General features: G+C 66.1%; 49 protein-coding genes and 5 pseudogenes (1 of these 54 running past the window's edge). 31 read left to right on the top strand and 23 right to left on the bottom strand.

The window, feature by feature from the left end:
* A protein-coding gene (locus BST40_RS04640) for an HNH endonuclease signature motif containing protein (RefSeq protein WP_083153598.1) crosses the window boundary here: on the bottom strand, positions 1-989 show its 5' portion. It extends 361 nt beyond the left edge of the window; the window shows 989 of its 1,350 coding nt (coding positions 1-989); the start codon lies at positions 987-989; its stop codon lies beyond the left edge, outside the window.
* A gap of 220 nt (positions 990-1,209) precedes the next feature.
* Positions 1,210-2,700: an aldehyde dehydrogenase family protein gene (locus BST40_RS04635; protein WP_083153617.1), complete on the bottom strand. Its 1,491-nt coding sequence runs from the start codon at positions 2,698-2,700 to the stop codon at positions 1,210-1,212.
* 322 nt (positions 2,701-3,022) lie between these two features.
* On the opposite strand from BST40_RS04635, the gene BST40_RS04630 reads away from it, so the two are divergent.
* Positions 3,023-5,602 carry a winged helix-turn-helix domain-containing protein gene (locus tag BST40_RS04630; protein WP_083153596.1) on the top strand — a complete coding sequence of 860 codons (2,580 nt, stop codon included), beginning with the start codon at positions 3,023-3,025 and terminating at the stop codon, positions 5,600-5,602.
* A 165-nt stretch (positions 5,603-5,767) separates the two neighbouring features.
* On the opposite strand, the gene BST40_RS04625 is transcribed toward BST40_RS04630, so the two are convergent.
* From BST40_RS04625 to BST40_RS04615, 4 genes are all read right to left on the bottom strand, one after another.
* Positions 5,768-6,214 (bottom strand): nucleotidyl transferase AbiEii/AbiGii toxin family protein, encoded by a 447-nt coding sequence (locus BST40_RS04625; RefSeq protein ID WP_116526583.1) that lies wholly within the window; start codon positions 6,212-6,214, stop codon positions 5,768-5,770.
* The gene (locus BST40_RS30715; protein WP_162877273.1) at positions 6,166-6,321 is read right to left on the bottom strand and encodes a hypothetical protein; all 156 of its coding nucleotides are present in this window, start codon (positions 6,319-6,321) and stop codon (positions 6,166-6,168) included. Before BST40_RS30715 ends, BST40_RS04625 begins: the two co-directional genes overlap by 49 nt.
* 130 nt (positions 6,322-6,451) lie before the next feature.
* Positions 6,452-6,919, bottom strand: a complete 468-nt coding sequence (locus BST40_RS04620; protein WP_083153594.1) for a 2,4'-dihydroxyacetophenone dioxygenase family protein — start codon at positions 6,917-6,919, stop codon at positions 6,452-6,454.
* A 296-nt stretch (positions 6,920-7,215) separates the two neighbouring features.
* A complete protein-coding gene (locus BST40_RS04615; protein WP_075546535.1) occupies positions 7,216-8,520 on the bottom strand; it encodes a PucR family transcriptional regulator in 1,305 nt (434 codons plus the stop codon).
* 485 nt (positions 8,521-9,005) lie between these two features.
* On the opposite strand from BST40_RS04615, the gene BST40_RS04610 reads away from it, so the two are divergent.
* Complete coding sequence (locus tag BST40_RS04610; protein WP_075546571.1) at positions 9,006-10,364, top strand: WS/DGAT/MGAT family O-acyltransferase; 1,359 nt, start codon at positions 9,006-9,008, stop codon at positions 10,362-10,364.
* Here BST40_RS04610 and BST40_RS31470 read toward each other — a convergent pair.
* The 3 genes and pseudogenes from BST40_RS31470 to BST40_RS04600 all read right to left on the bottom strand — a co-directional run bounded on the left by BST40_RS31470 (position 10,349) and on the right by BST40_RS04600 (position 12,785).
* The gene (locus BST40_RS31470) at positions 10,349-10,714 is read right to left on the bottom strand and encodes a PaaI family thioesterase (protein WP_240316751.1); all 366 of its coding nucleotides are present in this window, start codon (positions 10,712-10,714) and stop codon (positions 10,349-10,351) included. The two genes, BST40_RS04610 and BST40_RS31470, sit on opposite strands and share 16 nt — an antisense overlap.
* 18 nt (positions 10,715-10,732) lie before the next feature.
* A pseudogene (locus BST40_RS04605) lies at positions 10,733-11,539 on the bottom strand (enoyl-CoA hydratase/isomerase family protein); the annotation flags it as partial.
* A 1-nt stretch (position 11,540) separates the two neighbouring features.
* The gene (locus BST40_RS04600) at positions 11,541-12,785 is read right to left on the bottom strand and encodes a phytanoyl-CoA dioxygenase family protein (RefSeq protein ID WP_083153592.1); all 1,245 of its coding nucleotides are present in this window, start codon (positions 12,783-12,785) and stop codon (positions 11,541-11,543) included.
* 52 nt (positions 12,786-12,837) lie between these two features.
* Here BST40_RS04600 and BST40_RS04595 point away from each other — a divergent pair, with 52 nt between their 5' ends.
* Positions 12,838-13,605 carry an IclR family transcriptional regulator gene (locus tag BST40_RS04595; RefSeq protein ID WP_158006326.1) on the top strand — a complete coding sequence of 256 codons (768 nt, stop codon included), beginning with the start codon at positions 12,838-12,840 and terminating at the stop codon, positions 13,603-13,605.
* A gap of 26 nt (positions 13,606-13,631) precedes the next feature.
* Here BST40_RS04595 and BST40_RS04590 read toward each other — a convergent pair whose 3' ends face one another.
* The 3 genes from BST40_RS04590 to BST40_RS04575 form a co-directional block, all read right to left on the bottom strand.
* The gene (locus BST40_RS04590; protein WP_083153615.1) at positions 13,632-14,561 is read right to left on the bottom strand and encodes a 3-hydroxyacyl-CoA dehydrogenase family protein; all 930 of its coding nucleotides are present in this window, start codon (positions 14,559-14,561) and stop codon (positions 13,632-13,634) included.
* Positions 14,562-15,063: 502 nt separating this feature from the next.
* A complete protein-coding gene (locus tag BST40_RS04580) occupies positions 15,064-15,621 on the bottom strand; it encodes a TetR/AcrR family transcriptional regulator (RefSeq protein WP_075546531.1) in 558 nt (185 codons plus the stop codon).
* Entirely contained in the window at positions 15,618-15,941 is a 324-nt protein-coding gene (locus tag BST40_RS04575; protein WP_082275349.1) for a DMT family transporter, read from the bottom strand. Before BST40_RS04575 ends, BST40_RS04580 begins: the two co-directional genes overlap by 4 nt.
* 90 nt (positions 15,942-16,031) lie before the next feature.
* Here BST40_RS04575 and BST40_RS04570 point away from each other — a divergent pair.
* Positions 16,032-17,267 (top strand): annotated as a pseudogene (locus BST40_RS04570) (MFS transporter); the annotation flags it as partial.
* 135 nt (positions 17,268-17,402) lie between these two features.
* Here BST40_RS04570 and BST40_RS31465 read toward each other — a convergent pair.
* Complete coding sequence (locus tag BST40_RS31465) at positions 17,403-18,176, bottom strand: enoyl-CoA hydratase/isomerase family protein (RefSeq protein ID WP_075546529.1); 774 nt, start codon at positions 18,174-18,176, stop codon at positions 17,403-17,405.
* Between the two features lie 234 nt (positions 18,177-18,410).
* Positions 18,411-21,074, bottom strand: a complete 2,664-nt coding sequence (adhE, locus tag BST40_RS04560; RefSeq protein ID WP_083153590.1) for a bifunctional acetaldehyde-CoA/alcohol dehydrogenase — start codon at positions 21,072-21,074, stop codon at positions 18,411-18,413.
* A 116-nt stretch (positions 21,075-21,190) separates the two neighbouring features.
* On the opposite strand from adhE, the gene BST40_RS04555 reads away from it, so the two are divergent.
* A complete protein-coding gene (locus BST40_RS04555) occupies positions 21,191-22,315 on the top strand; it encodes an adenylate/guanylate cyclase domain-containing protein (RefSeq protein WP_083153588.1) in 1,125 nt (374 codons plus the stop codon).
* Between the two features lie 8 nt (positions 22,316-22,323).
* Here BST40_RS04555 and BST40_RS04550 read toward each other — a convergent pair whose 3' ends face one another.
* Entirely contained in the window at positions 22,324-23,154 is an 831-nt protein-coding gene (locus BST40_RS04550) for an oxidoreductase (RefSeq protein ID WP_075546526.1), read from the bottom strand.
* 382 nt (positions 23,155-23,536) lie between these two features.
* Here BST40_RS04550 and BST40_RS04545 point away from each other — a divergent pair.
* Positions 23,537-24,421, top strand: a pseudogene (locus BST40_RS04545) (wax ester/triacylglycerol synthase domain-containing protein).
* 26 nt (positions 24,422-24,447) lie between these two features.
* A complete protein-coding gene (locus BST40_RS04540) occupies positions 24,448-24,912 on the top strand; it encodes a cyclic nucleotide-binding domain-containing protein (protein ID WP_083153586.1) in 465 nt (154 codons plus the stop codon).
* Positions 24,913-24,923: 11 nt separating this feature from the next.
* Here the strand turns inward: BST40_RS04540 and BST40_RS04535 are convergent, their stop codons facing one another.
* Together BST40_RS04535 and BST40_RS04530 are read right to left on the bottom strand one after the other, a co-directional pair.
* The gene (locus BST40_RS04535) at positions 24,924-25,589 is read right to left on the bottom strand and encodes a nitroreductase family protein (RefSeq protein WP_075546524.1); all 666 of its coding nucleotides are present in this window, start codon (positions 25,587-25,589) and stop codon (positions 24,924-24,926) included.
* 2 nt (positions 25,590-25,591) lie between these two features.
* A complete protein-coding gene (locus tag BST40_RS04530) occupies positions 25,592-27,118 on the bottom strand; it encodes an Hsp70 family protein (protein WP_083153584.1) in 1,527 nt (508 codons plus the stop codon).
* Here BST40_RS04530 and BST40_RS29255 point away from each other — a divergent pair.
* The 14 genes and pseudogenes from BST40_RS29255 to BST40_RS04465 all read left to right on the top strand — a co-directional run bounded on the left by BST40_RS29255 (position 27,093) and on the right by BST40_RS04465 (position 39,125).
* Entirely contained in the window at positions 27,093-27,299 is a 207-nt protein-coding gene (locus tag BST40_RS29255; RefSeq protein ID WP_131808277.1) for a hypothetical protein, read from the top strand. The two genes, BST40_RS04530 and BST40_RS29255, sit on opposite strands and share 26 nt — an antisense overlap.
* Complete coding sequence (locus tag BST40_RS04525) at positions 27,293-27,676, top strand: SpoIIAA family protein (RefSeq protein WP_241780212.1); 384 nt, start codon at positions 27,293-27,295, stop codon at positions 27,674-27,676. Before BST40_RS29255 ends, BST40_RS04525 begins: the two co-directional genes overlap by 7 nt.
* Positions 27,652-28,173: pseudogene (locus tag BST40_RS04520) on the top strand (CAP domain-containing protein); the annotation flags it as partial. The gene BST40_RS04525 and the pseudogene BST40_RS04520, both read left to right, overlap by 25 nt.
* Positions 28,174-28,178: 5 nt before the next feature.
* A complete protein-coding gene (locus BST40_RS04515) occupies positions 28,179-28,511 on the top strand; it encodes a DUF732 domain-containing protein (protein WP_075546521.1) in 333 nt (110 codons plus the stop codon).
* 153 nt (positions 28,512-28,664) lie between these two features.
* On the top strand, positions 28,665-29,432 hold the full coding sequence (locus tag BST40_RS04510) for an MlaE family ABC transporter permease (RefSeq protein WP_036407534.1): 768 nt from the start codon (positions 28,665-28,667) through the stop codon (positions 29,430-29,432).
* On the top strand, positions 29,429-30,283 hold the full coding sequence (locus BST40_RS04505) for an ABC transporter permease (RefSeq protein ID WP_075546520.1): 855 nt from the start codon (positions 29,429-29,431) through the stop codon (positions 30,281-30,283). Before BST40_RS04510 ends, BST40_RS04505 begins: the two co-directional genes overlap by 4 nt.
* Before the next feature lie 25 nt (positions 30,284-30,308).
* Entirely contained in the window at positions 30,309-31,760 is a 1,452-nt protein-coding gene (locus BST40_RS04500) for an MCE family protein (RefSeq protein ID WP_083153582.1), read from the top strand.
* Positions 31,761-31,782: 22 nt separating this feature from the next.
* Complete coding sequence (locus tag BST40_RS04495) at positions 31,783-32,811, top strand: MCE family protein (RefSeq protein WP_075546518.1); 1,029 nt, start codon at positions 31,783-31,785, stop codon at positions 32,809-32,811.
* Positions 32,808-34,130, top strand: coding sequence for an MCE family protein (locus tag BST40_RS04490; RefSeq protein ID WP_075546568.1), 1,323 nt, complete (start codon positions 32,808-32,810; stop codon positions 34,128-34,130). The genes BST40_RS04495 and BST40_RS04490 overlap by 4 nt, the downstream gene beginning before the upstream one ends.
* Complete coding sequence (locus tag BST40_RS04485; protein WP_075546517.1) at positions 34,130-35,431, top strand: virulence factor Mce family protein; 1,302 nt, start codon at positions 34,130-34,132, stop codon at positions 35,429-35,431. The genes BST40_RS04490 and BST40_RS04485 overlap by 1 nt, the downstream gene beginning before the upstream one ends.
* On the top strand, positions 35,431-36,567 hold the full coding sequence (locus BST40_RS04480; protein WP_089025004.1) for an MCE family protein: 1,137 nt from the start codon (positions 35,431-35,433) through the stop codon (positions 36,565-36,567). Before BST40_RS04485 ends, BST40_RS04480 begins: the two co-directional genes overlap by 1 nt.
* Before the next feature lies 1 nt (position 36,568).
* On the top strand, positions 36,569-38,023 hold the full coding sequence (locus tag BST40_RS04475; protein ID WP_075546515.1) for an MCE family protein: 1,455 nt from the start codon (positions 36,569-36,571) through the stop codon (positions 38,021-38,023).
* Positions 37,993-38,547 (top strand): mammalian cell entry protein, encoded by a 555-nt coding sequence (locus tag BST40_RS04470; protein ID WP_075546514.1) that lies wholly within the window; start codon positions 37,993-37,995, stop codon positions 38,545-38,547. Before BST40_RS04475 ends, BST40_RS04470 begins: the two co-directional genes overlap by 31 nt.
* Complete coding sequence (locus tag BST40_RS04465; protein ID WP_241780210.1) at positions 38,544-39,125, top strand: hypothetical protein; 582 nt, start codon at positions 38,544-38,546, stop codon at positions 39,123-39,125. Before BST40_RS04470 ends, BST40_RS04465 begins: the two co-directional genes overlap by 4 nt.
* A 2-nt stretch (positions 39,126-39,127) precedes the next feature.
* Here BST40_RS04465 and BST40_RS04460 read toward each other — a convergent pair whose 3' ends face one another.
* Positions 39,128-41,395, bottom strand: coding sequence for a carbon starvation CstA family protein (locus tag BST40_RS04460; protein WP_082275348.1), 2,268 nt, complete (start codon positions 41,393-41,395; stop codon positions 39,128-39,130).
* Positions 41,396-41,633: 238 nt separating this feature from the next.
* Here BST40_RS04460 and BST40_RS31460 point away from each other — a divergent pair, with 238 nt between their 5' ends.
* From BST40_RS31460 to BST40_RS31450, 3 genes and pseudogenes are all read left to right on the top strand, one after another.
* A complete protein-coding gene (locus BST40_RS31460) occupies positions 41,634-41,819 on the top strand; it encodes a hypothetical protein (RefSeq protein WP_241780217.1) in 186 nt (61 codons plus the stop codon).
* Positions 41,813-41,878: pseudogene (locus tag BST40_RS31455) on the top strand (hypothetical protein); the annotation flags it as partial. The gene BST40_RS31460 and the pseudogene BST40_RS31455, both read left to right, overlap by 7 nt.
* Positions 41,879-42,235, top strand: coding sequence for an ATP-binding protein (locus BST40_RS31450; protein WP_241780215.1), 357 nt, complete (start codon positions 41,879-41,881; stop codon positions 42,233-42,235).
* A gap of 72 nt (positions 42,236-42,307) precedes the next feature.
* Here the strand turns inward: BST40_RS31450 and BST40_RS04450 are convergent, their stop codons facing one another.
* Complete coding sequence (locus BST40_RS04450) at positions 42,308-43,837, bottom strand: ATP-dependent DNA ligase (protein WP_075546513.1); 1,530 nt, start codon at positions 43,835-43,837, stop codon at positions 42,308-42,310.
* 110 nt (positions 43,838-43,947) lie between these two features.
* On the opposite strand from BST40_RS04450, the gene BST40_RS04445 reads away from it, so the two are divergent.
* Positions 43,948-44,718, top strand: coding sequence for an SDR family NAD(P)-dependent oxidoreductase (locus BST40_RS04445; RefSeq protein ID WP_075546512.1), 771 nt, complete (start codon positions 43,948-43,950; stop codon positions 44,716-44,718).
* A 103-nt stretch (positions 44,719-44,821) separates the two neighbouring features.
* Positions 44,822-46,987, top strand: coding sequence for an acyl-CoA dehydrogenase family protein (locus tag BST40_RS04440; protein ID WP_083153580.1), 2,166 nt, complete (start codon positions 44,822-44,824; stop codon positions 46,985-46,987).
* Positions 46,988-47,097: 110 nt separating this feature from the next.
* Here the strand turns inward: BST40_RS04440 and BST40_RS04435 are convergent, their stop codons facing one another.
* On the bottom strand, positions 47,098-47,436 hold the full coding sequence (locus BST40_RS04435; RefSeq protein ID WP_083153578.1) for a Zn-ribbon domain-containing OB-fold protein: 339 nt from the start codon (positions 47,434-47,436) through the stop codon (positions 47,098-47,100).
* Between the two features lie 56 nt (positions 47,437-47,492).
* Between BST40_RS04435 and BST40_RS04430 the strand changes: the two genes are divergently transcribed.
* The 3 genes from BST40_RS04430 to BST40_RS04420 all read left to right on the top strand — a co-directional run bounded on the left by BST40_RS04430 (position 47,493) and on the right by BST40_RS04420 (position 51,247).
* Positions 47,493-48,686 (top strand): thiolase family protein, encoded by a 1,194-nt coding sequence (locus BST40_RS04430; RefSeq protein ID WP_083153613.1) that lies wholly within the window; start codon positions 47,493-47,495, stop codon positions 48,684-48,686.
* 22 nt (positions 48,687-48,708) lie between these two features.
* Entirely contained in the window at positions 48,709-50,169 is a 1,461-nt protein-coding gene (locus BST40_RS04425) for a FadR/GntR family transcriptional regulator (protein WP_075546509.1), read from the top strand.
* Positions 50,170-50,278: 109 nt separating this feature from the next.
* Positions 50,279-51,247 (top strand): sensor histidine kinase, encoded by a 969-nt coding sequence (locus BST40_RS04420; RefSeq protein ID WP_075546508.1) that lies wholly within the window; start codon positions 50,279-50,281, stop codon positions 51,245-51,247.
* Positions 51,248-51,842: 595 nt separating this feature from the next.
* Here BST40_RS04420 and BST40_RS30705 read toward each other — a convergent pair.
* Positions 51,843-51,986 carry a hypothetical protein gene (locus BST40_RS30705; protein WP_162877272.1) on the bottom strand — a complete coding sequence of 48 codons (144 nt, stop codon included), beginning with the start codon at positions 51,984-51,986 and terminating at the stop codon, positions 51,843-51,845.
* Positions 51,987-52,209: 223 nt separating this feature from the next.
* Positions 52,210-53,700, bottom strand: a complete 1,491-nt coding sequence (locus BST40_RS04410) for a cytochrome P450 (protein WP_075546506.1) — start codon at positions 53,698-53,700, stop codon at positions 52,210-52,212.
* 107 nt (positions 53,701-53,807) lie between these two features.
* On the opposite strand from BST40_RS04410, the gene BST40_RS04405 reads away from it, so the two are divergent.
* Together BST40_RS04405 and BST40_RS04400 are read left to right on the top strand one after the other, a co-directional pair.
* Positions 53,808-54,455, top strand: a complete 648-nt coding sequence (locus tag BST40_RS04405) for a TetR/AcrR family transcriptional regulator (RefSeq protein ID WP_075546564.1) — start codon at positions 53,808-53,810, stop codon at positions 54,453-54,455.
* Positions 54,456-54,476: 21 nt separating this feature from the next.
* A complete protein-coding gene (locus BST40_RS04400; RefSeq protein WP_075546505.1) occupies positions 54,477-55,340 on the top strand; it encodes an SDR family oxidoreductase in 864 nt (287 codons plus the stop codon).
* 5 nt (positions 55,341-55,345) lie between these two features.
* Here BST40_RS04400 and BST40_RS04395 read toward each other — a convergent pair.
* Positions 55,346-57,671: beta strand repeat-containing protein (locus BST40_RS04395; RefSeq protein ID WP_083153576.1), on the bottom strand; the 2,326-nt coding region annotated here is incomplete at its 5' end.

Here is a 57,671-nt window from a genome sequence, read left to right as displayed (position 1 = left end):
AAGACGGCCAAGTAGTGATGCGACGTGGCGGCCCAGCGGATCAGCTGCGACATGGGTACCCGGGTGCCCCCGCCGGTGCGGGCCCGCCCGGCGGCGGCTTCCAGATCTTTCAGCGTGGTGGTGACGATGATCGACACGGGTAGCCCGTTGTGGCTGCCCAGGTCCCCGGAGGCCAACAGCGCGTGCAGACCGGCGGCCAGGGCGTCATGCTGGCGTTGGGGTTGGCTGCGGGTGTCGCGGCGGCCCGGGTCGGGCTCCAAGACTGGGGTGTCGTCCTCGGGATGGCACGCGCCGGGCGCGGCCAGTTTGGCCCAGGCGGTTTCGAGCAACGCCCGTAGTTCGGGGGTGATCAGGCCGCTGAGGCGCGACATACCGTCGTATTCCTGTCGACCGAGGATGAGGCCGCGTTTGCGGGCCCGTTCTTCCTCGGCGTAGTCGCCATCGGGGTGCAGCAGCGCCATCAACTCATGGGCGTACTTGGCCACCTGGTCGGGGCGGAAGTCACACGCTTTGCCGGCCAAGTCTTTTTCGGCGGCCTCGCGGGTGCCGGGGTCCACCGCGGCGGGCAGATGGGAGACGAAGTCACGGATCACCCGGATGTGCGCGTCCCCGATCATCCCGGCGCGTTGGGCGGCCGCGGTCGCCGTCAGCTTCGGCGCCAACGGCTCCCCGGTCAGCGCCCGGCGCTGGCCGAGGTCTTCGGCCTCGGCGATCCAGCGGTTGGCTTCGGCTTTGGTGATGCGCAGCCGATCGGCCAATGCCGCTGGGAGTTTGCCGCCGAGTTCTTCTTCGCCGGCGCGGGTGGCGAGGTGGTTGATCAGCACATGGCGCACCGATCGTGAGCGGCGCTCCCGGCGTTCCAGGCGCTCCATCACCCGCAGCAGCTCCGGGGTCGTCAGCGCATCAAACGTCAACCCGCACAACTGGTCCTGGGAGTCGTCAGACGCATCAAGGACTGCCACGATCTCCTCACGCGTGCTCGCTGACATACCCCGGATTCTACGAGGGGGCACCGACATGTTCTGATCGGCGCGAAGGCCCAAACCTGTTGATATCGCGGGCGATATCGCGTTTCACGGCCGAGTGCCGCCCAGCTCGCGTTACTGAAGTGACGACTGGGACGGCGCTCCGCAAACCGTGGCATCAATGTCCGCGGCGTCCGGCGCGCAGTCACGACGAGAACCGGCAGCGTCTGCCCGGCAGCGTCTGCTACGCGCGTGGCTCCGACAGCAGCGCATTGAAGATGTGGCGCTCGACCTTCTGCGTGAGATCGATATGCACATGCTTGGTCTCGGTGTACTCGTCGAGCGCGTGCGGGCCGAGCTCGCGGCCCAAACCGCTTTGCTTATAACCGCCAAACGGCAGTGCCGTATCGATCTGGTGCCAGTTGTTGATCCACACTGTGCCGGCGCGCAGCTGCGATGCGACTGCGATCGCACGTTCGTAGTCGGTACTCCACACCCCGGCGCTCAAGCCGTACGGCGAATCGTTGGCCTGCCGGATCGCGTCGGCTTCATCGGTATAGCGCAGGACGCACAGGACCGGCCCGAAGATCTCCTCCCGCGCGACTTCCATGTCATTGCTGACTTCGGCGAGGATTGTCGGCTCGATCCAGTAGCCCTTCGTGAACCGCTCTCCCAGCGGCGCGCCGCCACCGAGAGCGACCTTGGCGCCGCTTTGCCTCGCGCTGTCCAGGAACGCCAGCACCCGGTCGCGCTGTCTGGCGGAAATGACCGGTCCTACGTCGGTATTGAAGTCGGTCGTGTCCCCGAGCTTGAGCGCCGAGGCGCGGTCGACGAGGCGGTCCACGACGAGGTCGTACATCTTGTCGGACACCAGCAAGCGTGTGCCCGATTCGCAGATCTGGCCGGAGTACAGCATGCAGCCAAACAGTGCCCCGTCGATGGCGACGTCGAGGTCGGCGTCGTCGAGCAGCACCTGCGCGCCCTTGCCGCCGAGCTCGAGGGAGACCTTCTTCACGGTTCCCGACGCCAGGCGCATTATTTCGCGGCCGACTGCGGTCGACCCGGTGAACGCCACCTTGTCGACATCAGGATGTTCGGCCAACCTGGCCCCCACTTCTGCGCCGGGACCGGTGACAAGATTGATGACACCGTCGGGTACCCCGCATTTGTGGGCGATCTCGCACAGGCGCAGCAGCGTCAACGGAGTCTTTTCGTCGGGCTTGATGACCACCGAGTTGCCGGCCGCCAGCGCTGGGCCGATCTTCCAAATGCCCAGCAGCAGAGGGAAATTCCAGGGCACGATCGCGGCGCAGACACCGAGCGGCTCATGGCGTATCACGTTCGTCGACAGCGTCGGAAAGGCGGGCGTCGTCACCTGCCGCTCCCATTGGTAAGAGGCGGCAAGCTCGGCGAAGTACGCAAAGTGCGGCGCCGCGTAGCCGACATGGAAACCCGTCGCCTGCCGCACCGTGGCGCCGTTGGCGTGGATCTCCAGCTCGACGAGGTCCTCGATCTCGTTGCCTAGGCGCTCGGCGATCTGGGTCAGCACCCGCGATCGCTCGGCTGGAGTCAACCGCGACCATGAGCCTGACTCGAATGCCGCGCGCGCCGCAGCCACCGCGGCGTCGGCGTGCTCGGCCGTTCCCCGGGCTATCGTGGCATACACTTCCTCGGTCGCCGGGTCGCGGATCTCGTCCATCTCGTCCGAGTCGACATGCTTTCCGTTGATGAACATTTGATAGTGCTTGATGTCCGTTGCCACGTTGACGCCTCCGATTTCAAGTCGGGATCAAGTCAACAGGGGCGGCACCGCGAAGCACCATCGCCCGAACGGAGGGTTCGGGTAACTCACCTGCCGGAAATAAGCTTGTGCACCGCTGTGTCGGTCTGGGCAATGATCCGTAAAGGAGACAAAAGCACCCCCTTCGGGGAGCAGCGATCGACGTGATGACCGCGATATCTTTCGGCCATGCCGTCTGTTGCGACGAGCTAGTCGACGATTTCCTCGCCGACACCAGGCTCACCCGATCCGCCGTACGGAGAAAGAGATTCCCACCATGGCCGCGGTTCTCGGCTCCTACCTGACCATCATCGGCTTTACCCTGGCGATTCTGAGTCCGGTGCTCATCGCGGCACTCATCAGCGGGTTCCACGCGTACACCGACTGGAGGCGCGCAGACCTGCCGAGGCAAGGAATCCTGGACCGGCTCGGGTCGGGGCCACGACCAAAGCTGGTCCTGATCCACGCGCCGGGCGGTTACGGCAAGAGCACCGTCGCCAAGCAGTGGGTCAAAACTCTCACCAAGCAGAAAGTGAAGACCGCATGGTTGGCTATAGATAGCGACGACAACAACGCGGTTTGGTTTCTCACTCACCTGATTAAGGCGGTCCGCGCTACCCTCCCAGAACTTGCTGACACGCTACAGCAAGAATTCGAAGGGCATTTGGAAAATGTACAACAACATGTCCTTTACGCCTTGCTCCATGGCCTACATTCCGATAAACAAACCCTCGCGCTGGTGATCGATGATTGGCATCTGGTGGACAACAGCGAGACGATGAACGCATTGGCGTACTTAATTGAGAATGGCTGCCATCACCTACATTTGGTTGTCACAAGTCGTACGCGTTCTGGCCTTCCGCTCGACGGGTTGGCGGCCCAGGGGGAGCTCACAGAAATCGACGAGTCACTTCTCAAGTTCGATATCGACGAGTCCCGGGCGCTGCTGGTCAAGCGACGCGGTCTCAAACTCACGCCCGCCAATGTCGCCGAACTCGAGGAGTCCACCGGCGGACGGGCCGCCGCCCTGCAACTGGCGTCCTTGTCGCTTCGCGACCAGGCTGACCCGGCCGCGCTCATCGAGAATCTGTCCGGGCGACATGACGCACACGAAGCAATAGACGACTATTTGGCGTCCAACGTCTTAAACAGCCTTGAGCCGGATCTCCTCGATTTCCTGATGTCGACCTGCGTCACCAACCAGATCTGCAGCGGGTTGGCGACGGCGCTCACCAATAACCACAACAGCCAGGGCCTCCTCGAAGAGATTGAAAAGCGCAATCTATTCCTGCGCAGGATCGATGCTAAAGGATCGTGGTTTCAATATCATGACCTGTTCGCCGAGTACCTGCTGCATCGCCTCGAGCGTGACGCGGTTGACCGCATACCGGGGCTACGCCGCCGAGCCGCGCAGTGGTTTATCGAACACCAGATGCTCAGCCCGGCCGTCGATCAGTTGCTGCTCGCCGGCGACGCACGGCAAGCGGTCGACGCTGTCGAGCAGGCGGCCGGGGATCTGCACGAACAGAACAAGATGCATACGTTGATCGGGCTTGCGGCCAAGTTGCCGGCGCAATACGCCGAGGTGCGCCCCAGGCTGCAGGCAGACCTTGCCTGGGCGAACGTTGCACTGAGCCGCTCGGCGGGGGTGCTGGAAGCGCTTCGATTGGCTGAGAACGCCGTCGACTCGGTTCCGAGCGATCAGGCCGGCGACCTGCGCGCCGAATTGGACCTCCTTGTCGCAATACTCGCCGCCTTCCAGGATCGCGTCCACCCCTTTGCCGATGTCGCGGTACAGGCATGTGTGGACCGGGCCGATACACTGCGCCCCTGGATTCTTTGCCGCGCAGCCGATCTCGCCTCATTTTGTGCGCTTCGAGTATGGGACTTCGATGACGCGCTTCGCTGGCAGAAGTGGGCAGGACCATTCCATCAGAAGACCTCCGGCGCACTCAGCGTTACCTACGGACACTGTCTTGCCGCGATCGCCGCGAACGAGCGGCTCGACGTCGCCGGCGCCGAAGCGCACCTGCGACAAGGCATCCGAATCGCGCTGCTGCCGTCCGGTCGCCCCACCTATATCGCCAAGCTCGCCGGCTCGTTGCTGGGGCAGCTTCTCTACGAACGCGGTCAACTCGACGAAGCCGAGGCATTGCTCGACGACGCCTACGAACTCGGCGCCGAGGGTGGAATCGTCGACATCATGTTCGCGACATTCGGGACGGGAGCACGGCTGAAAATGGCGCGCGGCGACAAGCCCGCCGCAGACCGTCGTATCGCCGAAGGCCTGGAAATTGCAGCCGCAGCGCGACTACCACGACTCGAAGCTCGCCTCATTTATGAGCGGGTTCGATTAGCCGCGATGTCGACCGACGAGATCGACGAGGGGCTCGCTGCGCGAGTCATGGGTCAAAGTGCACAAGCACTCGACGGAATCGGCTACGAGACAGCCGAACTCAGGGAAGACTCACAAGTCCGACTGCTCCTGCGCGACGGCAGCCACTCGGCGGTCGGGGCAGCTTGCGAGCGGGCCCGCGCCCAACTTCGTCATGTCGACCAGGGCAAGCGCCCGCGTGCACACCTGGGCGCCACGCTCCAATTGGCGCTCTGCCTCTCGACAGCTGGCGAGACCGACGAAGCGCGGCGCGTCCTAGCGCCAGCGCTGAGAACCTGTGCCGCGCTTGGATTTAGCCGATTGCTCATCGACGAGGGACCGCAGCTGCTCCGCCTCGCGCAGGACACCGCGGCAACAGAGGAATTCAGTTCCTCCGATCCGGCGTCACAGTGTGTCCGGGATTTCGTGTCAAGTACGGCGGCGTCGAATATGGCGGCATCGCTTAAGGTCTCAACCGTCTAGGGCGCGGAATCGCGGCTGACTCGAAGTCCACCCGCGGCAGCCGGCGATGTCGGCTCCAGTTCCCCGGGCCATCGTGGCATACAGCTCTCGGTCGCCGCGCGGCACTGGTGGCGGCCCCTCGCCTGCTGAGAATGCTTTTCAAGACCGAGTTTTCGACGTCATCGGCTATTCGTCGTTGATGAGGGTTCCTGTGGGTAGCAACGCCTGCCGCCAAGCCTCACGTACTGCTGTGAGCGCTTCCACCGCGGAGATGCTGAGGCGGGTTTGGCCGGCCCGCTGTGACTGCCAGTCGGCGTCGGACGCGGCGCGGTTGAACAGGTGCGGCGCCGGGGGCTTGTCGGTAGGTCCGTATCGGCGGAACAGCTCGGCAGCGGTCGCGTCGATTGCGCCGAGCCGGCTTAGCGCCCAGAGGTCCCAGAGGTCGCGAGGTGCGAGTCGGTCTGCCCATCTCGCGGTCTTTGATGCGGCGAACGCGGGCAGGCCCGGGATACTGGCCGAATCGAACGCCGCGCACGGTAGCCTCCGCGCAGCCCCGGCGGTTGGGATGGGGTCGGCGCGGCACGCTAATGGTGATGCGGCGGTTGCTCGTCGCGGAGCCGGCTCTCGTCCCACGCCGAGCGCACCTGCTCCTCGTCGCCGAACCTCTCCAGATCCTCGGCCGTGACGTGCTGCCGCGGTTTCGGCGCGGTCGGTCGTGGGCTGGGGGGCTCGGTGGGCACGAGGCGATTGTCTCAGTTTTGGGCGGAAAGTTCCGCCGCCGGCCTGACCTCGTTAGCACGGATGCGGCCGGCCGCCCTGCGCCGCCTACTGGCGGTGTTGCAGCAGGGCTTCGGCCGACCGCCCGGTCTATTACGCGTCCCAGCTCGTCAGGTCGCGGGCTGGGATGCCGTGGTCGGCGCAGTAGGTGGTGTAGCGCTCGATGGAGGTCTTGTGGTTCTCCTGCCACAGGATGGTGTTGTTCTCGTCGATGAACAGCAACTCGCCAACGATGACGAAGAACACCTCGGTATCCTCCACACTCTCTGGGGTGTGCCTGGAGCCGGCCACCTCGTAGACGGTGTCGCCGGCGCGGGAGACCCAGTTGTTTTCCTGGTAGCACCAAGCCCCGGATACGGTGTGCCCGATCACGATGCCGGTGTGGTAGTGAGGGGGCAGCTCGAGCCCGCCGGGAAACTTCATCGAGACGATGATCTCGCCGCGAACCGGGTCGACCTTCCAGTACTTGAGGAACACCTTGTCGGTGAGCGGGGTGAAGGGGATCCAGGGATTGTCGGCGCCGCTCATGTAGTTGACGTCGAGCTCTTGCAGCGTTTGCATCGGGGTGCTCCTTGCTTCTTCATCGTTGGTGGCCAATCGGCCAACTGACTGAAACGGTAAGGGCGGCTGCGGCTAATTCCTTGGCGCGCGACGCTAAGGTTGGTGCGCCCGCTTGTGTTCACGTCACAGTGCGAGCGGATGGAGCCACGCCGGCTTGCTCACCCGTGACGAAGGCTCAGGATGCTTTGCCCGAGCGGCTGGTCAACCGGTGGCGCGGCGCCACGAGGTGCACTGCCCTGCCGCGGAATCTCTTACACCCGAGGGCAATTGGTTGTGGTGAACGGTTCGGAGGCAGGTCACGGTTCGGCGGCGCGGCGCTCGCGGATGAGCCCCGGCAGCGTGGGCAGTAGCACCAGGGCCACCGCGAGGTCGAGGCTGTCGGTGTCGATGCTGCGACCGAGGATCTTTTCGGCTTGGTCAACGCGGTAGCTGACCGTGTTGGGATGCACGGTGAGCCGCTGCGCCGTTCGGACCCGGCTGCGGTTCTCCTGCAGGTACACCGACAACGTCGTAGCCACCCGGTAGGTCGCCTCGTCGTCGGTGGCCAGCGGACCAAGCACCCGATGGACGAACGACGCCGCGTGTTCGGCGTCGCAACTGGCCAGCGCGGCGACCGCAACGTCCCGGTAATGCGTCAGCGTGCCGGCGCGGGCGCCGGCCAGCGACGCGACCCGACGGGCATTGGATGCTTCGATATGACTGCGGCGGAAGCCCTTCAGTCCATGTCCGGGCTCGCCGATACCGACGCGAACACCATCCGGAAGTGTGGGCCGACGTGTCGAGACGCCTGTGGTGTCAAAACCGGCTGTGCCAATGTCGCTTCGCCAGCTAAACCAGCCGAATGCCACCAGAGAGCCGCCCGGGTGGATCAGGGTTGTGTCGGCCCGCATCTCGCGTGCAAGCGTGGTGAGCGCCCCGTTCAGCGGTGACTGAGCGTCGCGGTGCTCCGGTGCCGAATCGACCCAGGCGACCACCCCGACGTGGTGGCGATTGACGTCGTAGCGCAACCGTTTGGACGCCCGCTGCGGGTCACGCTCGCGTCTCGCCACAATGTCGTCGATGGCGTCCGTGCGGGCCGCGGCGGTGTTACGCAGCCAGATCTCGCGTTCGGCCTCATAGGCCTGCTCCGCGCGGTTCAAGGCCGCGTCGACGTAGCCGAACATCCAACTGGTGGCGAGTCGAAACGCCAATGCCTGCTGCGTCCGGTCGGTGGCGGCCGCCGTGATCCGGTCCCACATCCACTGCCACAGCAACGTTTGGGCCAGCCGGTAAAACCGCATCAAATTGGCCAGCGGAATCTGGCGCACCACGCCTGCTCGGGCAATGGCCAGGGTCGGTGCGGGCAATTCGACGTCGCGAGGGTCACCGGCCACGTCGATGATGTCGGCCAGTTGGCGGATGCCCGCCTCGGTGCTGACCGTGTTCTCCCTGACGGACTGCGGGTCGGGAAATAGGACCGGCATCTCCGTCTGCATCTGGGTGACGCACCGTTGCGCCAATTCCGCGGCGGCAGCACGCAGTTCGGCGGCTATCGGGCGCAGCAGCTCCTTCCAGACGTTCTCGGCGTCTGGCTCACGTAGTGGTTCCCACGCGGGTTCCATGGCGGCTTAACATACTCCGTTGTGACTACGTCACAACGGAGATCGGCAATGTTGGTGCGAGGAACGAGCCGGCGCCCGCCGCGGCGTGTCGACGTATCCGACGCCGAGCGATGACACGATTCGCCGACGCCGCCATCGCCCGGTTCAGCCGGGTAGACCTTGTGGTCAAGCCCAGCCGACGCGATGAAGGACAGACAGTCGTGACACCGGGACCGGGTGCGCGAATGCGATGAACAGGTTGGGTCTGCACAGCTGGAGTGATCCGAGAGAACCTGTTTTGCGCCATCCTCGGTGCCCGGGGGTAAAAGCGGGACCGCGGGGGGTGCGTTTGTAATCCGCTCACAATCTTCGGGATCGCTGTTGGCGCGCCGGCACGAGCTTTCATAGCCGTTGCGCGGCTAGCTTTTTCGCCCATGATCAAGCACGGCGCCGCCGCCGCGCCTGTGGTCTGGGCCTTCGAACAACTACCCACGCAAGGACACGCCATGAACCTGATGTCACCTGTCGAGTCGATGATGTTTCTCGCCGAGTCGCCCGGCCACCCTATGCATGTCGCCGGGTTGCAGCTGTTCGATCCGCCGCAGGACACCGGGCGGGAATTCGTCCGCGAGTACTACGAAGGGCTCCGGGCATGTGACGATGTGCAGCCTCTTTTTCGCAGGCGTCCAGCGACGCTGCCAGGAGGGCTGAGTGCCGCATGGTCGTCGGCGACCGACATCGACCTCGACTACCACGTGCGGCACTCGGCACTGCCCGGCCCCGGGCGGGTAAGGGAACTGCTCGAACTGGTATCGCGTCTGCAGTCCGGCATGCTCGACCGGCACCGTCCGTTGTGGGAAACCCATGTCATCGAGGGACTCGCCGACGGACGCTTCGCCGTGTACACCAAGATCCATCACGGCCTCGTCGATGGGATATCGACCATCAACTTTCTCCAGAATTCGCTCAGTGCGGATCCACTCGACCGAGAGATCCGTGCGCCGTGGGCGTCGCCCATTCGAACCGACGAGCACGCCGGAGCTTCGTCAAAGCTGCAAACCCTGGCCAGCACAATCAAATCGGCCCCGCGCCTTGGAGCCTCGACCCTCCGTTTGGCGCGTTCCGCTGTGCTCGAACAGCAGATGACCCTGCCGTTCCAGGCGCCGCGAACCATGCTCAACGTCCCGATCGGCGGCGCCCGACGCTGCGCTGCCCAGTCGTGGTCGTTGCAGCGCATCAAAGACGTCAAGAATGCCGCGGGCGTCTCCGTCAACGACGTGGTGCTTGCGATGTGTGCGGGCGCTCTGCGCGGGTATCTGACCGATCAGCACGCATTGCCCGAAAAGCCGTTGGTGGCAATGGTTCCGGTCAGTCTGCGCACTGCCGGCGACGCCGCAGGCGGCAACGCGGTCGGGGCGGTGCTGGCCAATCTGGCCACGCACGTCGACGACCCCGCTCAGCGTCTGGCCGCAATCAGCTCGTCCATGCAGCAGAACAAGGCAGTCCTCGCCGAGATGCCCAGGCCGCAGGCGATGGCGTTGGGAATGATGTTGCTCTCGCCGGTGGTGCTGGGCGGAGTGACGGGAATGTCAGCGACGCGACCGCCATTCAACGTGTGCATCTCGAACGTGCCAGGTTCCCGAAACCCGCTGTATGCCAATGGCGCTCGTCTGCAGAGCAACTATCCGATGTCGATCGCGGCAAATGGCCAAGCGCTCAACATCACACTGGTCAGCAGCGCCGACAGCCTCGACTTCGGTCTGGTGGGATGCCGCAATGCCATGCCGCATCTGCAGCGGATGCTGGCACATCTGGAGACGTCACTCAAAGACCTGGAGCGTGCCGTCCACTACACGACGGCGTGACTGCCGATCGCTCGGGCGACCATTTCGCCGTCCTGGAAAACCTCCGCCTCCGAAGCGACGACGCGGCGACCGGCCTTGGTGGTGCGCGCAACGCAGGTCAGCAGTGTCCCGGGAACCGCGGGCCGCAGGTACTGAATCGTCAAGTCGAAATGCGGAGCCGTCAGCTGTTCATCGAGTGCGGAATGGACCGCCAGTCCGGTGGCCGCGTCCAGAAGGGCCGCGAGGAATCCGCCGTGGACCGTTCCGCGTTCATTGCAATGCTCTGCCGTCGGCATCGCCTGCACGACGGCCTGCTGCTCGTCGGATGGCCCGTACCGGAAGCCGAGAAGTTCGGCGAAGTGACGCTTCATCGGCGCGTCAGCCCGCTGGTCGGGAAGATCCTGCCAATCGGCCGGAACCGACGCCGTCCACATCGGTGAGCGCTTCGCCCGATAGGCCGCAACCGCCTCGCTGCTGTCATCACGCCCCATCAGTCGTCGATGAAGGTGGGTCTCCAACCCGGCCACCTGCCGTGGCGCATAGCCATTGGTCGCGGTGTCCCATAGCAGCCGCTTGGACAGCGCGGCGGACATGGGCGCCACGTTCTCGACGATGTCCGCCGCGATGGTCATGGCATGTTTCAGGACCTCGGTACCCGGCACGGCGGCAACGGCGATGCCCATTCTGGCGACTTCGGTACCGCTGACTGTTCGGCCGGTCAACAACAGGTCGGCCGCGGTGGCCAGCCCGGCCAGACGCTGAAGCGTCCAATGCGACATGCAGTCGCCGATCACGCCACGCCGCGATTGGACGACACCGTACTTGGCTTCCTCGGCGACGACGCGGATGTCGGTCTGAAGCGCCAGGGTGAACCCGATGCCGATAGCGTGGCCGTTCATGGCCGCGATCACCGGCTTGCGAAGCTCGAACGCCGCCGGCTGGACCGGAGATGCGGAGAAGTCGCTGTGCGTAGGTGAGTCGAACGGATCGGCGTCGCTCATGTCGGCGCCTGCGCAGAACGCCGATCCCGATCCGGTCACCACGATGACGCGCACCGAGTCGTCCCCGTCGCAGCAGCGATAGGCTTCGCCGAGCCGGCGGCCGATCTCGGGGGTGTAGGCGTTGAGCGCGTCGGGTCGGTTCAGGGTAAGCACGGCCACGCCGTTGCGGACTTCCTGTCTGAGGACGTCGTGCATCTCAGTAGGTGGCGGCACGGGTGGCCACCTTGCCGCTGGAGTCCGTCCGGAACAGGGCGTCGTTGTAATGGCATCCCGCCGGCACGAAGTGAAACGTCTTCTCCTCGGCGAACTTGTAATACAGCACCCGCCGGCCGGCGTTGGCGCCGGTGGGCGGCGGTGTGCTGTGCATGGTGTCGCCGTAGTGCAATGTCAGGTCGCCCGGCTGGGTCTCCAACCTGACCACCGGAAGGGCGCCCTCCTGACCCCACTGCATCCAGTGCTTGGTGTAGCGGTGCGAGCCGGCCAGCACCATGAGTTGACCGTTGACGGCGTCGGCGACGTCGAGTTGTATGCCCGCCTGAACCAGGGGACACATCACCGGGTGGCCGCCGATGCCGTCGTCGACGTGCCAGCCGAGGTCACCGTCGCCCTGGACTACGTGGGAGTTCTTGATGAAGACCATCGGGCCGTCGAGGCGGTCGTCGCATACTCTCAGGTTCGGGTTGGCCAAGCGAGCGAAGTGGGTCAGGCGCTCGTCGAAGCAGAGTTGTTGCAGCGCATCCGAATACCGGCCGAGGTAGTTGATCCGGGTCACCACCTCCTGGCGGTCGGCGTTGACCGACCACCACGAGAACGGATCGCCGGGTTCGGCGCGGGCCCGCGCCTGCTCCACTTCCACAGCCAGAGTTTCGGCTTCGGAGGCGGTGTAGACGCCGCGAAGATGCAGGTATCCGGCAACCTCGAAGAAGTGCTGCATCTCGTCCTCGTCGTCGTCGGGGGCAAACGACCGGTGCAGATCCAGCGGTCGGCCGTCGGCGCCGACGAGAGAGTCCCACACCGCGTCGCTGTAGATCGGCATGCCGCTCAACAGCGTTCGGATGGCCGGCTCCCAGCGCCGCCAGCCGTCCACCGAGCCGCGGATGACCCGTGCCCGGTCGGTGCGCACCGATCCGCTGGCGGTCAGCAGGGCATGGAGGAACTCCGAGAAGGTCGCCTCGTCCAACTGGACCAGGGTGGCGGCCTCAGCGTCACCGGCGACGGCTTCGACTCCGTGCGGTATTGCTCGCCAGGTGAAGGTGGTGCCGTCGGGAATGCGGAAGGCCAGGGGAGGCGCGCCCGCGAGGTCGTCGACCACCATGAACCCATGCCGGCTGTTGAGGGCGGGCAGCTGCGCGAGGTGGAAGTCGGTGAACGAGTAGGGCGCAAACGAGCCCGCGATTGCGTCGACCCACGGCAGCCCGGTGCCGGCCCGGTCCGTTCCCATTTGCCCTCCGTGTTACTAAGCAACACAGATGTTTTTCTTTACACTACGGAGCATGGCGTCTTCGGTCAAGGAAATCCAATCCGTGCGCAATGCCTGTCGGGTTCTGGAATTCATTGCGAGCCGCCAGCCCGTCGGCGTCAGCGACATTGCCCGCGCGACCGGAATCGACAAGAGCGCGGTGCATCGCCTCGCGGTCACCCTGAATGCGGCGGGCTGGCTGGACCGCACCGCCGAGGCTCGCTGGACCATCTCACCGATGCTGTCCGGCACGCTTCCGAAGTCGGCGACGCGCTCGCTGACCGAAGCCGCGCGGCCGCTGCTGGAACGCGCGCGCGACCAGACCGGAGAGACGGCGATGCTCGTCATCCCCGACGGGGAGCGCCTGCTCATCGCGGCGATCGCGGAGAGCCACCACACGCTGCGGGTGTCCGTCCGAGCGGGAGTGGAAATGCCGGCCCGCAGCAGTTCGGCGCTGCGGATCCTGGCCGCACATGCCTCACCGGCGGATTTGGCTGTCTACCGGCAGGTCGACCCGGGGCTGACGGAAAAGGCACTCGCGGCGGCCCGCGAGCGGGGGTGGGCGGTCAACGACGCCGAACTCAGCGACGACACCCGCGCCGTCGGTGTGGCGCTGCTGGGTCCGGGAGGCCAGCCGGTGGGGGCACTGGTGTTGTGCGGTCCCGCCACCCGATTCACCCGCCGCGACATCGAACCGTACGGCAAGCTCGTCGCCACCCTGGCCGCCGGCTGGGCTCCTGCGCTGCGAAATCCCAACCACACGCCTCGCGCTCCTTCAGGCCGAAACCGTGCACCGAAGTAGCTCGAAAGCCGTTTGGGCACAGTGGATTACGGCACGGCGCCATAGTCGGAGTAGAACCCGCGGCCACTCTTGACTCCGAAGTCCCCGCGAGCCAGGTATTCGCGCAGCAGCAGGCGCGGGCCTTCGGGTATGCCGTCGCGGACCTGCGCGTAGTGCTCCTCGACGTCGAGCACCACGTCGAGGCCGACCTGATCCATCATGCGGAATGGGCCGGCGGGTGAGCGGAAGACGTCCTGAAAGATCCGGTCGACCTCCTCGGGCGTCGCCACTCCCTCCTGCACGACCATCAGCGCCTCACGTTTGATGGCGGCCCAGATGCGGTTGAAGATAAAGCCGACGCTTTCCCGCCGCACCTCGAACGGCGCCAGCCGGTAGCGGGGCAGAAGTTGTTTCAGCGCGTCGATGATGGTGCTGTCGGTCGCCCCGCAGGACATCAATTCGACACTGTTGGCAAGTGGGGGCATCAGGAAATGCATGTGCAACAGCCGCTCGGGGTGCTTGACGGCGCCGGCCATCTGGCTGCTCGGATACGACGACGAGTTGGTCGCCACGATCGTGTCCCGGTCGGCGAGTTCGTCGACGGCGGCCAGCAGCTTCCGCTTGATCGCGAGATCCTCTGCCACCGACTCGATGATCAGCCATGCCCCGCGAACGGCATCCTCGAGCGGGGTGACGACCTCAACGGTTCCCGGCGGCCCGGTCACGGCGAGCATGTCGCGCACCTGCGGTAGCTGGTCGGCCACGAAGCGCTTGGCTGATTCGGCGCGATCCGGGGTGCGGTTGTAGATGTGTACCCGGCTGCCGCCGAGGGCGAACATCAGGGCGATACGAGCGCCGAGCGTACCTGCTCCGAGGACCAGAACGGGACGTTGTTCGATGTCGCCGGGAATCGCGGAGGACCTCGAGTGCTCGGTCGCCGCACCGCTATTCTCATCGCCGATCCTGTCTGTGTTCATGCCCTGCCCCATTGCCGTTGACGTGGTTGTGCCGCGGCGAGCAACCGCCCAGCTCTATGTACCTAATGGTCGCAAGGCGTCATGGTGACCGCGACGCCGAGGCACGTGCGCCCGGCGAGAGTCAGTTGTCGCTTACAGCTCGCAGCGCTCGTGTGGCGCAGGGTCGTAACACGTCGGGGTCCCATGCGGGCAATAGGGGAGGCTGTGGTCAGCGGTTTTTCGCCAGCCCCGGCGAATCAGCCTTCTCGCCAGATACCGTGCAGCCTGCATTCCCTGCCCCCTGGTGTATTGAGGTCCGGAATATTCGATGCCGTAGTAGGCGTCGTAGATATCCTCGGCGAGGGCGTCGATGAGTCTCCTTACTTCCGGTGGGGTGCTCATGGATGGAGAGTTCCCAATTAGGCATGAGCGAAAAACTGCGACGCTGATCCATGCTTCGATGCGCCCGCGCGTGCCGCCGGACCGCTCGGCCGGTGGTGGCGTCACGTTCGACGCAGCGCGCTCATGTGTCGGCCGCCAGCCGGGCGACCGCATCCGTGAGGGCCTCGACGCTGAGCGGCGTGCCGGTGATCAGCGAATGCACGGTGGCGCCGTCGAGAAACACCGTGACTGCTTCGGCGGCTCGTCGGCCGATGCGTGGTTCGAGCAGCGCGACCAGGCCCTCCGGCCACAGCCGGGCGAGGGACTGCAATTCCGGCCGGTGACTTGCCGCGACGTACAGCTCGCTCAGCGTGCGGTGCCGGTCCGGGTCGGTCAGGTATTCGGCGGTGAGCCGCGCCAGGGTGACCGGAAGATCGGTGGCCCGGTCGAGATCGCGGCGCCACAGCTCCAGCCAATCTGCCGCGCTCGTCGCGGCGTGGGCGAGTGCGGCTTCGCGCAGCACCCCGAGGTCGCTGAAGTAGTAAGTCGTCGACCCGACCGGAACATCGGCCTCCGCGGCGATCCGGCGGTGCGTCAGTTCCCCGAGGCCGTGGCGGGCGATCACCCGCCCGGCTGCCTCGATGATCGCCTGCCGGCGCCCGACCGGGTCGCGGGGACGGCGGTGCGATTCCGCGGTCAATGCGCCCCGGCAAGGTTCAACGTGAGCACCCCGCCGATGATCAGCCCGACGCCCAGGACCTTTGCCAGCGACACCGGCGAGCCGAGGAACAGCACGGCGATCAGCACGATGGCGGCCGTGCCGATCGCCGACCACAACGCATAGGCGACGTCGGTCTGCATGCCGCGCGCGATTGACAACGCCAGCAAAGCGAACGCGACGGCGTAGCCGGCCAGACAAACCACGGTCGGCCACAGCCGGGTGAACCCTTCGGTGCTCTTGAGCAGACTGGTCGCCACCACCTCGGCGAAGATTGCGCAGAACAGAAACAGATAAGCCAACACACCTCCTCGTGTACGAATGTACATGTACAAATGTACATTACATATCTAGTTTTGGTGTATCGGGCCCCAATACGCGACACTGGGGCGATGCGTCCCTGGATCGTCTGGGCTGTCGGGCTGGTGGCCTACATTGTCGCCGTCCTGGACCGCACGACGCTGGGCGTCTCCGGTATGGAAGCGGCACAGCGCTTTTCCGCCAGTCCCGGAGTGCTGTCGACCTTCGTCGTGCTGCAGGTTGTGGTCTATTCGGGCACCCAGATTCCCGCCGGAGTGCTGCTCGACCGATTCGGCTCCCGCGCGCTGATCGTCAGCGGCGCCACCCTGATGGCCGCTGGCCAGTTCGTCTTGGCGTTCACCGGGTCGCTGCCGACGGCTATTGCCGCGCGCGCGGTTGTCGGCCTGGGCGACGCGGTGATCTTCATCTCCGTGCTGCGCCTGGTCTCGTACTGGTTCGAGCCCAGACGTGTCCCGCTCGTCACCCAGCTGACCTACATCTGCGGTCAGCTCGGGCAGGTGCTGTCGGCCGTGCCGTTCTTGGCGATACTGCTCGGCGACGGCTGGACCACCGCTTACGCGTCGGCTGCCGCCCTGGGCGTGATGTCGGCAGCGCTCAGCCTGGCGCTGGTGAGCAACGCCCCGAAGGGACATCCGGTAGCGAACCAACGCGCCACGCTGCGCGACACCGTGGCCGGCATCAAGACGGTATGGTCGCGCCCGGGCACCCGGCTGGGCTTTTTCACCCACATGACCACCCCGTTCTCGCTCGCGGTGTTCGCATTGATGTGGGGTGTGCCGTATCTGACCAAGGCCCAAGGGCTTTCGACTCAACTCGCCGGTACGCTACTGACCGTATCGGTGGTCGCGGCCATCGCCTCGGGGCTCGTCGTGGGCATCCTGACCGGCCGCTACCCGCACCGGCGGTCCACCATGGCACTGAGCATCATTGCCGGCAACGTCGTGGTCTGGACCGTCGTGCTGGCGTTGCCGGGGCGCGCTCCGCTGTGGTTGCTGGTCGTGTTGGTCGTCGTCATCTCCGTCGGCGGTCCGGCGTCGATGATCGGGCTGGACTTCGCGCGGACGTTCAACACCAGTGCGACCCTGGGCACCGCCAAGGGCATTGTCAATATGGCCGGCTCCTTCGCTGGCCTGGTGGTCATACAGGCGATGGGAATGATCCTCGAGATCGCCGACGACTATTCGTTCAATTGGTTCCGGCTGGCCTGGACGGTGCAATATCCCGTCTGGGCGCTGGGGATCGTCGGCATCGCGGTCACGCGTCGAAAAGCGCACCTAATCAAGCGAATTGCGATACAGGATCTCGTTGCAGGCAGCGCCGAGGTAGTGGGGCGTCGGCGTAACGCCGCCATAGGCAGCGCCGTTAGCGGGGAGTTACGCCATGTGTGCCGGACTCGAAATTGTCGCCAGGTGCCTTGCCGCGATTGCCTGCGACCGCTCGGCTCAGTGCTGACCAGCCGCGCGTCGTGCGACGTCGGCGGCGCTAATTGCTTCCAGCGCCAGACTGTAGCCGACGTTCTCGTCGATAATCCTTCTGAGCCTCTGGGTCAACGCCGTGCGGGTGTAACTGCTGGTCAGCGGCGGTAGTTTCGCGAGGCCGGCGGCGATTTCGTGGGCTCGACTCAGCAGCTGCTCACCGGGCACGATTTCGTTCACGACGCCCCACGACTGGGCGGTCTGCGCGTCCAGCACCTGGCGAGTCAGCAGAAAATACCGACCACGGATGCTCCCGATCACCTCCGGCCACAACAGGTTTACGCCGTCTCCCGGCACGAATCCGAATTCGAGATGCGGTTTGTCCTGGAATACGGTTTGGGGTGTGGCCAACACGATGTCACACAGCAATATGTATTCCGAATGCAGCAGTACCGGTCCGTTGAGCGCGGCGATCATCGGGGCCTCGATGTCGAGGATGTTCATCAGAGTTTTCTTGCCCGCACGGTAGATCTTGTCGAAGCCGGCCGGCGAGAAGAAGTCGAGGCCCTCGGTGTCGACGGTATCCATGAACGCGTCACCGGACCCGGTCAAGATGACGACCCGGTTTTCCCGGTCCTGGCCGACTTGATGGAACAGGTCGACGAATTGCTCATCCGTATAACCGTTGAACACCAATTTGTCCCCGTTGGTGTGCAACGCGATCTCTAGCACGCCCGCTTCGTCACGCGTTAGCCGCGCGTTCGGGAACGCATCGCGATAGGACTCAAAGCTTGCTGGCATACCGATACTCCTGGCTTGACGACGAACCCGAACCCAACTGGTGGAACCTCACCGGGCGCGACCAGCACGGATCATCGCCCGAGCGATCAAACAGAATGCTAGACCTGCCAACGTGCGGCGCTTCGCTATGAAACGCGGTTAATTGTCATGCAGCAAACGCACGCAAGCCAAGGCGCGCCCGCTGCCGGGGTTGCAACGGGTTGCCGGTGAGCAACGCATGCAGCTGCGGTCCGGCTACCGAGAGTCGCCATGACCGTCACGATCTTCGCGGCCGGGTGGCTGCCCCAGGCCGCCGTCACCGTAGTAGCCCAGCCGAAGCAATGCGGTGATCTCGCCGACCAACGGCATCCGCGGGTTGGTGCGGTTGCTCAGATCCTCGAAGGCCGTCATCGCCAACGCCGGCAGCGCCGCGAGAAACACCTCTTCGTCGACGCCGAACTCGCGCAACGACCGCGGCATCGTCAGGCGGTCCAGCAGGTCGTCGACCCCTTGGAACAACCGGCGGCGGCACTCGTCGGGCTCGTGGCCGCCGAAGATCAGCTGGCCCAGCTGCGCGTACTTGTCCGGGGCGATATACGCCGAATATCCGGGCGCCGGCATGAATTTGGTTGGCAGGCTTGCGTTGTAGCGCAGCACATGGGGCAGGAAAATGCCGTTGGCCCGGCCGTGCGAGATCCCGAATTTCGCGCCGACGGCATGGGCGAGCGCGTGGTTGGTGCCGACAAACGCATTCGAAAACGCAAGTCCGGCAAGGGTAGCCGCATTGGACATGGCGGTGCGCGCGGACAGGTCGTCGGGATGCTCATACGCTCGCGGTAGTGCGTCGAAGATCAGCCGCGCCGCCTGGGCGCACAACGCATCGGTATAGGGCGAGGCGAAGATCGAAACGCCGGCCTCCAGCGCATGGGTCAGCGCGTCGATGCCGGTGTCGGCGGTGAGCTGCCGCGGCATCGACGAGGTCAACACCGGGTCGACGATCGCCAGATCGGGCACCAGGCTGTAGTCGGCCAGCGTCTCCTTCTTGCCGCGCACCGTCAACACCGCCGCCGGCGACACTTCCGACCCGGTGCCCGATGGCGTTGGGACGGCGACCAATTGGACGCGATGACGATCGACCGGGTAGTCGGCTACCCGCTTGCGGGGGTCGAGGAACGGCATCGTCAGCTCGTCGAGGCTCTTCTCCGGGTGTTCGTAGAACAGCCGGATCGCCTTGCCGGCGTCCAGCACCGAGCCGCCGCCGACGGCGATCAGGAGATCGGGTTGCACCCGCGCCAGCAGCGCGACGCCGCGGCGGATGGTCGACTCGTCGGGCTCCGGGGTGACCTCGGCGAACACCTGCACGTGGTTGGTGCGCAACTTGGAGCGCAGCGTGTCGATCACGCCGCGCTCCTCGGTCAGGGCATCGGTCACCACAACGACGGTTTCGCAGTCCAGCTCGCGCAGGTTGTCCAACGCGCCTTCGTTGAAGTAGGTGTTGGACGGGACGCGGAACCACTGCGGCGGGGTGCGGCGGCGCGAGACGGTCTTGATGTTGAGCAGTTGCCGGTAGTTGACGTTCTCGGTGGTGCTCGACCCGCCCCAGGTGCCGCAGCCCAACGAGAACGTGGGCGTCAGGTTGTTGTAGACGCCTCCGAGCGCCCCGACCGACGTAGGCGCGTTGACCAGGATGCGGCCGGTGCGAACCGCCAAACCGTATGCCTCGATCACCTTTTCGTCGTTGGCGTAGACCGCCGAGGTATGACCTAGACCGCCGTGCTCGGTGACCAGCACGGCGACGTCGATGGCGTGCGCGACGCCGCGCGCACGCACCACCCCGAGTACGGGCATCAGCTTCTCCTGCACCAACGGGTGCGCGGCGAGTTCGTCCAGGTCGGACGGCAGCGCCGCCAGCAGCACCTTCACCGTCGGCGACACGCTGAACCCGGCCCGTGCGGCCAGTTCCGACGCCTTCTGCCCGACCGCCGCCAGCGAGATCTTGTCGCCGCAGCCGAACGCGAACTCGGCCACCGCCTTGGCCTGCTCGTGGGTGAGCAGCTGGGCGCCCATCCGCTCGAACTCGGCGATCACCTCGTCGTAGATCTCGTCGTCGATGACACAGGTCTGCTCGGCCGGGCAAATGACCGAGGAGTCAAAGGTTTTCGAGATGAGGATGTCGACGACGGCGCCCTTGAGGTCCGCCGTCTTGTGAATGTAGATGGGCGCATTGCCGGGCCCGACGGACAGGCCCGGCTTTCCGGCCGCATTCGCCAGCGCGACGATCTTCGGGCCACCGGTCACCCAGATGAAATCGACCTGCGGGTGTTTGAACAGGTAGTGCGTCACCTCGTGGGCGGCGTCGGGAATGACCTGCAGCGCCCCCGGCGGCATCCCCGCCGCCTCGGCCGCCGTGCGCAGGACAGCGAGGCTGCGTTCACACGAACGCACCGCATACGGTGACGGCCGGAACAGGATGGCGTTGCGGGTCTTGGCGGCCACGATCGCCTTGAACAGCACCGTCGAGGTCGGGTTGGTCACCGGGGTGATGGCCAGCACCACCCCGATGGGCTCGGCCACGTAGGCGATGTTGTGCTCGACATCCTCGTCGATGACCCCCACCGATTTCTTGTCGCGCAGGTAGTCGTGCAGGAATTCGGTGGCCACGTAGTTCTTGACCACTTTGTCCTCGAAGACGCCGAATCCGGTCTCCTCGATCGCCACACCGGCCAGTTCCCCCGCCGCGCGGACTCCGGCGCGCACCATCGCTTCGACGATCGCATCGACCTGCTGCTGGTCGAGCGTGCGGAATTCCCGGGCGGCCTGCGCCGCCGCGTCGACGATGGCGTCGACCTCGCGTCTGCGCTGCTCGTCGACCGCGGGTGCGTCGACGGGGGCGGGTTTTTCGGTGTGCGTAGTGGTCATGGTCGGATCCTCGACTCGGGGAAGGGCACGGTGGGTCTCCCGAATGACCCGATGCTAGGGCTCTGCGGTGCGGCGTACGAGGGTCGGAAGGCCCCAGCTTGTTGTACGTTGACGCGGTGTCAGTAGAGCCGGACAACGACGACGTCGAGTCGTTGGGGCTGCTCGATCACCTCGACGGCCGGGCGCGTCAGGAGCGTGCCGAGCTCATTGCCTGGCTGCTGGATCGTGGGTTCGACGTCGACCAGATCCGCGACGCGTTCATTCCGATGCTGTTGCCGGCCAATCGCGCGATCGGCGACGACGGAACCACGGTGTCGGCCCGCGAGATTTCGGAGTCCAGTGGCGTCAGCCTCGAACTGCTGCAACGGCTGCACCGCGCGGCGGGGCTGGTTCGGGTCTACGACCCCGATTCGCCGCTGCGGTCCCGCGCCGACGCGGAGGCGGTGCTCAACGCCGCGCGCCTGGTCGACCTGGGCCTGGATCCGGCACGGGTCGGATTGATCGTGAGACTGCTGGTCGAGGGCCTCACCGGCCCGGCGGTGGCGCTGCGCCGGGCCGCCCTGCGGGCTTCGCTGAGCCCGGGCGCCACCGAGCTCGACCTGGCGAAGGCCTTCGAACACCTGGCGCAACAGGCCGAGCCGCTGCTTGGCCCGATGGTCGACGACTTGTTGCGGCTGGTGCTACGACATTCGTTCGAGACCGAGGCGATCAACGTGGCCGAGCGCGCCGCCGGCGCCTTGCCGGGTGCGCGGGACGTGGCGGTTGCTTTCGCCGATCTCGTCGGATTCACCCGGCTGGGGGAGCAGCTGCCGCCCGATGACCTGGGACTGATCGCCTTTCGGCTCAGCGATCTGGCTCACGATGTCACCGCGAGTCCGGTGCAGTTCGTCAAGACGATCGGCGACGCGGTGATGCTGGTGTGCGCCGAACCGCCGCAACTGCTGACCACGGTGCTGGACCTGGTCGAGGCGGCGGCCGCCGAGAAAATCCTGCGGCTGCGGGTGGGATTCGCGTTCGGACGCGCCATCAGCCGTTCCGGAGACTGGTACGGCAGCCCGGTCAACCTGGCCAGCCGGATCACCCACGCGGCGCCTTCGGGCGCGGTGTGGCTGGACGAGGCCGCACGCGGGGTGATGGGCGACGCGCCGGGCCTCGACTGGTCGTTCGTCGGCGCACGCCATCTCAGGGGGATTCACGGCGAGGTTCGGCTGTATGCCGTGCGGCGGGCCATATCGCAGTGATCGCCGTTTCAGCAGTCGAGATCGGTGCCGGCGCTGAGCTGTTCCCAGGTGGCGATCTCGTTGGCACGGGTGTCGGCGATGTAGCGGTAGGCCATCAGCGCGTCGGGTCCGAGCAGCAAGAACCCTGGCGGCGTGGGTGATTCGACGGCCGTGATGATGGCCGCCGCGGCCTTGGCGGGGTCGCCCTGTTGGTTGCCGTGCATGGTGTCGTTTTCGATGCGGCGCTGCCCGGCGGTGGCGGCATAGTCGTCGATGACCGTGGCCGACTGGGTCAGCGAGCGGCCGGCGAAGTCGGTGCGAAATGCCCCGGGTTCGACGACGATGACCGAAATGCCAAGGGGCGCAAGCTCACCGCGCAGCGCCCCGCTCATGCCCTCGAGGGCGGCCTTCGCCGCGGAGTAGTAGCCGGAGGCCACCGGGGTCAGCTGAACGGTGATCGAGGAGATGTTCACGATCGAGCCGGAGCGGGCGGCCCGCATGCCGGGTAGTACGGCCCTGATCATCGCGACGCTGCCGAAGAAATGCGTCTCGAACAGGGCGCGGATGTCGGCGTCGTCGCCCTCTTCGACCGCGGATCGGTATCCGTAGCCGGCGTTGTTGACCAGCACGTCGACACCGCCGAACTGGTTTTCGGCCGCGCGCACCGCGGAGCTGACCTGGTCGGGTTTGGTGACGTCGAGAGCCACCGCGAGCACCCGGTCGGGCGTCGCGTCGGCCAGCTCGGCAACCGTGGTGACGTCGCGTGCGGTGACGACGACGTTGTGGCCGGCGTCGATGACGGCTTCGGCGAGCGCGCGCCCGAGCCCGCTCGAGCAGCCGGTGATAAGCCATGTGGACATTGAGAATGTCTCCTTTCGGTCGAGACAACCTTGGCACAACGCGGTAGGCCGCCGGCGGCGTCGGCAGGTGATCCGCCGAGCGTGAGGCTGCTGCGAGATTTCGTGCGAAATCTCGCAGCAGCTACACGCTCGGCGCTGGCCCGCTTCGCGCTGTGGTCGACAAGCAGCCGCGGCCCTGCCCGGTCGGCCAGGTCGGCATGAGTGGTGCCGATGGTCGACCGGGTGCCGAGCACCGTGCTCGGCAAAGGTCGACTACCGCGCGCTGAAGCCACTGGCGCTAGAACTCTTGGGACCAAACCCGACCCCGACCGCGGTCAAACCAATCTCGGCGGATAGGGGTGTTTTCGAGGTTGCCTGGCCGGCGACGCTCTACGCTGTCGTCGTGAGGCGGTTGTCCGCTCTGGACGCGGCGTTCTGGTTCGCCGAGACCCATACCTGCCCAATGCACATCGGCGGTCTGGCGATCTGTGATCCCTCCGAGGCGCCCGATTTCAGTTTTGATGTGGTCAAAGACCTCATGGCTGCCCGACTTGCGGAGCTGCCGTTGCTGCGGTGCCGGGTCGCCGGCGCGCCCCTTGGCCTGGACCGGCCGTGGTGGGTCGAGGACACCAAGCTCGACATCGACTATCACATCCGGCGTGTGGCGGTGCCCTCACCGGGCGGACGCCGCGAGCTGGAGGAGCTTGTCGGCCGCCTGATGTCCTATCCGCTGGAGCGCAGCAGACCCCTGTGGGAGATGTGGTTCATCGAGGGTCTCGAGGGCGGTCGTGCCGCGACCCTGACCAAAATCCGCCAACCAGATCGCGTCGATGACGATGAGCCTGGCCACCAACGTCGCCGATGTCGCCGAGCGGCTGAACACCATCTACCGAAATTCCCGGGGCGCCAAGGAGATGGCCAAAGCGCTTACGGCCCATCAGATCATGGCCTGACCGATACCACACCGCCGGGTCTGCTGGCCCTGGCCGTCCGGGCCTACACCGCCAGCCATATCGGCGGCCGCGTCGCCCCGATAAACCTCGTCGTCTCCAACGTTCCCGGCCCCGACTTCCCGATCTATCTGGCCGGCGCGGTGGTGGAAAGCCTGATACCCATCGGCCCCCTGACCATGGAGGTGGGCCTGAACGTCACCTGCTTCAGCTACCGCGGGTCCATCGATTTCGGTTTCGTCACCACCCCGGAGGTCGCCGACGATATCGACGACCTCGCCGATGCGATCGAGCCCGCGCTGACGCAACTGGAGGAAGCCGCCGGGCTCGTTGCCTGACGGGGCACCAACGAAAGGAATTCACAGTGCGGACCCTGGAAGGCGTGCTGGCCGGGCATCGGTTCTTCAGCGGGATGGACCCTCGTTATCTGCAGTTGGCGGTCGGGTGTGCGGCGAATGTGCGCTTCGATGCCGGCGACCTGATCTGCCGCGAAGGTGAGCACGCGGATCACTTCTACCTGATTCGCGCCGGCAAGATCGCGCTCGAAACGTCTTCTCCCGGCCACGGCAGCCTGGTCGTGCAGACACTCGGCGACGGCGACATCCTCGGATGGTCGTGGCTGGTGCCGCCCTACCACTGGCGCTTCGATGCGCGCGCCGCCGGGATGACACGGGCGATCGTCTTCGACGGCAAGTGCCTGCGCGAGAAATGCGAAGAGGACCACGAACTCGGCTACGAACTGCAAAAGCGTGTCATTGCCGTACTCGGAGAGTATCTCGACGCCACCAGGTTTCGGCTGTTGGACATCTACCGGGACGCCATCGACTGAGGCGCCGCGTCTTAGCCGTCGAATGCCGGGCCGCCGAAGCGCTCCCGGGTGACGAACTCGGCCACCGGCCGGCGGCGCAGCTTCGTCAGCTGGCGGGTGGGCCTACCGAGCGGCACGATCGCGGCGACCGCGTGATTGGCGGGAATGCCCAGCAATGCGCGGACCTGCTCCTCCCCGGCGATCGCCATGGTGGTGATGGTGCCGCCGTAGCCCTCGTTTCGAGCGGCCAGCAGGATGTTCCACACCAACGGATACACCGAGGCGCCGGCGGCGATGCCGACCCGGTCCAGGTCCCGATCCAGCGCCGCGACCACCTCCAGGTCAACGGAAACCACCAGTACCACCGGCGCTTTCGTAACCGAAGCAACGAATGCGTCCGGAACTTCTGTGCTGTCGACAACCTCCTGCGGCACCCCGCTGGGATGAATGGAGTTCCAAGGATTTTCACCGGCCGTCAACTGCGCGAGGTAGCGGCGAGCGGCCGGGATGCCCAACTCGGCCAGGCGACGACGGACGTCGGCGTCGCGCACCACGGTGATATGGGCGCCTTGGCGGTTGCCGCCGCTGGGGGCGAACCGGGCGTTGTCGAAGACGCGCGACAACACCTCGTCGGGCAGCGGATCGTCGGTGAACTTGCGCGCCGCGAACGTCGTTCGCATGACGTCGTACAGCTCCATGGTCACAGCCCCGCAGGGGCGTGTCGTTCCAGCCGAAAGGTGCGCTGGAAGCCGGTGGGCTGGGTCGTCAGGGTCACTTCCACCGCGCCGCCGGGGACGACGACGTAGCGTTCCTCGACATCGGGCCCGTCATTGCACCGGCCGACGGGTTGCCGCCCCAGGTCGTGGCGGTCATACAGGGCCGGGTCGAAGGGGAAGTAGACGGGATCGTAGGGAGTCACGTCCCCGTCGGGACGGCCGTCGACCAGGCGGCTGCACTCCACGAACCGGAAATGTCCGATGTTGTGGGCCGCCCGATAGTTTCGCCTGATGATCAGCGGCGACTGCCCGTCGGCGGGAAGCGAGGCGTCCTTGGGCACGATCGGGTCGAACACCACGTCGGCGCCGGCGCACGCCTCGCGGAAGACACCGAAATGCCGCGAAAAGTGTTCGGATAACTGGAAATTCGCTCTCGCGTCGAGAAAGACCGCCAGCCCGATGGCCGTCGCGGCAAACGGGTGCGGCGAGCGTTTCACCCGTTTCTCCCCGAAGGTGGCGCGCAGCATCCGAGAAATCAGCGGAAAGCTGCCGGCCCCGCCCACCAGGTAGATGCCTGCCACCTCGGACCAGGCGACGCCGCTTCCGGTGGCCGCCGGGTCGCGCAGCACGCGCGAGAGCACGTCCATGGTTTTGTCGACGAGCGGCGCGCAGGCCGCGTACACCTCGTCGATGCCGCAGGCGAACGGCGGCCGGTCGATTCCGTCGACCACCGTCAGGTCCACCAGCAAGCGGCGGGTCTGCGGCCCGATGGCTTCCTTGCGTGCGGCGCATTCCTCCCTCAGCAGATCGGATGCTTCGGCAGCTCTCGGCAGCGTCGCGCCGGACACGACGAGCTGCAGTATCGCCTGGTCGAAATCGTCGCCACCCAGACGCTGGATGCCCTCGCTGACGACGACTTCGTTCACAGGGCCCGTCATCTTCAGCAGCGAGGCGTCGAAGGTGCCGCCGCCGAGGTCGTAGATCAGGACGTATTCGCGTTTGGCGGTAATGGTGGAGCGGTATCGGTGGGCATACTCGAGGCTGGCCGCAGACGGTTCGTTCAGCATGGCGACGACGTGAAAGCCCGCCGCGAGAAAGGCGTCCAGCGTCATAAAGCGTTGCGCGCTGGACGCATTGGCCGGCACACTGATTGCGGCCTCAAGGGGTTCGGCGGGCTCGAGTCCGGCGTTGGAGCGATGCCGAAGATCGTCTTTGAACCGCGCCAGGTAGCCGGTCAGCAACTCGGCCAGCGGGTAATCGCGGCCGGCCAGCTTCACCTCGGTGTGCGGTCCGGCGTCGTTGAGCAGACGTTTGAACGAGCGCAGCACCGACCATCCCGGCTCGCGGCGCACGGCGGCGGCGTCCAGCCCGAACCGGATCTCCCCGGCTGCGTTCGCCGCGATCAGCGACGGCCAAGCCTCCACCCCGTCGAAGGAGACGACGGGGTAGTTGCCCCTGTCGACGACCGCGGCGACGGTGTGCGTGGTGCCGAAGTCGATACCGACTCTCATCGCGCCCAATTTTAGGCCCGATGCCGGGCAGTGCGGCACTACCCGCGGTCGCCGGCGTGCCGTCGGTGGCGGCACCGGGTTGCGTTTCGGTGACTTTGGCCTCTACACCACGGCGCCCGGCGAGGCGACGATGACCACACCGCAATTGCATCGGGTGGGCGGACACGAGGAGGCATGGTGATCGAGCGCCTAGAGGGCTTTCCCGACAACGTCGCCGCGTTCGCCTTCCGTGGGCATGTCACGAAAACCGACTACGACGACGTACTGGTGCCCGACTTCGAGGACAGGTTGGCCCGCCATCGGAAGGTGCGGATTTATTGTGAAATACCTTCTGATTTCCAGAGATTCGATCCCGGCGCGGTCTGGGAGGATTCGAAGTTCGGTTTCGGTCATTTCTTCGACTGGGAACGCGCCGCCTTGGTCACCGACGTGGAATGGATGGCGCATGTGGCGAAATTCAGCCAGTTCTTCGGCTTTCTGTGGCCCGGCGAGTACCGCGCATTCTCGAACGCCGATGTCGACGAAGCGCGCAAATGGATCGCCGAACCGCACGAGTGACTGCGGTTCGCCCGATTTTGTCCGCCGCACTCGCGGCCGCAGCGCTCGCCGCAACGCCGCCCGCGAACGCGGACAACAAGCGGCTCAACGACGGTGTCGTCGCGAACGTCTACACCGTGCAGCACAACGCCGGGTGCACCAACGATGTGCGGATCAACCTGCAGCTGCAACTCGCAGCGCAATGGCACACCGTCGACGTGCTCAACAATCGCACCCTCGACGGTGACCTCGGCTCTGACGGCTCGACCGTGCAGGACCGCGCGACCGCCGCGGGCTATCGCGGCAGCGTCGCCGAGACGGTGGCTATCAACCCGGCCCTGGCGATCAGCGGCATCGAGGTGATCAACCAGTGGTACTACAACCCCGCATACCTGGCGATCATGCAGAACTGCGCCTATACGCAGATGGGCGTGTGGTCGGAGAACAGCCTGGACCGCAGCGTGGTCGTCGCCGTGTACGGCGCACCGGCCGACCACTCGGCGCCAAGGGGATCAGCCTGACGATGGCCGCCGTCGGGTCGGTCGTCGTGATGTCCACCGGCGCACCCGCGGCCCATGCCGACGCGGTGGCCTACCTGGTCAATGTGACTGTGCGCCCGGGCTACAACTTTCCCGACGCCGCGACCGCGCTGGCATACGGGAACGGCATCTGTGAGAAGGTGCGGGCCGGCGAGCGCTACCCACAGATCATCGCCGAGGTCAAAAGCGACTTTGACACCTCCGACGAGTATCAGGCCTCCTATCTGATCAGCCAGGCGGTCGGCGAACTGTGCCCGGCCCAGATCTGGCAGTTGCGGCAAACGGCCGCCGGATACGTTCCACCGGCAGGTTGGTGAGCATGTCCGGTGCTCCATCCGCAGAGGACCTTCGTCTACACACTTCTGACAAACGACTCTTCCTCGAGCGCGTGGTTGCGACCATAGTCCCTTCAAGGACGCAGCAACACACTCGAGCGCACTAGAGCGCAACAGGAAAGGGAAGCCGCGCTGATGGTTTCATCGGACACCGTCACCAAGCCGCTGCGTTCCGTCGGCGAATTCTTCGCCATGTCGCTGGACACCTTCGTGGCGATGTTCAAACTGCCCTTCCCGTGGCGGGAGTTTCTGCTGCAAAGCTGGTTCGTGGCACGGGTTTCCATCGTTCCGACACTGTTGCTGGCGATTCCGTTCACCGTACTGGTGGTGTTCACCCTCAACATCTTGTTGGTGGAGTTCGGCGCCGCCGATTTCTCCGGCACCGGCGCAGCCACCGCCTCGGTCACCCAGATCGGGCCGGTGGTGACGGTGCTCGTCGTCGCCGGCACCGGAGCCACCGCGATGTGCGCCGATCTGGGCGCCCGGACCATTCACGAGGAACTCGACGCATTGCGGGTGATGGGCGTCGACCCGATTCGCCGGCTGGCCGCGCCGCGCGTACTGGCGGCCACCGTGGTCGCCGTGTCGTTGGTGTCGCTGGTGACCCTGGTGGGCCTCGCCGGCTCGTTCGTGTTCTCGGTGTTCGTCCAACACGTCACGCCGGGAGCTTTCGCCGCGGGCCTGACACTGATCACCCACCTTCCCGAACTGATTCTGGGACTGGTCAAGGGCGCGCTGTTCGGCATGGCCGCCGCCCTGATCGCCTGCTACAAAGGCATATCGGTGGGCGGCGGCCCGCAGGGTGTCGGCAACGCCGTCAACGAGACGGTCGTCTACTCCTTCATCGCGTTGTTCGTGATCAACATCGTCGCGACGGCCGTCTTCTACGTAGGCCCGCAATGAGCGCCAACCCGCCCGTCGAGCGGCTCTCCTGGATCGGCCACCGGGCGAACGGCTTGGCGGCCGGCTGGAATCGCGTCGGCTCCCAGGTGGCCTTCTACGGCCGGACCATCGCCGAAATGCGAACGGCGTTCGGCCATTACGGCCGCGAGATCATCCGACTGATCGCCCAGATGAGCCTGGGCACCGGTGCGCTGGCGGTGATCGGCGGCACGGTGGTCATCGTCGGCTTCCTGACCTTGTCCACCGGCGCCGTCATCGCCGTGCAGGGCTACAACCAGCTGTCCGGCATCGGGGTGGAGGCCATGACCGGCTTCATCTCCGCCTACGTCAACGTGCGCATCATCTCACCGGCGGTCGCCGGTGTCGGTTTGGCGGCCACCATCGGCGCCGGCGCCACCGCGCAGCTGGGAGCCATGCGCATCGCCGACGAAATCGACGCGCTCGAGGTGATGGCCGTCCGGTCGGTGGCCTACCTGGTCTCCACCAGGGTGGTGGCCGGTGTGGTCGTGGTCATCCCGCTGTATTGCATCGCGGTGGTATGTGCTTTCCAGGCCGCCCGGTTCGGTACGACCGGGGTCTACGGTCAGTCCACCGGCGTCTACGACCACTACTTCCGCACCTTTCTCAATTCGACGGATCTGCTCTGGTCGTTTCTCACCGTGATCGCCGCGGCCATCGCCATCATGCTGGTGCACACCTATTACGGCTATACCGCCAAGGGCGGGCCCGCCGGAGTGGGCGCGGCGGTCGGCCACTCGGTGCGCACCTCGCTGATCGTGTTGACGCTGATCGTGCTGGCGATCTCGCTATCGGTGCACGGCCAGTCCGGCCATTTCAATCTGTCGGGATAGCCGGGTAGCCAGGGGAGCCGCGACCATGTCGGAATCACGTTCGCAGCGAACGCATCCCGGGCGGTGGACGTTCGTGCTGGTGATTGCCATCATCGGCATCGTCGCGCTGACCGCCGCGCTGTTCTCCGGGTCGTTCAAGTCATCGGTCGCGGTGACGGTGCTGTCCGACCGGGCCGGCCTGGTGATGGATCGCGGCGGCAAGGTCAAGCTGCGGGGAGTGCAGGTGGGCCGGGTCAGCGAGATCACCGCCGGGAAAGACTACGTGACCTTGACGTTGGCCATCCAGCCGGAGCAGATCAGATACATCCCGGCCAACGTGGGGGCCCGGATCCGGGCCACCACCTTGTTCAGCGCCAAATACGTCGACCTGGTGTACCCGCGTTACCCGAGCCCGCAGCGTCTGGCCGCCGGGACGGTGCTTCGGGCCGAGAATGTCGGCACCGAGGTCAACACGATGTTCGCCAACCTGGTCAAGGTGCTCAACCAGATCGACCCGGCGAAGCTGCAGGGAGTGCTGTCCGCGCTGGCCGAAGGTCTGCGCGGGCACGGTGCGACGGTCGGTCAGAGCATCACCGACGCCAACCAGGTGCTGCTCGCGATCAATCCGCGCGCCGAGACGGTCCGGGCGGACACGCAGGCGGTGACCCGTCTCAGCGACACCTATGGTGCTGCGGCACAAGACATCCTGAAGGTCCTCGACGCGGCCACCGTCACCAGCGCCACCATTGCCGCGGAGGCGCCGGCGCTGGATTCGCTGCTCGCGGAGATGATCGGCCTGTCGCGCAGCGGTATTGCGCTGCTGGGTGCGAACAAGGACAGGCTGATCACCGCCGTGAACCTGCTCGACCCGACGACCAGCCTGCTGACGAAGTACCACGGGGTCCTGACGTGCATGCTGGTCGGCGCCAAGATCGCCCTCGACACCGGCTATCTGGATGCCACCGGCGGCGCCAATGGCTATTCACTGATCATCGACAGCACTCCGTTGTTCGGCGCCGACCAATACCGTTTTCCGCAGAACCTGCCGATCGTCGGCGCCAAAGGTGGACCCGGCGGTAAGCCGGGCTGCGGATCGCTGCCCGACGTCGCCGCCAACTGGCCGCTGCGCCAACTGATTACCAACACCGGCTGGGGAACGGGGCTCGATATCCGGCCCAACCCCGGAATCGCTTTCCCGGGATACGCCGACTACCTCCCGGTCACCCGGGGACAGCCCGAACCGCCCAGCGTACGCTATCCGGGCGGGCCGGCCCCCGGGCCCATCCCGTACCCGGGTGCGCCGCCCTACGGCGCGCCGCTGTACGCACCGGACGGCACCCCGCTGTACCCGGGCCTGCCACCGGCGCCGCCGCCCGGCGCCCCGCGCGAACCAGGGCCCCCGCCACCGGGATCCGAGCCGTTCGTCGTCCCGGCGCCAGCACAGCTGCAGCCGACACCTGCCCCGGCGCTCCCGCGAGAAGCGACACCGTCGCCGTGACTCCGGAGGAGAAGCCAACGCGATGAGAGAAAACCTGGGCGGCGCCATCTGGCGGCTGGCGATCTTCATGGTCGTGTGCACGCTGGGGCTGATCGCGATGTTGGCGATCTTCGCCGACCTGCGCTTCGGGGACGAAAAGCCGTACCGGGCGCACTTCAGCAACGTGTCGGGACTGGAGAGCGGCAACTTCGTGCGCATCGCTGGCGTGGAAGTCGGCCAGGTCAAACGCATCTCGATCCAGGACGACGGAACCGCGATCGTCGAGTTCGGCACAGATGACTCCGTGGTCCTGACCGAGGGCGCCAAAGCGGTGATCCGCTACCAGAACCTGATCGGCGGCCGCTATCTGGCGCTCGAGGAAGGGAGCGGCGGCAGCAGACAACTGCGGCCCGGTGACATCATTCCGCTGGCGCAGACATCGCCGGCGTTGGACTTGGACGCGCTGATCGGCGGCTTCCGGCCATTGTTCCACGCGCTGGATCCCGATCAGATCAACGCCTTGTCGACCGAGCTGATCAAGGCATTCCAGGGTGAGGGCGCGACGATCAGTTCGTTCCTGGCGCGAACGGCGGCGCTGACCAACACGCTGGCGGACCGCGGTGAGCTGATCGGGCAGGTCATCGTCAACCTGAACACCGTGCTGGGCTCACTGGGCGACCAAGGTTCCCAATTCGCCAAGGCGGTCGATTCAATGTCGCAGTTGCTGGCCACCCTGGCCGACAACAAGCAGCAGATCAGCACCGGTATCGGCTATGCCAATGCGGCTGCCGGATCGATCGCCGATCTGCTGGCGCAAGGCCGCGCGCCGCTGGCCGACATCATTCACCAGTCGGAGCGGATAGCGGAGGTCATACTTGCCGACCGCGACTATTTCGACGATCTGCTCAACACGCTGCCGGACGCCTACCAGATGTTGAATCGGCAAGGCCTCTACGGCGACTTCTTCAGCTTCTACATGTGCGACCTGCTCTTGAAGCTGAACGGCAAAGGCGGCCAACCGATTTACGTGAAGGTGATCGGCCAGCCCTCGGGAAGGTGCACGCCGCGATGAAATCGTTCTCCGAACGCAATCCGCTGGTCGTCGGCGTGGTCGGCCTGGTGGTGGTGGCCGCGGCGGTGCTGGCCACGCTGACCTATGACAGGTTGCCGTTCGTCAAGGCCGGCAGGGACTATTCGGCCTACTTCGCCGAGGCCGGCGGCCTGCAGACCGGCACCACGGTGCAGGTTTCGGGCCTCAAGGCGGGCAAGGTCAACAGCATCGCGCTGGACGGACCCAAGGTGCTGGTCCGCTTCGAGGTCGACAAACATATCCGGCTCGGCGGCCGCACCGAGGCCGCAATCAAGACGAAAAGCGTGCTGGGCGCCAGGATCCTGGAAATCACACCCCGCGGCGAGGGTAGGCTGAACGGGCCGATTCCGCTCGAACGCACGACGTCGCCTTACCAGCTGCCCGACGCTCTCGGCGATCTCGGCGCCACCATCAGCGGGCTGGACACCGACAAGCTGTCGGAATCATTGGCCGTGCTGGCCGACACCTTCTCCGGTACCGCACCCGACCTGAGAATTGCGCTGGCCGGTGTGGCGCGGTTCTCCCAGACGCTCAACGAGCGCGACGCTCAACTGCGAAATCTGTTGGCCAACGCCAACAAAGCCACGACGGTGTTGTCGGAGCGCAGCGAGCAGATCGCCCGGCTGGTCGCCGACAGCAACGCCATGCTTGCCCAGCTGGAAAGCCAGAGCCGCGCGCTGGATGCGATCTCCGGCAACATCTCGGCGATCAGCCGGCAAATCAAGGGCTTTATCGCCGATCACCGGCAGACCCTCGGCCCGATCCTGGACAAGCTCGACCGGGTTCTGACCATCGTCGACAACCGCAAACAGCGAATCCAGCTGGCAATCAAGAAGTTCAACGACTACGCGCTGTCACTGGGTGAGTCGATGTCCACCGGCCCGTGGTTCAACTTCTACATCACCAACCTGATTCCCGGTCAGTTCATCCAGCCGTTCGTCGACGCCGCGTTCTCCGATCTCGGTCTGGATCCCAATGTGCTGCTGCCGTCGCAGCTCACCGATCCGCAGCTCGGTCAGCCGGGCACACCCGCGCTGCCGGTACCGTTCCCGCGCACCGGGCAGGGTGGCGAGCCGCGGCTGAACCTTCCGGACGCGATCACCGGCAATCCCGGCGATCCCCGCTATCCCTACCGCGAGCCGCCGCCGGGGCCGCCACCGGGCGGGCCACCGCCGGGACCGCCGGCGCTGGCCCCCGGCGAGACGGCGCCGCCGCCGCCGCCGACGCGGCCGCCGGTGTACGTTCCCGCGCCCGGCGAACCTCCCCGGCCCGCGAGACCCGGTCAGCAAGCGGGCCAATGATGAACCGCGCCGTGAACCGCCGCAATGCCCGCATCGGCGTGGCCGCTCTGCTCGTGCTCACTTTCGTCGCCGGGGTGGTGGTGGCATGGCAGGCCGCCGCCGCGACCCGCAAAACAACGGTGGTCGGCTACTTCAAGAACAGCAACGGCATTTTCGTCGGCGACGAAGTGCGCATCCTCGGGGTGCCCGTCGGCGCGATCGACAAGATCGAGCCGCAACCCGAGCGGGTCAAGATCACCTTCTCCTACGACGCCAAATACCAAGTGCCCGCCGATGCCAAGGCGGTGATCCTGTCCCCGTCGCTGGTCACCGCGCGTGTTATCCAGCTGACACCGGCCTATACCGGCGGGCCGCAGCTGCCCGACCACGCGGTGATCCCGATGGAGCGCACCGCGGTCCCGGTGGAGTGGGACGACCTACGTCAGGACCTGGCGAAGCTCACCCAGATGCTGCAACCGAGCCAACCCGGCGGGGTGAGCGCGATGGGAGCGTTGCTGAACACCGCCGCCGACAACCTGCGGGGCCAGGGAGCGACCATCAGAGAGACCATTGTCAAACTGTCCCAGGCGGTTTCGGCGCTCGGCGACCACAGCAACGATATCTTCAGCACGGTGAGGAACCTGTCGATTCTGGTGTCGGCGCTACAAAGCAGCACCGACCTGATGCGTCAGCTGAACCAGAACCTGGCCACCGTGACCGGGCTGCTGACCAACGACCCCGATGAGGTTGCCAACGCGGTCGCGGCGCTGGCCGACATCGTCGGCGACGTCCGCGGCTTCGTGGCCGAAAACCGGGAGGCGCTGGGCGAAACGTCGGACAAGCTGGCGTCGGTGTCCACGGCGCTGAACGACAGCCTCGACGACATCAAGCAGGCGCTGCACATCGCCCCGACCGAGTTGCAGAACTTCATGAACATCTACCAGCCGGCGCAGGGCACCCTCAGCGGAGCGCCGGCGTTGAACAACTTCGCGAACCCGATTGCCTTCTTGTGCGGGGCGATCCAAGCGGCGTCGCGGCTGGGTTATGAGCAGTCGGCGAAGCTGTGCGTCCAATATCTGGCGCCGATCATCAAGAATCGGCAATACAACTTCCCCCCGTTGGGGGAGAACTTGATCGTCGGTGCGGTGGCGCGGCCCAACGAGGTCACCTACAGCGAGGACTGGATGCGGCCGGACTATGTTCCCCCGCCTTCCAATTCACCTGCAACCGTTGATATTCCATCGTTACCGGCGGAGGTGCATCCGACCGATCCCGCCGCCGGGCTGCGCGGCTTGCTGCTGCCCTTCGAAGGAGGCTCCTGATGGGTGCGGTGTGGCGTCTGGGCGCGGTGTGCGCGCTGGCGGTGCTGGCTGTGACCGGTCTGGCCGGCTGTGGTTGGCGAGGCCTCAACTCGATCCCGTTGCCGGGCACCGCGGGCCGCGGCCCCGGCTCGTTCACCATTCAGGCGCAATTGCCGGACGTGGGCACCCTGGAGCAGAACTCCCGCGTGCAGGTCGGCGACGTCACGGTGGGCAACGTCACCAAGATCGAGCGGCAGGGCTGGCATGCGCTGCTGACCATCCGGCTCGACGGCGACGTCGAGCTGCCGGCCAACGCGACCGCCACCATCGGCCAAACCAGCCTGCTCGGCTCGCTGCACATCGAACTGGCCCCGCCCACCGACGTCGCGCCCCGGGGCAAGTTGACGCAGGGATCCCTGATCCCGCTGTCGTCGGCCGGCAGCTACCCGTCGACCGAGCAGACCCTGGCCGCAGTCTCGCTGCTGCTCAATGGTGGTGGTATCGGCCAGATTCAGGACATCACCGAAGCCTTGAGCGTCGCGCTGGCCGGACGGGCCGCCGACCTACGTAGCCTGATCCAACAGGTGGACCGCTATGTCGGCCTGGTCGGTGACCAGACCGGCGACATCATCGCCGCGGCCGAAAGCCTGAACAACGTGGTCGGCCAGTTGGCGAAGGAACAGCCGGTGGTGGACCGCGCGCTGCGGACCATCCCGGACGCGCTTCGGACGCTGGCGGACGAACGGCAGCAGCTGGTCGATGCGCTCGATCAATTCGCCAAGTTCAGCGCGCTGGCCGCCGACTCCGCCAACCAGACCAAGGACGCTTTGGTCAAGCAGCTGAAAGATCTTGGGCCGGTGGTGGAATCGCTGGCCAATGCCGGTCCGGCCCTGACCCGTTCGCTGAGCTTGCTCACCACCTACCCGTTTCCCAAGGACACGATCAGCAACTGGGCCCGCGGGGACTACGCCAACCTGACGGCCATCATCGACCTGACGCTGAGCCGGCTCGACGCCTCGTTCCTCACCGGCACCCGGTGGGAGGGCAACCTGACCGAGCTGGAGCTGCAGTGGGGCCGCACCATCGGCCAGATGCCAAGTCCCTACACCGCCGGCAATCCGCTTGTCGCTCCGTACCATTGGGATCAGGGGCGTTGACATGCCGCCGTTGTCGAGACGAATCCTCGTCCAACTGGCCATCTTCGTGATCGTCGCGCTCGTCGGCGCGGCGGTGATGATCTTCAACTACATCCAGCTGCCGGCGATGTTCGGTATCGGGCGCTACCGGGTCACCGTGCAGCTGCCGCAAGCCGCCGGCCTGTACCCCAGCGGCAACGTCACCTATCGCGGAACCGAAGTCGGCAGGGTCGAAAGCGTGCGGCTCACCGATACCGGTGTCGCGGCGGTGCTCTCGCTCAAGTCGGGTGTCGACATCCCCGCCGATGTCGACGCCCAGGTGCACAGCCAGTCGGCGGTGGGTGAGCAGTATGTCACGTTGCTGCCGCGCCGGCAGTCCCCACCGCTTAAGGACGGGGATGTCATTCCGGCCGAACGTGTTTCGGTGCCGCCGGATCTGGACACATTGCTGGATACGGTGAACCGGGGCATGGAGTCGATCCCGCGCGACAGCCTGAAGACGACGGTCGACGAGGCCTATACCGCGGTGGGCGGCCTCGGGCCGGATATCGCCCGGCTGGTCACCGGAGCTGGTTCGCTGTCCATCGAAGCGCGCCGGAACCTGGATCCGTTGCTCGCCTTGATCGACCAGTCCAAGCCGGTGCTGGACGCCCAGGCCGACTCGCCGGATGCGGTACAACTGTGGGCCGCGCATCTGGCCGACCTCAGCCGGGGGTTGCAGCGCGACGACACCGCCGTCCGGACCGTGCTGCAACAAGCCGGCCCGGCCGCCGCGGAAGTCCGGCAGTTGTTCGACCGGGTCAACCCGACCCTGCCGGTGCTGCTGTCCAACCTGATCGGCGTCGGTCAGGTGGCGGTCACCTATCACCCCGGCATCGAGCAGTTGCTGGTGCTGCTGCCCCAGGCAGTGGCCACCATCCAGGCGATCGGCGTGCCCAACCGCAACACCAAGCAGGGTTACAAGGGCGTCTTCCTCAGTTTCAACATGCGACTCAACCTGCCGCCGCCGTGCACCACCGGCTACCTGCCGGCCCAGCAGCGCCGCGTGCCGTCCTGGGAGGACTACCCCGACCGCCCCGCCGGGGACCTGTATTGCCGGGTACCGCAGGACTCGCCGAACAACGTTCGCGGCGTTCGCAATACGCCGTGCGTCGGCCAGCCCGGCAAACGCGCGCCGACGGTCGCGATGTGTGAGAGCGACGAAAGCTATGTTCCGCTCAACGACGGCTACAACTGGAAGGGCGACCCGAACGCCACGCTGTCGGGCCAACCCGTTCCGCAGCTGCCCCCCGGCGCACCGCCCGCACCGGGCATCCCGGCGCCGGTCCCGGCACCGTTTCCGATAGCCGCCGCCGAATACGACCCGGCGACCGGTAGCTACCTCGGCCCGGACGGGCAGGTCTACACCCAGTCCGATCTGGCTGCGGCCCGCGGGAAGGAGCGCACATGGCAGTCGATGTTGCTGCCCCCGAATTGAGCGAGTTGGCGCAGGCGCCGCCCAACCGTCGGGCCACCGCTCGGCCGGCGGTGCTGGCCATGCTGGCGGTGGTGCTCGCGTTGGCCGGGCTGGTTGTTTTCCTGGGATTCCGCGTCCATCAGTCGCAGCAGACCGAGCGGCAGACCGAGCAGCAGAGCAGGCTCTTTCTACAGGCCGGTCGCCAGGGGGCGCTGAACCTCACCACCATCGACTTCCACCAGGCCAATGCCGACGTGCAACGCATCCTGGATGGGGCGACGGGCCAGCTCTACGACAACTTCGCCCAGCGATCGCAGCCGTACCTCGACGTCGTGGTGCGGACCCAGTCGAGATCGGTCGGCACGGTGACGGAAGCGGCGCTGGAATCGCAGTCCGGCGACCAGGCGCGGGTGCTGGTTGCCGTGACCGTGAAAACGTCGAGCATCTATGCGGCCCAAGAGGAATCGCGAGCATGGCGGATGCGGCTGTGGGTGCGGCGGGTGGGCGCGCAGGCCAAGGTCTCCAACGTGGAGTTCGTGCCGTGAGCACGCCGCCGCCGGTAACCGCCGAATCCGACACCGCGACCACCACCGACGCCGCCGCTGAAGCCGCCACTGAAGCCACCACCGAAGCTCACCGCCGGACCCGGTGGCCGCGGCTGTTGGCCTACGGTGTGCTGCCGGGCCTGGCGTTGTCGCTCGCGCTGGCGGCCGGTTTCCTGAAGTGGCAATGCCCGTCGGCGCCGGACGGCACCGGCCGCATCGAGGTGATCCAGGCGGCGCGGGCAGCGACGGTCGAGTTGCTGTCCTACCGGCCCGACACGGCCGAGCGCGACCTGGGTGCCGCACGTGACCGGCTGACCGGTCACTTCAAAGACGAATACACGTCGCTCACCCGCGACGTGGTCATCCCCGGCGCCAAGCGGAAACAGATTTCGGCGGTTGTCACCGTACCGGCCGCGGCGGCGGTGTCGGCCCAGCCGAATCACGGGGTGGTGCTGCTGTTCGTCAACCAGACCACGATTGTGGGCACCGAAGCGCCCAGCTACACCGCATCCAGCGTCCGGGTGACGCTGGACAAGGTCGACGGACGCTGGCTGATCTCCGGGTTCGATCCGGTCTGAGGTCAATTCCTGCGAGCACCAAGGGGTTTCGTGGCAGACCCGGGCAGCTCGTTCCATCTTCGTTGCAACTCGCGTTCCGCGGCCGTCGGAATGAGGCCGGCGGGCGCGAACAGCTTCGACGGCACCGGCTCATCCTCGGCCAGCGCCCGGCCCGCTCCACGAATTGTCTTGAGCGCCACGATAACCCCGGTGACAAACACCACCACGACGGCTGTCGCGAAGACGATCGACAGGGCGCCCTGGACAAAGGTGTTTCTGATGACGTCGTCGAGCTGGTCGGCATTGGCCGCCGAACCGAACGCCGTCTTGCCGGCGTTTCTGGCCGCCAGATACTGATAGTGCTGAGTCCAGTAGCCGACCGCCGGGTCGGCGGAAAACACCTTCTGCCACGACGCCGTCAGCGTGACGGCCAGATCCCACAGCAACGGCAGCCCGGGTATCCAGGCCCACTTCAGGTGGCCCTTCTTGATGACCACGACGGTGATCACCGTCAGCGAGATCGCCGCCAGCAACTGGTTGGCAATGCCGTAGAGCGGGAACAGCGTGTTGATGCCACCGAGCGGATCGGTGACGCCGAGCAGCAGGATGCTGCCCCAGGCGGCCACCATTGCCAGGCTGCACGACCAGACGCCCGGGCGCCAGCTGGGATTTCGCAGTTTGCGCAGCGGCCCGCCAAGGTTGCTCAGCGCGTCGGAGACCAGAAAACGCGCGGCGCGGGTGCCGGCGTCGAGGGTGGTCAGGATGAACAGCGCCTCGAACATGATCGCGAAGTGGTACCAGAAGGCCTTGAGTTCCATGCCGCCGAACACCCGGTGCAACATGTCGGACATGCCGAAGGCCAACGTCGGCGCCCCGCCGGTGCGGGAGACGATCGAGCGTTCGCCCACGCTGGCGGCGGCCTGACTGAGTTGGTCCGCGGTGGCCGGGTTCCCCCGCAAGCCCAGCCCGTTGACGTACTGGGCGGCGGTGGCCGCGGTGCCGCCGGTCTGGGCCGCCGGGGCGTTGAGCGCGAAGTACAGATGCTGGTCCAGGATCGACGCGGTGAGCAGCGCGATCACCGCGACGAACGACTCGGTGATCATGCCGCCGTAGCCGATCAGGCGCATCTGGCCTTCCTTCTCCAGCATTTTCGGCGTCGTTCCCGACGAGATCAGCGCGTGGAATCCCGATAGTGCGCCGCAAGCGATGGTGACGAACAAGAAGGGGAACAGCGACCCCGCGAACACCGGCCCGTTGCCGGCGCCGGCGAACCGTGACACGGCCGGAGCCATCATGACCGGCCGGACCACCAACACCCCGATGGCGAGCAGTGCGATGGTGCCCACCTTCATGAACGTCGACAGGTAATCGCGTGGCGCCAGCAGCAACCACACCGGCAACACCGACGCCGCGAAGCCGTAGCCGATCAGCAGCCACGACAGCGTTACCGGCGATAGGCTGAACCAGTCTGCGCCCCAGGATGTTTGGGCGACCCAATCGCCGGACACGACGGCGAGCAGCAGGAGCGCCACCCCGATCATCGACACTTCCGCCACCCGCCCCGGCCGCAGGAACCGCAGGTAGCAGCCCATGAACAGGGCGATGGGGATGGTCATGGCGATCGAGAACACACCCCACGGGCTTTGCGCCAGAGCGCGCACCACCACCAGCGCCAGCACGGCGATGACCATGACGATGATGGCCGGAACCCCGATCAGGGCGGCTACACCGGCGGTCGGGCCGAGTTCGTCGCGAACCATCTGCCCGAGGGAACGGCCGCGGCGCCGAGTGGAGATCCATAACACCAGATAGTCGTGCACGCAGCCGGCGAATACCGCGCCGAGCACGATCCACAGCGTGCTCGGTAAGTAGCCCATCTGGGCGGCCAGCACCGGACCGACCAGCGGCCCGGCCCCGGCGATGGCGGCGAAATGGTGGCCGAACAGCACCCGCCGATCGGTCGGCACGTAATCCATACCGTCGTCGAGGAATTCGGCCGGGGTGGCATGATCGTCGCGGGGGCGGACGATCTTCGCCTCGATCAACCGGGCATAGAACCGGAACGCGATGACGTAGGTGCAGCCCGCGGCGACCACCAGCCATACGGCGTTGACCGTTTCGCCGCGGACCAACGCCAGGATCGCCCAGGCGACCGCACCGATCACCGCGACGGCGGCGATGAAGATCTTGTGCTTGAGGGTGATCGGGGAGCGGTCAACGACGGCGACGGGCGGCAGGTCGGCGTCGGTGCGGATGTAGCTGACGTCGCCGGCCACCGGCCCTCCCTCAATGGTGCACGCTCGGGTGTTCCCGGTGATCCTCGCATTACCACGGTGCTGTGCGCAGCCCGGCAACAGGCATACCGCTGGATGATGCCGTTATGGCGATTGCGTGACTACGGCGACAACGACCTGGACCAGGCGATCCAGGTGTGGGACCAAAGCCGCATTGCGGGATCGCCGGAACCGGTTTTCACTGTCGCCGAGGTGATGGCGGCGGCTCGGGCGGGCCAGCCCGCGGTCGTCGTTCGTGGAGCTGTTCCCGTCGCGGCTGGCCGCCGCGGCGCCGGGCGGTCTGGCGGCATCCCTTCGGGAAGTGTTCGCAGAACTCGACGAACTCGACGAACTGGTGCTGTTCATCGACGAGGTCGAGCAGATCGCGGTGCACGCGCCGGTGCCAGCACCGTCGAAACCGGTGTCACCAACGAACTGCTGAAGCTCATCCCGTCGTTCCGTGAGCACGACGGGCGGCTGCTGGTCTGCGCCACCAATTCCGTGCACTCGCTGGACTCGGCGTTCCTGCGGCCCGGACGCTTCGACTACGTCATACCGGTCGGCCCGCCGGATCCGCCGGCGCGCCTGGCGGTATGGAAACGCTATCTGGGCCAAGCCAACTCGGGCATCGACATCGACCGGCTGGTCGCGGCCACCGAGCTGTTCACTCCGGCCGACATCGAGTTCGCCGCCCGCAAGGGAGCGCAGGTGGCCTTCGATCGCGAGATGGCGCATGGCCGCGGGGAGCCGGCGACCACCGAGGACTATCTCACCGCGATCGGCGAGGTCCGGCCGACGTTGACGACGGCGATGCTGGCCGAATTCACCGAGGACAGAGCGCAATTCGCCAGGCTATAGCCGGGTGAGTGTGAATGTGGCGACGCATCACCGGAGTGTCGCGTCACGGGATTCACTGTCGTGCAACGTGGATCAGTACAGCGCGCGTACGGCGTCGATGGTGTCGGCGTCGTCGGGGCCCTTGTCGTCTCGATAACGCAGCACTCGGGCAAACCGCAACGCGACTCCGCCTGGATAACGCGACGACCCCTGCACCCCGTCCACCGCTACCTCGACCACCTGCTCGGGGCGCAGCGCGACGACATACCCGTCGGTGCCACCGATGGCCAGCTCGGTGAACCGGGCGGTCTGCCAGTCCAGCATGGCGTCGGTCATTCCCTTGAAGGTCTTGCCCACCATGACGTATTTGCCACTGGCCGGGTCCCGTGCCCCGAGGTGAATGTTGGACAGCTTGCCGCGACGGCGGCCCGAACCCCACTCCACGGCCAGCACCACCAGATCCAGCGTGTGCACCGGCTTGACCTTGAGCCATCCCGCGCCGCGACGCCCCGCCTGGTACGGCGCTGCGGGCGCCTTGGCCATCACGCCCTCATGACCGGCGGCCAGTGTCGCGTCCAGAAAGGCGGCCGCGGCCGTGGCGTCGGACGTGATCAGCCGGTCCACCCGGTGTCTGACGGGCACCACGGCGTCCAGCACGGCTAGCCGCTCGGTGGTCGGCGCGTCCAGCAGGTCGTCGCCGTCACGATGCAAGATGTCGAAGAAAAACACCGAAAGCGGCTGGGTCGCACGGGCGGCCGCAACATCGACCGATCGACCGAACCGGGACGCGGTGACCTGGAAGCGATGCGGACGGTGGTCGGGTCGCAACGCGATCGCCTCACCGTCGGCCACCAGCACACGCACCGGCAGCGCCAACGTTGCCTCCACTACCTCCGGCAGCCGGGCGGTGACGTCGTCGAGGCTTCGGGTGTAGACGGTGACGTCGTCGCCGGCGCGGTGAATCTGTACTCGGGCGCCGTCCAGCTTTGCCTCGAATATCGTTGTGCCGTCATGACGTTCGAGCGCGTCGGTCACACCGGTCGCGGTCTGCGCCAGCATCGGGCCCACCGGCCGGCCCACCCGCAGGGTGAAGGCGTCCAGCGCTGCCACCCCGCCGGCCAGGCCCGCGGCGGCGACCGCCGGCAGATCACCGGCCAGCATGGCGGCGCGCTGCACCGCGCTGGCGGGGATCGCGGCCGCTTTGGCGACGGCGTCGGTCATGATCCCGGTCAGCGCACCCTGGCGCAGCTCACCGCTGAGCAGCCGTAGCAAGAAGATCTGCTCGGATTCTGTTGCCGCCGAGAACAACTCGGAGACCAGCTGGGCGCGGCGCGCCTGTGAGCCGCTACCCGAGGTGGCGCCGATCTCGGAGAAGGCCGCGTCGACGCCCGCGACGCTCAGCGTCGCATGCCCGGCCGGCGGCGGAAGCGACCGCAACGACGCCCAGCCGACCCCGATGTGCCGCTGCGGCAGTTCCCCGGAAAGCCACGCCACGATGATCGCCACCAGCTCGGCGTCGGGTGCGGCGCGGCGAAGCAGGTCGGCGATGCGTTCGACCTTCCTCAGCCGCGACGAGGTGGCGCCCACGTCAAGTGAGGTAGTGGCCACGTCGAGAAGGAGCACGGTTCAGCTTGGCATGACTCGCCGACAACCGTTGCGGGCCGACACGCTAGCGTGCCTAGATAACGTTACAGATTGCCAGAATTCTGACAAGCCACTATAGGGAGGTCCGGATGGAGATCAGCGGCAAGAAGGTCGTGGTCATCGGCGGTGCGTCGGGGATGGGTCGGGCCACCGCCGAGTTGCTGGCCGAACGTGGCGCACACGTCGCGGTGCTCGACCGCGAGAACTCCGACGGCAAGGCTGTTGCCGAGGGGCTCGGCGGCGCGTTCTACCCGGTCGACGTCACCGATTTCACCGGAACCGAAGAGACCCTGCAAACGGCGGTGGACAACCTCGGCGGCCTGCACGTCGCGGTGACGACCGCGGGCGGCGGCATCGCCAAGCGGACCCTGACCAAGTCCGGCCCCCACGACCTCGAATCCTTCCAGTCGGTCATCGATCTCAACCTCATCGCCACCTTCAACATCAGCCGGCTGGCGGCCGCGCACATGGCCAAAAACGAACCCGAGGACCCCGAAGCAACCGGGGAGCGCGGCGTCATCATCAACACCGCATCCATCGCGGCCTTCGAGGGTCAGATCGGGCAGGTCGCCTACACCGCCGCCAAAGCCGCGATTGCCGGCATGTGCCTGACCATGGCCCGTGACCTGGGATCGATGGGAATCCGGGTGCTGGCCATCGCACCCAGCCTGTTCCTGACCGGGCTGACCGCCATGGTTCCCGACGAGATGGCGGCCCAGCTGGTCAAAGACGCGGCCTTCCCGAAGCGGATGGGCCGGCCCATCGAGTACGCAAAGCTGGCGGCGGCCATCGTGGACAACCCGATGCTCAACGGTCAGTGCATCCGGCTGGACGCCGGCCAGCGTTTCGCGCCCAAGTGACCGACCGAGCCGCCCGGGCCCCCGCCTGGATTGAGTACACTCTTTAGAAAATCAGCAGCACCCGCGACGGCGCGGGGCCGCGCAGTGCCGCGAGGAGGCCCTGATGGGTATCGCACTCACCGACGACCACCGCGAACTCGCCGAGGTAGCCCGCGGGTTTCTGACGGCGCAGAAGGCCCGCTGGGCAGCGCGGTCACTGCTCGACGCGGCCGACGAACAGCGACCGCCCTTCTGGCCGCAGCTGGTCGAACTCGGTTGGCTGGGTCTGCACATCGACGAAGAGCACGGCGGGTCCGGCTACGGGCTACCCGAACTCGTGGTGGTGATCGAAGAACTCGGCCGCGCGGTGGCGCCGGGACCGTTCGTGCCCACCGTCATCGCTTCGGCGGTGATCGCCAACGAGGGCACCGCCGAGCAGAAAACCCGGCTGCTGCCGGGCCTGATCGACGGAACCGTCACCGCCGGCGTGGGTCTCGACGGCCTGGTGCAGGTCACCGATGGCGTCGCCGACGGCGAGGCGGGTGTCGTCCTGGGTGCCGGGCTGGCCGATCTGCTGCTGGTCACGGCTGGGGACGACGTGCTGGTGCTCGACCGCGGCCGGGCGGGTGTGTCGGTAGACGTGCCGGCGAACCTCGATCCCACCCGGCGCTCCGGGCGCGTTCGGCTGACCAAGGTGAGCGTCAGCGCCGACGACATCCTGGCGGGGGCACGCGAATCGGCGCTGGCCCGGGCACGGACGTTGCTGGCCGCCGAGGCGGTCGGCGGCGCGGCCGACTGCGTCGACGCCGCCGTCGGCTACGCCAAGGTGCGCCAGCAATTCGGCCGCACCATCGCGACTTTCCAAGCGGTCAAACACCATTGCGCCAACATGTTGGTGGCGGTGGAGTCCGGCATTGCCGCGGTGTGGGATGCCGCCCGTGCGGCATCCGAAGATGAAGAGCAGTTCCGCCTGATCGCGGCGGTGGCGGCGGCGCTGGCGTTTCCTGCCTATGCGCGCAACGCCGAGCTCAACATCCAGGTGCACGGCGGCATCGGGTTCACCTGGGAGCACGATGCCCATCTGCACCTGCGCCGAGCGCTGATGACCGCTGGATTGCTCGGCGGAGACGCGCCGGCCCGCGATGTCTTCGACCGCACCGCGGCCGGGGCCAGTCGGGTCAACAGCCTGGACCTGCCGCCCGAGGCCGAGGAGTTGCGCACCCGGATCCGCGCCGACGCCGCCGAGATCGCGGCTCTGGACAAGAAGGCGCAACTGGACACGCTGATCGAGACCGGGTACGTCATGCCGCACTGGCCCAAGCCGTGGGGCCGCGCCGCGGATGCGGTGGAGCAGTTGGTGGTCGAGGAGGAGTTCGGTAAGGCCGGCATCAAACGCCCGGACTACTCGATCACCGGCTGGGTGATTCTGACCCTGATCCAGCATGGAACACCTTGGCAAATCGAAAGATTCGTGGAGAAGGCGCTGCGTCAAGAAGAAATCTGGTGCCAGCTGTTCTCCGAGCCCGACGCCGGCTCGGACGCCGCGTCGGTCAAGACCCGCGCCACCCGGGTGGACGGCGGCTGGAAGATCAACGGGCAGAAGGTGTGGACCAGCGGGGCCCAGTATTGCGCCCGCGGCCTGGCCACCGTGCGCACCGACCCGGACGTCCCCAAGCACGCCGGCATCACCACGGTGATCATCGACATGAAATCGCCCGGCGTCGAGGTGCGCCCGCTGCGACAGATCACCGGCGGCTCGGAATTCAACGAGGTGTTCTTCAACGACGTGTTCGTTCCCGACGAGGACGTCGTCGGAGCGCCCAACTCCGGGTGGACGGTCGCACGGGCGACGCTGGGCAACGAGCGAGTCAGTATCGGCGGCAGCGGGTCGTTCTACGAAGGGCTGGCAGCCAAACTGGTGCAGCTGGCCCATCGGAGAGCAGATCGGTTGGCGGGAGCCGAAATTCGGGTCGGGTACTTCCTGGCCGAAGATCACGCGCTACGGCTGCTGAACCTGCGCCGCGCGGCGCGCAGCGTCGAAGGTGCCGGCCCGGGACCGGAAGGCAATGTCACCAAACTGAAGCTGGCCGAGCACATGATCGAAGGCGCTGCCCTCTCGGCGGCATTGCTGGGGCCCGAGATCGCGCTGCTCGACGGTCCCGGTGCGGTGGTCGGCCGGATGGTCATGGGCGCGCGCGGCATGGCGATCGCGGGGGGCACCTCCGAGGTGACCCGCAACCAGATCGCCGAGCGCATTCTCGGTATGCCGCGCGACCCGTTGATCAACTAGGGCTCGGCGGGGCAGGGCCTGCGATCGCGAGCAGACGCAAAATCGCCCAAAATCGCGGATTTTGGGCGATTTTGCGTCTGCTCGCGTCTGCTCGCGGGGCTCCCGGTGCCCTAGGTGCGGGGCGCGAACTGCGGGGCCCCGCCGGAACCTCGCTCCGGCCGGATCTCGACGGGCATTCCGCACGTCACCGAATCCGGTTCACACCCAACGATATTGGCGGCAACACGGAGCCCGCTCTGTTCGCTGAGTTCCACCAGAGCGATCACATAGGGGGTCGGGATGTCCGGGTTGTATGGGTGGTAGTTGACCGTGTAGGTGAACACCGTGCCGCGCCCGGACACCGGCCGTGCCACCAGCGGGCCTCCGCAGCTGCGGCATTCACCGGTCGCCGGATGCGCCCATCGCGCGCAGTGGTCACAGTGCTCGATGAGCAGCGGCTGGCCAGACACGCTAAATACAGTACACTCTATTGATTCGTGGACGGATGGCCTGGCGGGCGGTGCACGTGAATTATTTCGAGAAGGACGCGATCCTGTCCGGCCTGGGCATTTCGCGCATCGGGCGGCGCACCGGCATCCCGGGGCTCGAGTTGACCATGGAAGCGGTGCGGGCCGCCATCGACGACGCCGGTCTGGTCGCCGCCGACATCGACGGCATCGCGACCCTGGGCGACACCCCCGCCGCCGAGGTCAACGCCGAGCTGCGGATCGACGCGGGGGATTGCGGATCCGGCTTCGGCACGGGCGGGTTGCTGAATCCGGTGATGTCGGCGTGCCGGGCGGTCGCCGAACGGCGCGCCCGCCATGTGCTGGTCTATCGGACCATCCAGATGCTGGGCGGCAACGTCCCGGTGCGACCGCAAGACGATGCGCCGGCCCCGCCGCTGGCGCGGATGCTGGACCTCCCCGAAGGCGCCCCGCGGCCCGCCGTCGGGCCGATGGACGACATCACCGATCTGATTGCCGCACACGCCTATTCGGCGGCGAACTGGCTGGCGCTGAATTGCCGCCGGCACATGGAGCTCTACGGAACCACCAAGGAGCAGTTGGGCTGGGTTGCCCTCAACGGCCGGCGCAGCGCGGCGTTGAATCCGCTGGCGGTCTACCGCGAACCTATGACGATGGCCGACTATCTGGGCACGCGGCCGGTGTCGACGCCATTCGGGCTGCTGGATTGCGATGTGCCCATTGACGGATCCATCGCGGTGGTGGTCTCGAGTGCCGGGTATGCCCGCGATTGCCCGCACCGGGCCGTGGCGGTCGAGGCGATCGGTGGATCCTCCGGCGCCGGTGGGTGGTTTCATCGCGACGACTATCCCAAGATGGCGATGTCGGACGCGGCGGCGCAGATGTGGTCGCGAACCGAACTGACACCGGCCGACCTGGACGTCGCCCAGCTGTACGACGGCTTTACGTTCCTGACGATCGCCTGGCTGGAGGCGCTGGGCATCTGCGCCGACGGCGACGCCGGCCCGTTCGTCGAGGGCGGGGCGCGGATCGCTCGGGACGGCGAGCTGCCGTTGAACACCTACGGAGGCCAACTTTCGGCGGGGCGGATGCACGGCTACTGGGCGTTGCACGAGGGATGTCTGCAGTTGCGCGGCGATGCGGGGGAGCGCCAGGTGGCTCGGCGCCCGGAGGTCGGCGTGGTGTCCGTGGGCGGGGGTCCGGTGGCCGGATGCATGCTGCTGACATGCTGAACATCGTTGTGGGGCAGCTCCATTGAGTGTCGAGCCACCGGCAGCCCGCACCGACAAGCGAGCCGCGCGGATCGCCCGCTGCATCGAGACCGAGGTCGTCCGCCGCGGCTGGCCAGTCGGGGCATCGCTGGGCTCGGAAGGCGCTCTGCAAAAGCGATACGGCGCCAGCCGGTCGGTGCTGCGCGAAGCCGTTCGGCTCGTCGAGCACCATCAGGTGGCGCGGATGCGTCGCGGACCCAACGGCGGCCTGCTCATCTGTGCACCCGATGCCGGACCGGCGACCCGCGCGGTCGTCATCTATCTCGAATACCGGGGCACCACCCTGGACGACCTGCTCGAGGCGCGCCTGGTGCTCGAGCCGCTGGCCGCCGCTCTTGCCGCCGAACAGATCGACGAAGCCGGAATCGAGCGGCTGCGGGCGGTGTTGGCTGCCGAGCAGCGGCAGCCGGGGTTGCCCGGCGCCCGCGACGAGTTCCATGTGGCACTGGCACAGCAATCGAAAAACCCTGTCCTACAGCTGTTTATCGAAGTCTCGATGCGACTGACCAGGCGCTACGCGCTGGCCTCGCGGACCGACTCGGCGACCGAGGCGCTGGAGGCGCTGGACCGGCTGCACCACGACCATTCGGGAATCGTCGCGGCAGTCACCGCCGGTGATTCCGCGCGCGCCACGGCGCTCAGTGAGCGGCACGTGCAAGCGGTAACCGCCTGGCTGCAGCGGCATCGGCGCGGCGACCGGTCCGGGCGGGCACACCCCCGACAGGTACGGCGGCCGGACCCCGAGGCGCCCCGCGGCAAGCTGGCCGAAGTGCTGGCCGCCGCGATCGCCGACGACATCGCCGCCAGCGGTTGGCAGGTCGACTCGGTTTTCGGAACCGAGGCCGCACTGCTGGAACGTTATCGGGTGAGCCGCGCGGTGCTGCGGGAAGCGGTGCGGCTGCTGGAATTCCACACGATCGCCCATATGCGTCGGGGCCCCGGCGGTGGGCTGGTCGTCACCCGCCCCCAGGCGCGGGCCAGCATCGACACCATCGCGCTGTACCTGCAGTACCGCAAGCCGAGTCGCGAGGACCTGCGCTGCGTGGGGGATGCGATTGAAATCGCCAACGTGGCAAGAGTCGTGCAGCGTCGTGACGAGCCAGAGGTGGCGGACATGCTCGACACGCTGGACCCGTCCACGGGTTTTGCCGCCGACGCGGCCGCAGGCCGAGTGCGTAAGGCCGCGGTCGAGGAATTCCGGTTCCACATCGGGCTGGCTGAGCTGGCCGGTAATGCGCTGCTGGAGCTGTTTCTGCGGATAATCGCCGAACTATTTCGCCGGCACTGGTCCAGCACCGGAGGTCAGCCACCGACCGCGGCCGACGTCGTCGCGGTCGAACACGCCCACCTGCGGATTCTGCAGGCGATCCGCGGCGGCGACGACAGCCTGGCCCGCTACCGCATCCGTCGCCATCTGGACGCGGCGACGTCGTGGTGGCTCTAGAACTCGGTCGAGCCAAATTCGCGCATAATCAACACCCCCGGCGGGTACATGCTTACCTGAACGAAAAGCCGGTCCAGCAGGGTGCCGGCGCAGGGGCGGGAGCGCTGACATGACGACTGGCACGGAAACCGAGCGACGAGGCTTCGTCCATTCCGCGCTGCTGTACCACTCCCAGCGGGAGTATCTGGATTTCGTCGGGCGCTTCGTGGCCGACGGGTTGGCGCTGGGGGAGCCGGTTCTGGTCGCGGTACCAGCGGACCGACTGGCATTGCTGCGCGGCGAACTGGGTGCCTGCGGTCGCGCTATGGCGGAGCTGCGCATGATCGACATCGCGCGTGTCGCACGCAATCCGAGCCGATTCCTGGCCATAGCAAGTTCCTTCGCGGCGAAATACCCCGATCGGCGGGTCCGGATCGTCAGCCACCTCGTCTGGCCCGGCCGCACCGCCGACGAGTGTCTGGCCTGCGTGCAGCATGAGGCGTTGGTCAACCGGGCATTGGCACGTCACAGCGTGATGGCGCTGTGTCTGTTCGACGCCGAGCGGCTCGACGACGAATTGTTGGCGGATGCCCGTGCCACCCATCCGTTGTTGTGGAAGTGCGGGTCGGCGTATCGCAGCGCCGATTACGCCCCGGAGGAGACGTTGGCGCGCTGCAATCAGCCGCTACCGCGTAACCCGGGCGCCGTGACCTATCTGGTGCGCGAAAGCACAGACCTGCGCCGTGCGCGTTCGTTTGCCGTGGACTACGCCGGATGGGTCGGACTGTCGCAAGACGGCCTGGAGGATTTGCGATTGATCACCACCGAGCTTGCCACCAACAGCCTGCAATACGCCGATGGCGCATGCCAGCTTGCCTTCTGGCGGCATGATGAGCACCTGGTCTGCGAGGCGCGCGATAGCGGACGGTTCGATCAGCCGCTCGTCGGACGTCAACTCCCGGGCACCGGCGCAACCGCAAGCCGCGGGCTGTTTTTGGTCAACGCCATGGCGGATTTGGTGCGTACCCACACCACGGCAAACGGCACCACCATTCAGGCATACCTTCGGCTCGAGCCGTCGGCGGCTTCCGTGGGCTAGTGAATCCGTCCGGGAGGTAGGTCCGCAGCGGCCGGGCGTCGAACCTATCCCAGCGACCCGCTCGGTGCCGGCACCGCCGGAATCGTGCATGTGGTGGTCTTGCAGTCATCGGTGCTGTTGCAGCTCACCGCCGCGGTGGCTGCAAACGCCGCGATCAGCGCCGCGACGATTATCCGAACTGCCCGGGACCCTTTGCTTTTTGCATTCATCGGTGGTGCCTTTCGATTGCCATTGCGCAGATGTGAATTCCAACGATGACTGTCTGAAGATGTTATGCCGTCGCTTCTCGCGGCGGGCCGTTTTGCCTTAATGGCTCTGGCCTGCCGCAAGATCAAACCCGCAGGGAGCGACCCTGAGGGATATGGGTCGGGGGAAGTGTCCGCTGGACTTACCTGCGACCATCCGACCGAGTCGAGGATGTGGTTAGTTCGTGCGCGTTTGCGCCGCGTGATAGCTGCTCGCCAGTTATCGAACGTGAAATGCGCTACCCGGCGTATGTCGCAATCTGTCGCCGAGGTCCTGATCTCGGCTGGTCGAAAATCTGCAATTGCCGGTGCGCGTGGCGGCGTGATCGAAACCCGGCGCGGGCCAACCGCTACTCTGGCACCACGCTCGTCATCGGGTTGGCGGGCTCGTGTTCAGCGGCGCACCCGGCCGCCAGCACCGCGAATGCCGCGGCCAGCACTACGACCACCGTCTTGACCGCCTGCACCGTCCTGCTGGTCTCTTTTGCGCTCATCGACCGTGCCTTTCGTTTGCTGGACCGCACCCGTAGTTGGCGATTCCGCCGCATCAGATGCTATCGCCAAAGCACCGAACGGCGCGGTGTTTTGGCGCCTGCGGCAGTGGGGGATCGCCAGCGAGTGGGCAATGGGCTCACCCCATGACCGCGAGCAGACACACAATCGCATGTCGCCGGCTCGCTGCGTGCGATTGTGTGCCTGCTCGCCGGCTTCAGACGGTCACAGCGGGCGCAGGACTATGGGCATGCCGTCCTTGGGGACCGGCATACCGCCGTAGTCCCAGCTCGCGTGGTAATCCGGCCGCGGCAGCTCCAGCCGGTAGCGGCGCAGCAACCGGTGCAGGATCGTCTTGATCTCCAATTGGCCGAATACCATCCCAAGACACTTGTGTGCGCCGCCGCCGAAGGGCGTGAACGCGTAGCGGTGTCGTTTGTGCTCGTTGCGTGGCTCGGTGAATCGCTCCGGGTCGAATGTCATTGGCTCGGTCCAGAATTCGGGCAGCCGGTGATTCAAGCCGGGAAACGCGATGACGTTGGTGCCCTTGGGCAGGTAGTAGCCCAGCAATTCGGCATCGCGAACGGTCTGCCGCATCGCCCACTGGACCGGCGTCACCAACCGGATGGACTCGTTCATCACCAGGTCGAGCGATTCCAGCTTCTCCAGCGATTCGATGTCCAAAGGCCCGTCGCCGAGGCGGTCCGATTCATCGCGGCAGCGCTGCTGCCACTGCGGGTGAGCCGCCAGGTGGTAGGCCATCGTGGTGGCCGTCGACGTCGAGGTGTCGTGGGCGGCCATCATCAAAAAGATCATGTGGTTGACGATGTCATTGTCGGAGAACCGGTTGCCGTCCTCGTCCTCGGTCTGACACAACACCGTCAGCAGGTCGTTGCCTTCGTGGCCGCGGCGTTCCTTGACCCGCTCGGCGAAATAGTGCTCGAGCAGTTCCCGGGCCTTGAGCCCTCGCCACCAGGTGAACGGTGGCACGCTGGTGCGGATGATGGCGTTGCCGGCGCGGGTCGTTGTCGTGAACGCCTTGTTCACCTTGGTGACCAGCTCATGGTCGGTGCCGGGTTCGTGGCCCATGAACACCATCGAGGCGATGTTGAGGGTGAGTTCTTTCATCGCCGGATAGAGCAGGAAGCGCGCATCGTTGATCACCCAGTCCTCGGCGATCACCTTCGACACCACGTGGTCCATCTGCTCGACGTAACCGACCAGCCGGGACCGGACGAACGCCTCCTGCATGATCCGCCGGTGGAACATGTGCTCCTCGAAGTCGAGCAGCATCAGCCCGCGCCGGAAGAACGGGCCGATCACCGGGACCCAGCCCTGCTGCGAGTAGTCCTTGTTGCGGTTGGAATAGATGACCTGAGCGGCGTCCGGGCCCAGCGCCGCGACGAACGGCAAGACGGGCGAGTCGCCGTAGATGACGGGCCCCTTGGTGTTGTACAGGAACATCAGATAGTCCGGTCCGCCGCGCAGCATTTCGATCATGTGCCCGATGATCGGCAGCCCCGCGTCACCCACGACCGGCTTGAGCCCGCTGCCCGGCGGCGGGTCGGACAGCTTCTTCTCCGGAAATTGAGTGTTCAGCAGCCAACGCTCCACCAGGCCCATGCCGGGAAAGTTGTTGAACGACGGGGTCAGCCGGCGCTGGGCTTGGTCAAGGAGATACGCCGGGGTGCTGATCGTCGCCCTGCTCGTGGCCATGACGCTCCTTACCGGTTGTGGCGGCCATCACTACCTAGATCCATCCTTGGAATGAACTTGACGGCTGTCAAGTTTTCTTTTCGCGCGGCTTGGTGCATGGTCAGCATGTGAGTGAGCACGCCCCCGACCAGCAGGCTGTGCCGGCATTGCGGCGGCGTGGCGACAAGCATCGGCAGGCGATCCTGCAGGCGGTGCGGGAACTACTGCAGGAGCGGCCGTTCGCGGAACTGTCGGTCAGCACCATCAGCAACCGGGCCGGGGTAGCCCGCTCCGGGTTCTACTTCTACTTCGACTCCAAATACGCGGTGCTGGCCCAGATATTGGCAGAGGCAGCCGAGGAACTCGAAGAACTCACCCACTACTTCGCCCCCCGCCAGCCGGGTGAGTCGCCGCAGCAGTTCGCCAAGCGGATGGTCGGTAGCGCCGCCGTTGTCTACGCGCACAACGACCCGGTGATGATGGCCTGTAATGCGGCCCGCCACACCGACATTGAGATCCGCGAGATCCTCGAGCGACAGTTCGACGTGGTGCTGCGCGAGATCGTCGGCGTCGTCGAGGCCGAAATGAGAGCCGGCACCGCCAACCCGATCAGCGATGACCTACCGACATTGATTCGTACCCTGGCGGGCACCACCGCGCTCGTGCTGACCGGCGACCCGCTGCTCGTCGGCCGCGACAGCGACCCCGACCGCCGGGTGCGGGTGCTCGAACAGATGTGGCTCACCGCGCTGTGGGGCGGTGCCCCCAAGGCCTGAGCCGCCGGTATCGTCACCGCCATGGCCCAACCGCGGTATTACGCAGGGAAACGGTGCCTGGTCACCGGTGCGGCCAGCGGCATCGGCCGGGCCACCGCATTGCGGCTCGCGGCGCAGGGTGCCGAACTCTATTTGACTGACCGCGACGCGGACGGCTTGGCGCAGACGGTGTCCGATGCGGGTGCTCTCGGCGCGCTGGTGCCCGAGCATCGAGTCCTCGATATCTCCGACTACGCCCAGGTGGTCGCGTTCGCGACGGACGTCCATGCCGGCCACCCCAGCATGGACGTCGTGCTCAACATCGCCGGCGTCTCGGCGTGGGGGACAGTCGACCGGCTGACCCACGACCAGTGGAGCAGGATGGTCGCGATCAACCTGATGGGTCCCATCCACGTGATCGAGACCTTCGTTCCGCCGATGGTCGCAGCCGGCCGGGGCGGCCATCTGGTCAACGTGTCCTCGGCGGCCGGACTGGTCGCGCTGCCCTGGCATGCGGCTTACAGCGCGAGTAAGTACGGCCTACGGGGGCTTTCGGAGGTGCTGCGCTTCGATCTCGCACGACATCGCATCGGGGTGTCGGTCGTGGTCCCGGGCGCCGTGCGGACACCACTGGTCAACACGGTCGAGATCGCCGGCGTGGACCGCGACGACCCACAGATCAAGCGCTGGGTCGACCGCTTCAGCGGCCACGCCATCTCGCCGGAAAGGGCTGCCGAAAAGATCCTGGCCGGGGTGGCCAAGAACCGTTACCTGATCTACACGTCGCCGGATATCCGGGCGCTGTACGCGTTCAAGCGGCTGGCGTGGTGGCCCTACAGCGTGGCGATGCGCCAGGTCAACGCGATCTTCACCCGCGCACTGCGGCCCGGCCCATCGCAGCGCTGACCGGGTTACTGGCCGGTGCCGCTGAGCAAGAAGCCGGCGAGCCTGCTGCCGACGTTGCCGATGCCGGAGAGGAACGCGCCGGTCAACCCTGCGGTGCTGCTGTTGTACCAGCCGGTGACGATACTGCCGATGTTTCCCATGCCCGACGTCAGTTGGCCGATGTTTTCGAATCCGGAGAGAAAGCGCCCACCGTCGTTGGAGAACCCGGAAAAGAACTGTCCCGCGTTGAAGAATCCCGAGCCGCCGCCCGGACCGCTGTTGAAGAAGCCCGACGTTGGATTGATGGTGGAGTTGCCGACGCCCGGTGCTGCGGGAATGTGAAGGATCGGGACTGAGATCGGGCCCACGCTGTTGATGATTTCAATGTGCATCCTGCTGAATGGTATGCCGCCTACGTTTCCTACGTTGAACCCCGTCAAGTCGAAACGGTTGATAACAATTTCGGGTACAACGACCGTGATTGACTCACCCTCGCCCAGCGGAATGGTTACATTCGGAATAGGGCTAGGTAAATCGATGAATAGATTGAGGTCTATCGGGACGTCCATGCTGAACTCCCGGACCGTTATGCCGTCTATAAAGCCGGTGACGGGTATCGCCAGATCGACGTTAACGCCAATGTTCAAGGGGATTCCGGGCATGGTGATGCCAAAGTCGAAGCCGAACTGTCCCCGGTCGTTGGCGCGCCAGAAATAGCCGTTGTTGCGGTTTCCGGAGTTAAACGATCCGGTGTTCAGGTTGCCATTATTGTAGGAGCCGGTATTGCCACTTCCGGTGTTGAAATCGCCGGTGTTAACCCCGCCGGTGTTGAGATTACCGGTATTGGTGCTGCCCGCGTTGGACAGGCCGGTGTTCAAACTGCCGGAGTTGAACAGGCCGGTGTTGAACGAGCCGGTGTTGCCGATGCCGGTGTTGGCGCTGCTGGTATTACCGATGCCGGTGTTGTAGCTGCCGGTGTTGCCGAAGCCGATGTTACCGACACCGGTATTGCAGAAGCCCAGGTTGAAATCGCCCAGGTTACCGAAACCAAAGTTGTTGTCCCCAAAGTTGGCGAAGCCGAAGTTTGCGATGCCATGATTTGCATCGCCGATGTTGAAGTCGCCGATGTTTCCGTTGCCCAGGTTGAAGCTCCCAAGGTTCGCGCTGCCGAAATTAAGGCCACCTCCGTTGGCGTAGCCGAAGTTGAACGTCGATGCGCCCCCGCTGTTGTGGAAAATTCCCGAAAGATGGTTGCCGACATTGCCCAATCCCGAATTCAGGGCACGGAATTCTAGGTCGAGATTGCTGGTGTTCTCGAAGCCGGAGATGGAGTTGCCGAAGTTGTGGATACCCGATTGCAGCAGGCCGGCGTTCAGCACGCCTGAACTGCCCAGGTTGCGGGTGAAATTGAAGAAGCCCGAGGTGTCGGGTCCGAAGTTGCCGAACCCCGACGTGCCCCCTCGGCCGCTATTGAAAAATCCTGACGAAGGCGCGTCGGTCGTGTTTCCGAAACCCGGTGCTGCCGGGATATTGATGATCGGGATGTTGATAGGGCCGACACTCCCGGCAACAGAAACGCCTAGCCTCGTTTCTGGGCTTCCCACGGTAATCGAAATGAACGGCCCCGATACTCGGATGGGAGGCATTTGTATTGGACCGACAGTGCCGCTTAGCGCGGGAAAATCTAATGGAATTGCGGGAATCTTGAACGGTGCTAACACGATTTCTGTGGTGCGACCCTCGACAGGAATATGCAAGGGAACACTCAACGGCAGATTTATCGGAATTTCTGGAATCGTCATGGTGTAGGAGAACCCGGCATTTGCTGCGCCGTCGCCCCTGGCGAAGAAGCCGTTGTTCATGTCGCCGATGTTGAAGGCGCCGGTGTTGAGATCGCCGGTGTTGGCCCAGCCGGTGTTGATGTTGCCGGTGTTGTGGGACCCGGTGTTGGTGTCGCCCGGGTTGAACTCGCCCGTGTTGAAGTCGCCGACGTTGTAGTTGCCGGTGTTGTAGTTACCGACGTTGCCGATGCCGGTGTTGACGATGCCGGCATTGTAAAAGCCAGTGTTAGCCCTACCGGAATTACCGAAGCCGGTGTTGAACGAGCCGGAATTGCCCAGACCCCAGTTCCCGGTCCCGGAGTTTCCGAATCCGGTGTTGCCGCTACCCGAGTTGAACAGGCCGGTGTTGCCGGTGCCGGAGTTGAGCCCGCCGAAGCCCAGCTGGTTGCTGCCGCCCAGACCTATCCCGATGTTGTTGTCGCCCCCGAAGCCGCCGTTTCCGAAGCCGATGTTGCCGTTGCCGGTGTTGACAAATCCGAGGTTGCCGTTGCCGGAGTTCCGGCCGCCGAAG

It is taken from the genome of Mycobacterium persicum (genome assembly GCF_002086675.1).
GTDB lineage: Bacteria > Actinomycetota > Actinomycetes > Mycobacteriales > Mycobacteriaceae > Mycobacterium > Mycobacterium persicum.
This window is presented reverse-complemented; position numbering and strand designations above follow the sequence as displayed.

Coding starts and splice junctions, on each gene's coding strand:
- BST40_RS04635 (WP_083153617.1), bottom strand. CDS start 2,700: ATGTTCATCAACGGAAAGCATGTCGACTCGGACGAGATGGACGAGATC.
- BST40_RS04630 (WP_083153596.1), top strand. CDS start 3,023: ATGGCCGCGGTTCTCGGCTCCTACCTGACCATCATCGGCTTTACCCTG.
- BST40_RS04620 (WP_083153594.1), bottom strand. CDS start 6,919: ATGCAAACGCTGCAAGAGCTCGACGTCAACTACATGAGCGGCGCCGAC.
- BST40_RS04615 (WP_075546535.1), bottom strand. CDS start 8,520: ATGGAACCCGCGTGGGAACCACTACGTGAGCCAGACGCCGAGAACGTC.
- BST40_RS04610 (WP_075546571.1), top strand. CDS start 9,006: ATGAACCTGATGTCACCTGTCGAGTCGATGATGTTTCTCGCCGAGTCG.
- BST40_RS31470 (WP_240316751.1), bottom strand. CDS start 10,714: ATGAAGCGTCACTTCGCCGAACTTCTCGGCTTCCGGTACGGGCCATCC.
- BST40_RS04600 (WP_083153592.1), bottom strand. CDS start 12,785: ATGGGAACGGACCGGGCCGGCACCGGGCTGCCGTGGGTCGACGCAATC.
- BST40_RS04595 (WP_158006326.1), top strand. CDS start 12,838: ATGGCGTCTTCGGTCAAGGAAATCCAATCCGTGCGCAATGCCTGTCGG.
- BST40_RS04590 (WP_083153615.1), bottom strand. CDS start 14,561: ATGAACACAGACAGGATCGGCGATGAGAATAGCGGTGCGGCGACCGAG.
- BST40_RS31465 (WP_075546529.1), bottom strand. CDS start 18,176: ATGCCAGCAAGCTTTGAGTCCTATCGCGATGCGTTCCCGAACGCGCGG.
- adhE (WP_083153590.1), bottom strand. CDS start 21,074: ATGACCACTACGCACACCGAAAAACCCGCCCCCGTCGACGCACCCGCG.
- BST40_RS04550 (WP_075546526.1), bottom strand. CDS start 23,154: ATGTCCACATGGCTTATCACCGGCTGCTCGAGCGGGCTCGGGCGCGCG.
- BST40_RS04535 (WP_075546524.1), bottom strand. CDS start 25,589: ATGGAGCTGTACGACGTCATGCGAACGACGTTCGCGGCGCGCAAGTTC.
- BST40_RS04530 (WP_083153584.1), bottom strand. CDS start 27,118: ATGAGAGTCGGTATCGACTTCGGCACCACGCACACCGTCGCCGCGGTC.
- BST40_RS04525 (WP_241780212.1), top strand. CDS start 27,293: ATGGTGATCGAGCGCCTAGAGGGCTTTCCCGACAACGTCGCCGCGTTC.
- BST40_RS04515 (WP_075546521.1), top strand. CDS start 28,179: ATGGCCGCCGTCGGGTCGGTCGTCGTGATGTCCACCGGCGCACCCGCG.
- BST40_RS04510 (WP_036407534.1), top strand. CDS start 28,665: ATGGTTTCATCGGACACCGTCACCAAGCCGCTGCGTTCCGTCGGCGAA.
- BST40_RS04505 (WP_075546520.1), top strand. CDS start 29,429: ATGAGCGCCAACCCGCCCGTCGAGCGGCTCTCCTGGATCGGCCACCGG.
- BST40_RS04500 (WP_083153582.1), top strand. CDS start 30,309: ATGTCGGAATCACGTTCGCAGCGAACGCATCCCGGGCGGTGGACGTTC.
- BST40_RS04495 (WP_075546518.1), top strand. CDS start 31,783: ATGAGAGAAAACCTGGGCGGCGCCATCTGGCGGCTGGCGATCTTCATG.
- BST40_RS04490 (WP_075546568.1), top strand. CDS start 32,808: ATGAAATCGTTCTCCGAACGCAATCCGCTGGTCGTCGGCGTGGTCGGC.
- BST40_RS04485 (WP_075546517.1), top strand. CDS start 34,130: ATGAACCGCGCCGTGAACCGCCGCAATGCCCGCATCGGCGTGGCCGCT.
- BST40_RS04480 (WP_089025004.1), top strand. CDS start 35,431: ATGGGTGCGGTGTGGCGTCTGGGCGCGGTGTGCGCGCTGGCGGTGCTG.
- BST40_RS04475 (WP_075546515.1), top strand. CDS start 36,569: ATGCCGCCGTTGTCGAGACGAATCCTCGTCCAACTGGCCATCTTCGTG.
- BST40_RS04470 (WP_075546514.1), top strand. CDS start 37,993: ATGGCAGTCGATGTTGCTGCCCCCGAATTGAGCGAGTTGGCGCAGGCG.
- BST40_RS04445 (WP_075546512.1), top strand. CDS start 43,948: ATGGAGATCAGCGGCAAGAAGGTCGTGGTCATCGGCGGTGCGTCGGGG.
- BST40_RS04440 (WP_083153580.1), top strand. CDS start 44,822: ATGGGTATCGCACTCACCGACGACCACCGCGAACTCGCCGAGGTAGCC.
- BST40_RS04420 (WP_075546508.1), top strand. CDS start 50,279: ATGACGACTGGCACGGAAACCGAGCGACGAGGCTTCGTCCATTCCGCG.
- BST40_RS30705 (WP_162877272.1), bottom strand. CDS start 51,986: ATGAGCGCAAAAGAGACCAGCAGGACGGTGCAGGCGGTCAAGACGGTG.
- BST40_RS04410 (WP_075546506.1), bottom strand. CDS start 53,700: ATGGCCACGAGCAGGGCGACGATCAGCACCCCGGCGTATCTCCTTGAC.
- BST40_RS04400 (WP_075546505.1), top strand. CDS start 54,477: ATGGCCCAACCGCGGTATTACGCAGGGAAACGGTGCCTGGTCACCGGT.